Source organism: Acinetobacter sp. YH12145 (assembly GCF_013418335.1).
GTDB classification, from domain to species: Bacteria; Pseudomonadota; Gammaproteobacteria; order Pseudomonadales; family Moraxellaceae; genus Acinetobacter; species Acinetobacter amyesii.
Genome location: NZ_VPCE01000015.1, coordinates 1 through 57,671 on the forward strand (window position 1 = coordinate 1; position 57,671 = coordinate 57,671).

Below are 57,671 nucleotides of genomic sequence, written 5' to 3' on the forward strand. Positions count from 1 at the left end.
ACGAAACCAATGTAAAAGGTGTATTTGCTGCCGGTGACTGTACAACAGTACCGTACAAACAAATCATCATTGCGACAGGTGAAGGCGCGAAAGCATCATTATCTGCTTTTGATTACATCATCCGTTCTGGTCAATAATTCAGTTTAGACAGAACAGCAAAAGCCAGTTTTCGAACTGGCTTTTTTTATGACTGAAAATTCATGCCTTGTTTCATTTATAAATTAGCAATAAAACAAATATTTAACTCTCTGACGCTTTTCACTTACACAATAATGAGCAAAACAAACCGTTTAAAACTTGTACAGTAGCTTATTTGCACATTAAGATAAAACAATCATCACGGATTGATGGTTGACAATAACAACAAGAATGTTGGTCAAATTCGACTAAATGGAGAAACGCAATGCACTATCAATATCACTGTGCTTGTTGCAATAAAGTATTGGCTTCAAGCGATAAAGAATGTTCCGAATGTGGCTCGCATAATATCCGTAGCCCATATGGCTTTTGGATATTTTGCATACTCAGTTGTTTGGCTGTTGCCATTCTATTTAAGAGTGTTCAAGTGTATTTGCAACAGCACGATACTGAAGCTACAACCCAACTCAACATCTTTGAAGTACTCAAGCAGGATGGTAAAAATTAAGCTTTCTTACAACAGCCAAATATAGCCCCATGAACAGGCTAGCAATGCCCAAATATTAGACAATCCGTATTTAAGCGCTATTATCCAGTTGCTTTAAAGTCATTCAAAGCGAGAAATTAAAATGATGAAAGCCTGAATGATTTCAGGCTTTTTTATGCGCTTGCATCGCCCTGCTTACTTATCTTCACGAGGAAAATTCTTTAAACTATGGCAATAGCAATGAGGTTCTAGACGATGGTGCAGTTAATCAAAAAAGGCGGTTTACGTGAACGCGCCAATCGTAGCCGATCATACAAAGGCTCTGAAAATACCGAAACCACCCTCAAACCGAACCGTTATCGTGATCATGCTGAAACTACCGATGTTGCACAAGATCCATCAAATACAGCACCATCCAAAGATCAAGATCAAACCAATCCAGAGCAATAGAACTTTGACATAAAAAAAGCCAAGTTTTAATACTTGGCTTTCGCTTTGCTGACAGCAATATGTTTGCAGCTATTGAAGATTGAACATTCTAATTGCGTCGAACCACAGCCAAATCGCAAAAATTAGAAATAGTGCCCCTGAAACCAGATCAATATAACTACCTGACCGTTGGTAGAGTGCTTTAATTTTAGGCAAAGACATAATCATCATAAACAGACTAAACACAATAAAGGTTTGAATCGGAATGATGACAGCAAGCTGTGCTTTGAGGTTACTACTGGCTGATGAACTCAACGCCAGTGAGAACACACTGCTAAAATAAATCAATGTTTTCGGATTGGCTAAATTTGTAAATAAACCTAATAAAAAATAATTTTCAGTTTTCTGCTGACTTAAGGCCTGCCCGTCTTCTAAATTGGCTGTTTGATTTAAACTTTTAAGCCCGCCACTAAACATTGCCCAGCCCATTTTCGCCAAGAAAAATCCACCAACGGCCATTAAAACTTGTTGTATCCATGGAAATTGCTCGACCAGAACCGTAAAGCCCAATAAGGTTAAAACGACCCACACCACAATCCCGACAGAGATCCCCGCAATAATTTTTAAGGTATTTGCACGGGTTGTTGATGCTGCACTTTTAGCAATTAATAATACGTCTGGACCTGGACTCAACTGCGCAACAAAATGTAGCGCACAGATGGTGAATAACAGTGACATGCAAGCTGATTCATTTGAATTAAAACGTGAAGATTATATCGCCTGTTCAATTTTTTTGTTGGCAACACAAGGTTTATTTTTAGGCCGTATCAAAATTTACGCAAAAAAAAGCCGAATACACATTCGGCCTTTCATACTGAGTTAATTATTTTTTATTGACATCTTTCAGTTCAATTTGTTTCGCATCTGGCGTCACTTCACGAGCTTCACCATCAATAACGGATGAATCACGACCTGATTGCTGATTTTGCATATCTTGCATTTGACGCATCATATCTGCAAATGGGTTCTGACCTTGAGCACCGCCCATGCCTTCCATATCGCCCATCATGCCACCCATCATTTTTTCCATCATGGCTTGCTGACGCTTCATCATTGTTTTCATCATGACTGTTTTCATGGCATTTTGTACAGGTGGAATCAAAATAAGTAATGCCATAATATCTGAGATTAGACCCGGTAACAGCAATAAGAAACCAGCCAAAATTTTTGGTAAATTTCCAGTTAAAGCTGGATCATTACTCATTTGACCTGCTTGCATTTGCTGCATTTGAGGCATCAGACCTGATGAATATTTACGGATAATATTCATCCCTATAAAGAAGGCCGCCAAGAACCAGAAAAAGACATACCACATGCTGCCGACGAGGTCGCCCACACCGATCCAGACAAACACTTCCAGGATCAAGCCTGCTAAAATCAGAAGAAATAATTTCATGAAAATTAAACAAATCTAAGTAAATTAATTTAAGGTGTTGCGTTCAACTGCTCAATCACTATCAAGCTTTTTTGACACGCTTATGTAACAATATGGGCATATTTTTATTTTTAAAGGGCAAATAGGCAAACATGTCATTAATTATCGGTATTGACCCTGGGTCTCGCCTAACTGGTTACGGCATCATCGAAAAGGATGGTTCTAAACTACGTTTTGTCGATGCTGGCACCATTCGTACCGAAACAACAGAAATGCCTGAACGCTTAAAACGTATCTTTGCTGGTATTGATCGTATCGTAAAGTTTCACGGGCCTACTGAAGCTGCGGTTGAACAAGTATTTATGGCTCAAAACCCTGACTCGGCCTTAAAATTAGGTCAAGCACGCGGTGCTGCCATTGCTGCTTTAACCAATTTAGATTTACAAGTCGCTGAATATACTGCACGTCAAATCAAACAATCTGTGGTCGGCTATGGTGCGGCAGACAAAGAACAAGTCCAAATGATGGTTATGCGCATACTAAACCTAAGCATCAAACCCCAGCAGGATGCAGCCGATGCTTTGGCTGCCGCAATTTGTCATGCGCATGCGTCTGGTAGTATGAGTAAAATGGCTGTACTGAATGCCTTAGGTGGTATGGCTCGTGGCCGAAGTCGTGTAAGCACTCGACGTCGATAAATATTCGTCAAATCATATAGCTCAGTAATTCAGACTGTTTTCAAAAGCCCACTCAATCTAGTGATCAAACTTAGCGAATCATTTTAAAACCGCTATAGTCTAATTCATACATTGGAATTTCTTGCTGATCGATTTTAGTCACGTCTGCTCGTAAAGGCCCCACCAGACTGTGTTTCAGTATTTTATGAATGGCGTCTTCAGTTCCAATAATCAGCGCTTCAACTTCGCCCGTCGCTAGATTTTTCACATAGCCATTTAAACCAAGTGCAACCGCTTGCTGTTCAAACCAACGACGATAACCAACACCCTGCACTTTACCTTGGATTCGCAATTTAACTGCATGCATTTTAGTCTTAATCTCCTGAATGATTGACCACATGATAAACCGCTTGGGCCATATTCTGTGCTTGTAAACCACGCATCCCAGACTTCGCCAATACATCACCTGCTAAAGCATGCAGGCTTACGATTTCATGCAGATGAATTTGCTGATGGAATTGTGCTTTTAAACTTGCAATCATCCCTGCAAGCACATCTCCCATACCGCCTGTACCCATTCCTGCATTACCTGCGGTGCAAATCCAAAGCTGATCTTCAAGTATTAAGCTACCTGCCCCTTTAAGCACCCATTGACCTTGAAATTTTTCTCTTAAATGGTGAATTGCTTGTACACGATCTGCTTCAACTTCAGCAATAGATAGACCCAATAATTTTGCAGCTTCACCCGGATGTGGCGTTGCATAGGTGCGTGCATTCAATTTTTCAGGCGTTTCTGCTAGAAACCACAAGGCATCTGCATCCAAAACAATTTCCAAGGTTGACTGCTGAATCAATGGAAACCATGACTGAAACTGCTGTTGTGCCCAATCGTCACGACCAAGCCCCATGCCAAAGCTAATCGCATCGACTTGATCGATCAGTTGCCGAATCGCTTCTGTAGTTAATGCATTGATATCGCGTAGCATAATATTCGGTGCGCGCGCCAAAATAGCGGTGTGATGTCGTGCATCACAAACAACCGTAACCTTACCTGCACCTGCATGGAATGCAGCCTCAGCAGCCATAATCACCGCCCCGCCCATTTCAGCATGGCCACCAACAACCAAAACATGGCCATAACTGCCTTTATGACCAAAAGCTTGACGTGCAGGTAAAGTGATTTTCTGTGGCGACAAATACGCAAGTGGCGCTAGCTCTGCATCAGTCGGTATACATGCCATCACCACAACTTCACCTGCATATTCCTTTGCTTGGCCTGTAAATAGCCCTGCTTTTAGACCCAATGCAGTAAAGGTATAATCGGCTTGAAATGCGATGGGTAAAGGCTGCCCTGTATTGGCATGTAAACCGCTTGGAATATCAATCGCAACTTTGAGTCCCGTGCATGCATTTAATCGTTGAATAATGGCTTGCCATTCGCTAGAAAGTTCACGATTGAGCCCTATACCAAATAATGCGTCGATATAAACGTCATAGTCACGCTGAAAATCAAAATGTGTATAGATCTTGAACTTGTGATCTATCGCTTCTTTTACAGCAGAATGTAAATCTTTCGATGCTCCAATTTCAGCGGCGTAAATATCGACTTGAAAGCCTGCTTGCTGTAGGTATTGCGCTGTAAGATATCCATCACCTGCGTTGTTGCCCTGCCCACAACATACAGCGATATTTTTTAAATTTTGCTGCTTTAACCTTGGAATGAGTTGCTGAGCAATCGACCATGCGACCTGCTGCATCAGACCATAACTGCTATTGTGCTGAGCAAACCAACGCTGCTCCCAAGCTTGAATACTTTGGCTAAGATAAACAGGGCTATGGTAAACTTGCAGACGCATTGTTTTTCCTTGTTATGATTATGGCCGCTTCAACTCCTGCACAAAAAATTCCTGTCGATCAATATGATCCAGAAACCCTAAAAGCATGGATTAAAGCACAAGCCTTAAATTTAGGTTTTTCTGATTGTGTCATCGCAAAGCCAGATGCTCAAGAGGAACTCCCTCGTTTTAAAGAATATTTAGAACGTGGTTATCACGGCGATATGAAATTCCTAGAGGAAAACCTTGAAAAACGTGCCAATCCCGCACTTTTAGTCCCCGGCACCCGCAGTATCATTTGTGTCCGCATGGACTATTTGGTCGAGACACCAAAACCACGTTATGTTCCAGATGAGCCAAACTCAGCCATCATTGCACGCTATGCACGAGGTCGTGACTACCACAAAGTCATGCGCGGTCGTCTAAAAACCTTGTCGAATATTATCCGTGAAAAAATCGGAGATTTTGAATCTAGACCCTTTGCCGACTCTGCACCAGTGTTTGAAAAATCCTTAGCTGAAAATGCAGGCATGGGCTGGACAGGCAAACACACCTTACTGATCCATAAAAAATCAGGCTCATTTTTTGTATTAGGTGAGCTGTTTACATCACTCGATTTGCCTTTTGATTCGCCGGCAACCAAACATTGTGGTTCATGCACAGCCTGTATTGATATCTGTCCAACTCAGGCCATCGTTGAGCCCTATATGTTAGATGCACGTAAATGCATTGCCTACTTAACCATCGAATACAAAGGCATCATTCCTGAAGAATTACGCCGTGGCATTGGTAACCGTGTGTTTGGCTGTGATGACTGTCAACTTATCTGTCCATGGAATAGCTTTGCGCATAAAACTCAAATTGAGGACTTTTATCCACGTCATGGCCTCGACCAAGTGAGTTTATTAGATCTTTGGCAATGGGATGAAGCCACTTTTTTAAGCTGTACTGAAGGCAGTCCTATCCGACGAACAGGCTATCAAAGCTTTATGCGAAATATCGCTATTGGCTTAGGCAATGCACCATACAGTTCAAATATTGTTCAATCATTAAAAAATTCTCGCGAAAAACATGACGCGATTGTGCAAGTTCATATTGATTGGGCAATTGCAGAACAAAACTCAAAAATGCCTTAAGGACTTTTATTCTCTATTTTCCAGATCCTTACAAAGTTTTCATTTAAGCTAAAACTTAGTGACGTAATCCAAGAAAATTAATTTTTTAGCTCAAAATAAACATTGCAGCGATTGTGCTGTCATTTAGCATAACTTTGCAAGCATCTTAAATATCAAAAGTTCTTTGAAAAAGTCATTTCAATGCATTTTAGCTAAATTGCAATATTACAAAATAGTCTTGGAAGTCTGCAAATTTTACGTATGATGATCTGCATTAGGCAGAAAATATGGATCATTTATGAGCTACCGAAATGACTGGACACATCCAGAAATACAAGAGTTGTATCAACAACCATTGATGGATTTATTATTCCAAGCACAGACCATTCACCGTGAATATTTCCAAGCCAATCATATTCAAGTCAGCACCTTACTTTCGATTAAAACCGGTAAGTGCCCTGAAGACTGTAAATATTGCTCTCAGTCTGCACATTATGACTCTGGATTAGAAGCTGAAAAACGTCTGGCTGTGGAAAAAGTCATCAATGAAGCGAAAGCTGCGCTTGCCTCAGGTTCTTCGCGTTTTTGTATGGGCGCTGCATGGCGCAATCCACATGAACGGGACATGCCCTATGTGCTAGAAATGGTGCGTGAAGTCAAAGCGCTGGGACTTGAAACCTGTATGACCCTTGGCATGCTGAATCAGTCTCAAGCAGAGCGCTTACATGAGGCGGGCTTAGATTATTACAACCATAACCTCGATACTTCTCGTGAGTATTATCCCAATGTCATTAGCACACGTAGCTATGATGACCGTTTAACGACGCTAGACTATGTGCGCCAATCTGGAATGAAAATCTGTAGCGGCGGAATTGTGGGCTTAGGTGAAAGCCGTGATGACCGTATCGCCTTTTTGATGGAGTTGGCAACGCTGCCGATTCATCCTGAATCCGTGCCGATTAATCTCCTTGTCCCTATTCAAGGTACCCCACTTGCAGAGGTTGAGAAACTTGATGTGATCGAATGGATTCGCACCATTGCAGTCGCACGGATCATTATGCCAAAAAGCTATATTCGACTCTCTGCAGGTCGTGAATCCCTGAGTGATTCAGAACAAGCTTTGGCATTTATGGCAGGTGCAAATTCACTCTTTTCTGGTGAAAAACTGCTGACCACGCCAAATGCAGGCGAAGGCAAAGATCAGCTTTTATTTAGCAAACTCGGTTTAGTGGCTGAACAGCCCAAACCAAATGCTGCACAGCTTTCAACTGATGCCATGCAAATGGCTTAAAACCCAAGCCCCGAACATCGGGGCTTAGTTTTATTGAATGATCAGTGGTAGGTTTCAATGTGCAATGCAAGAGATGGTGCGAATAAATGAATGGTTGAATCACCATGAGTATGGAAAATATATCGATTACTTCGCAAAGTTATGTGCTGTTATTAAAATTCCATAGCCTGCATTTAAATAATCCCCTTCACGAATGATGTCTTGACCATTAGCATGTTGAACCACCAATTGCTGCTGAATCGCATCATAATGAAAAGATTCAAAGCAATCTTGATGTTGTAATAACCATGCAATGGTATCTGCCATATTGGCATCGACGGTATAACGCTCGGCTTGAAAATCTTTACTCATATCTGCATGAAAACTGTGAATGTATTTCCATTTTAATGATTTCAATATTGACCGGCATTAAAAAAGTGAGCTTTCGCTCACTTTTTTTTCGGCTGAGACTCTGCATTACTTTGTCACACCGCACTTACGACATTCCTTGTGCGAACCGATTTCTTCCATTTGCTCGTATTCGTAAATATGCATGCAAAATAGTTTTCTGAATAATTGAAGCATGTTGTTAAAACTCCCGTTTATTTATTAATGTGCTTCTGAATATTTCGTCCTGAAATATTATGATCATGCCTAAACACGCCATAGCTAATTTATTAGCATATTTTTCCAATGAGTCAAATATCTTTACTTTAAAATGACACAATTTCGGATAATCGGTTATTTTTAATCCTTCCTTATATTCACCTGAGTTATAAGGATTTTTATTAATATCAACATCACAGATATAGATTAATTTTCAGCAAATTTCGCACAAAAAAACTCCCCCTTAGGAGAGTTTTTTCAAATAGATGATCACATGAGTAACGTTATTCACAAGCCCAGATTTAAACGTTCTGACTGGCAAACTTCGCACGTGCAGCATGCAATTTTTTATAGCTATCAATCAGACGTAAATGACGATCTAAACCTTCAAGTTGCATATTGGTTTCAGTTAAACCGTAGAAGCGAAGACTGCCATCCATTGAACCAATCACTGCATCCATACGTTCGTCACCAAACATACGACGGAAATTATGTTCATAGTCATTGAGATCTAAGTCATCGTCCAATTCAACTTCTAAAACTACATTCATGCATTGATAGAACAAACCACGTTCGACCGTATTGGTGTTGTATTGAAGGAAGGTTTCGACCAACTCTTTTGCTTCTTCAAATTCTTGTAAGGCAATATAGATCAGTAGTTTGAGCTCAAGAACCGTTAATTGGCCCCATACAGTATTGTCATCAAACTCAATCCCGATGAGCGTCACAATATCCGTGTAGTCATCCACTTCAAGCTCTTCTAAGCGCTCAACCAGTGACACTAACTCATCTTCATCTAGACGATGAATGTTTAAAATATCCTCACGGAAGTCCAAAGCTTTGTTGGTGTTATCCCAAACCAAGTCTTCAACCAAATACACTTCAGAATAACCCGGAACCAAAATACGACATGCCGTAGCACCTAGATGCTGGTAGACCGCCATATACGCTTCTTTGCCCATGTCTTCTAGAATCGCAAACATCGCTGCAGCTTCTTCCGCATTGGCATTTTCACCTTCTGCAGTGAAATCCCACTCTACAAAATCATAGTCTGATTGTGCGCTAAAGAATTTCCAAGACACCAAACCACTTGAGTCAATAAAGTGTTCTACAAAGTTATTTGGTTCAGTGACTGCATTTGAGCTAAACGTTGGTTTTGGTAGATCGTTTAGACCTTCAAAGCTACGGCCTTGTAGAAGCTCGGTTAAGCTACGCTCTAAAGCCACTTCGAGTTTAGGGTGCGCACCAAAAGATGCAAAAACCCCACCTGTACGTGGGTTCATTAAGGTTACGCACATCACTGGGTACTGACCACCAAGTGAAGCATCTTTTACCAATACAGGAAAACCTTGTTCTTCTAAGCCTTGAATACCTGCAACAATACTTGGATATTTGGCTAAAACCTCTTCTGGTACATCTGGTAGAGCCAATTCACCTTCTAAAATCTCACGTTTTACTGCGCGTTCAAAGATTTCAGATAAGCATTGAACCTGCGCTTCTGCCAAGGTATTCCCTGCACTCATCCCGTTTGACAAGTATAAATTTTCAATCAAGTTTGATGGGAAATACACTGTTTCACCATCTGACTGACGGACAAATGGAAGAGAGCAAATACCGCGTGCTATATTTCCTGAATTGGTGTCATATAGATGTGTACCTAATAACTCACCTTCTGGGTTATAAATTTCACGTGTGTAGTCATCCAAAATTTCGACAGGTAACTCGCCTTCTGGGCCAGGTTGGAACCATTTTTCATCTGGGTAATGCACAAAGTCAGCATTGGCAATCTCTTCACCCCAGAACTGGTCGTTATAGAAGAAGTTGCAATTGAGACGTTCAATAAATTCACCCAAAGCCGAAGCTAATGCGCTTTCTTTGGTTGAGCCTTTACCATTGGTAAAACACATTGGCGATTGTGCATCACGAATATGTAGAGACCAAACATTCGGCACGATGTTACGCCATGATGCAATTTCAATCTTCATGCCTAAACCAGCCAAAATACCTGACATATTGGCAATGGTTTCTTCCAATGGCAGATCTTTACCCGGAATAAACGTGGTACTGTCTGACGCTAAATTTGGCATAAGTAAAGCTTGTGCATCTGCATCAATGCTTTCTACTTCTTCAATGACAAATTCAGGACCAGTTTGAATGACTTTTTTAACCGTACAGCGGTCAATTGAACGCAAAATGCCTTGACGGTCTTTTTCTGAAATATCCGCAGGAAGTTCAACTTGAATTTTGAAAATTTGCTTGTAGCGGTTTTCAGGATCAACAATATTATTTTGTGATAAGCGAATATTATCTGTCGGAATGTCTCGCGCCGCACAATACACTTTTACAAAATACGCTGCACATAATGCTGACGACGCCAAAAAGTAATCGAATGGTCCGGGAGCAGAACCATCACCTTTATAGCGAATAGGTTGGTCGGCAATTACCGTGAAGTCATCAAATTTGGCTTCTTGTCGAAGGTTATCGAGATAATTAACCTTAATTTCCATGTGGGCACCTAAATATTCTTATGTGTCAGTGCAACACATAAAAATGAAAACATAAGCCGAATAACTGTAGGACATTGACTTAAAAATGTGAGGCCAGTACCAATCTAAGCGCTGTTGGGCACGGTACTGACAAGAATGGGCATTATTATAAGGTTATTTTGACTGTTTGATAACTTTTGTCGTGATTTACATCACGATAGGATTTGACACTTTGTGCATTTTGGTCGAATCCAAGCTCAACTGCTGCAACTACAGCCAATTTGTTGTGTTAGTGTGCAGCCGTGAAGAAAAAGGCTTGTCTTTTAAAAAAATCTTCGCTAGTATGCTTTGCGTCTGAACTTGTTGATAAATAACACATTCAGAATATAGGGCCTATAGCTCAGTTGGTTAGAGCAGCGGACTCATAATCCGTTGGTCCACAGTTCAAGTCTGTGTGGGCCCACCATATAAAACAACCCCTTACGTGCATTAATCGTGAGGGGTTTTTTTAATGTTAAAAACTAAATAAAGTCAGTCTAAGCCTTTAAAAGATATGGCAGATAACATATAGATACGTACAAAATTTCAAGCCAACTTGAGTAAGCCACGATTGGTTAATACGAGAAGTGGGTTTCAAAGAAATACATTCAAGAAAAATTTAAAAGCTTAAGTTCTAAATACCCATAAATTAAGTCACGATTTGTTATACTTAAAAAATATTATTTTATTCATTATAAGCAAATGTTTTTTGATTCATGATTTTTAGAGATACTACATATTTCGCATTTTAAAAGCGCAAATATTAAGACTCAACCTGTTCAGGCTTTCTTAAGTCCAAATAAAACTCAATAATTGACCAAATAACAATCAAAGCAAACATAGCAACAGCGAATAACACAGCAGTTAAATAAATCATGCTTGAGTTCTCCGTTAGAAAACGAGTTAAGACCAACAGGTTAAAAGTTTTAACCTACGACAAAAGTCTAATAAGAATTTCTGACGGTGCCTAGCCATATTTAGCAAATTTTTAAGAGTATTTTTATCTATGATGATAGCTTTGCTATATAAAATTTAACCGATTTATTGCTAAAAAATATAAGACTTCAGCCCTCTTTTTTAATCCGATTTGAAATATATGCACAATTCGGATTAAAGCTCACTTAAATGCTCTTGACTCATAGGACAAACAAGCAGAAATTACACCTTTTTAAAATCACTGTATCACCGACTATGTTGAAAAAGTTTATTGGCGAATCTGCATTTAAATTGGCAGGCTGGAAATACCACGTAGAACCTGATGTTTTAGAAAATAAACAAGTGATCGTCGGCTTTGAACACACCTCAATGATGGATGCTGTTCTTTCACTGGCCCTTTGCCAAATTTACGACATTAAAATTCACACGCTGATTAAAAAAGAACTCTTTAAAGGTCCATTTAAACCTGTTCTTGAAGCGATTGGCGGTATTCCTGTAGACCGTAAAGCCAATAAAGACATCGTGACTCAAATGGTTGAGCATTTTGAAGCTAGCGAAAAATTTAATTTAGTCATTGCTCCAGAAGCGACCCGTGCAGTACGTGGTGAAACACGAAAACCAATTCGTACAGGCTTTTGGTATATTGCTAAAGCAGCAGGTGTGCCGATTGTATTAATGTATGCCAACTCAAAAACCAAACAAGGTGGTATTTTTGGCAAGATTTACCCGACTGAGCTCGATCACGATTTAGCCTTAATCAAGCAGCTCTATAAAGATAAAGTAGGTTTAGATATCGTGATCCCTGAACCTAAAAATAAAGACTAAGCGCCATTCACGTTTTAACGAACTACGTATTTAAAGATATAAATGTCACGTGCTCCATGCATTGTACATTTATATCTTCCTGTTATATCAAGATAGAGCTCACCCTTTTAGCCCGATTCTCATCATAAGAAAAATTACAGTACGGGCGTTTAGACATTTCGCATTATTTTCTCAAATTTGGATATTTTTTTTTCAACTACTCAATTCATGAAATCCAGTACTTTCACACAAAAAAGCCATTATGGTAGAATTTGCTCAATTTGATAGGCATAAGGCCAATCTACAAGGAGCATATTTCGCATGGCGGGTCATTCCAAGTGGGCTAATACTAAGCATCGTAAAGCAAAACAAGATGCAAGCCGCGCTAAAGTATTCACAAAATTTATCCGTGAAATCGTGACAGCTGCACGCTTAGGCGGCGGTGATGTAGCGTCTAACCCACGTTTACGTGCTGTTGTTGAAAAAGCATTAGTTGCAAACATGACACGTGACACCATCAACCGTGCGATCCAACGTGGTGTGGGTGGTGAAGAAAATACCGATCTAAAAGAAGTAACCTACGAAGGATATGGCGTTGGTGGTGTTGCGGTCATCATTGAAACAATGACGGATAACTTGAACCGTACTGTTCCTGACGTTCGTCATTGCTTCTCGAAAACTGATGGTAATTTAGGTACTGCAGGTTCAGTGGCTTATATGTTTACTAAACGTGGTGAGATTACTTTTGAAGATGTTTCTTTAGAAGATCAAATCATGGACATCGCTTTAGAAGCTGGTGCTGAAGATATTGAAGTAGATGAAGATGAAATTCTAGTTATCACCACACCTGAAACTTTCGGTGAGGTTCAGGATGCACTTGCAGCAGCAGGTTTAAAATCTGATAACGCCGAAGTGGTCATGAACCCTTCAACTAAAGCGTTGATTTCAGATATCGAACAAGCGAAAAAAATCATCAAAATGATTGATATGTTTGAAGATCTAGACGACGTTCAAAACGTGTATACCAACGTTGAATTCACCGATGAAGTAATGGCTGAGTTAGAAGCTCTATAATTCAATCGACTGAAGTATAAAACGCACCCTTCGGTGCGTTTTTTATTGCCTAGCTTTCAACTGTTTGAGTTTATATATGAGGGCTGCATTTAAACCTTATTTAATAAGCCATTACAGTTAAAAACATTATATTGTTTAATTACAAAGCTCGAATGTAATGCGACCACATGTTCAATTTTACCAATGCGTTTGAGTAAAATTTCACTATAGTTTTCCATATCTCGTGCAACGACTTCCACAATAAAATCGGCAGACTGCCCTGTCACTAAAAATGCATTGATGACTTCCGGAATACTTTCTAATTCTTCTAAAAATTTAGCAAAGGTGTCTGTATCATGTTTGCTTAAGGACACCTGCAGCAGCACATGCAAACTAAATCCCAATTTTTGATAATTAATTTCACGTTTTAGACCACTGATAATATTGTGATCAATCAATTGTTTGATCCGACGATGAACTGAACTGACCGATAAATTCACCCGCTCTGACAGTTCATTTAAATTGACATCTTCATGGGTCAAAATTTCTAAAATTTGTTTATCAAAACGGTCTAGTTCCATCAGTCTACTCCAGCCATTTTTGAAAACAGTGCTGATGATCCCGATTCATCAAACACCTGTTGTCATTTTCAATGTTATTTTAAGTTTTAAAATCAGCATTTATGTGCAAGTTTTCTCATGTATAGCATGATTTATTAAAAATAATAAAGCTCATATGCATTATGAACATAATAATTTGCATAAATATCGTGTTTAAATGAATGTTTTTTCATCAAAGTTTAGTTTTTATATTCTAAATAACGTCTTTAGACAACCTACCAATAAAGCTTCTCGATGCATTCCATTGATCTGAATAAATCAATTTCAGATAAAAGGAAAATAAATTTTATTTTATATTTTTCAACTTTTTATTTTTACTATATTTTTCAATGTGCGCTCTATTTCACATTTTGCTTTTTTTCACTTATTTACTAGATTTGGTAATTACATTAAAAAATAGCGGCGGTTCATAAATATACAAAAAAACAAAAACGGAAGAATAAACATGGCAATTAAATCACTGAGTTCACTCAGCTCAAAATTAAGTTCTGTACTAAGTCCTTCCCTACAGCTCAGTACAATTAGCAGCACAGTCAGTAACCTACTTAGCCCGCTTAAACCTACAACCAATATCACGGATACGCTGACAGGATTATTGGGTAATTTAGGTGGCACAAAGTCTTTTGATTTTAGCGCACTGACTAAATCGCTTCCGCAAGTGATTAGCACGATTCAAAGTCTTACATCCAATAATGGTTCAAATTCGGATGCACTCAAGACATTGATGACAACTCTGCAACCACTCCTACAAAACTTAGGTAGCAACGCTGGCTCAACAGAGATGAATCAGTTGGTTCAATCTTTACCTACCATTGTCAACAGCTTGCAAAGTTTACTGAGTAGCACCAATAATCAAGGTAATCTTCCTGACAATATTAGCAATGCTGTAAATGCCATCAAACCATTGCTTGCTATGCTTGGAAGCGCAACAGGGTCAACGGATGCAACACAAATTATCAATACACTCAGCCAAGTTTTAGAATATACGCAACCTATTATTCAGATGATTGGGAGCTCGTCTTCTGGAAACATCGACTTTGGGCAAATTGCACAAGGTGCAACGACTGCCCTCCTACCTTTATTAGCTTCAATCAATAAAGACAACTCAACTATTGATATGGAACAGTTGAGTCATGCTTTACCGACAGTGATTGGAAGTGTGACCAATCTAGTGACCGCCATTTCATCAGCCAACCAAGGGAATGTCCCTGAGACCATTTCAGGGGTGATCAAAGGACTTAATCCGCTGTTAGATTTACTGGCAAAAAGCGATGTCATCGATACGGATCAGGCTCAAACCGTCAAAGCGATTTATGATGTATTAAATAGCTTGAGCACCATTTTGGATGTGGTCAACAATCCATCCTTACTGACGCTTTCAACTGATTTAAATCAAGTGATTAATTCGTTGAAACCAGTCATTGCTCTGATGGACAGTAATGGTGAAGCGACTCAGTTCCTCGATCAACTGACCATTCCAGATCTTGGCGATTTACTTGGCAATCTTGCTCCTGAAAAAATTGATCTTGGTTCTATCACGGATCAGTTCAATCAATTGACTGAAAACCTCACGGGCCAATTACCGAATATTAATGACCTATTGGAAAATTTAGGTTCTGCTCAAGGTGATTTTGATATCTCCACCATCATCCCAAGTATTAAGGATGCGCTAGGCAATATCTTCTACCCTGTTATGCCTCTGAATACTTTACAAGCCGATAGTATCAGTCCAGTGCTGAATAATTTGGATATTCAACAACAAAGCTATATTTAAGGATTGAAAGTCTTATAAAAAAAAGCGCGCTGTTAGGCGCGCTTTTTTAAAGCAGTATGACGCAAAGTTTTCATATAAAGAGCTTATACACCACGCCAATCTACCCGTGCATTCCGTTCTGTTTGGTATATACGTTGCACATATTGACCTAAAGGCAAATCGCTCAAATAGGCTTTGTAAGCTTTAAACTCTTCTGATAAGGTTTCGCCATGCTCTTTTTCCCACGGCGTTCCGACAATCTCCAATATCGGCGCCAACATTGAACACACTGCAATATCAGCCAAACCTAATCGGTCGCCTACAAAATAACGCCCACCTTGTTCGATCAGACGTTGATTTAAATCAACCACAATTTCGTCCAATCGCTCACGTGAAGCCGCAACCTTATCCGTATCTAATTGATAACCTTTAGAAACCAGTGCCTTTATAATGGGCTTGGAATATTTTTCAAACTGACGTAAATAGCCCTTTTCACCAATTAAAATATCAAGTGATTCTTCACTTTCATTTAATGCATGTGCCAACCCCCAACGGCGCACATGTTGGCCTAACTCAATGGAGAGTTCATTAATTTCTAAAGCGTCTTCACGCAGTTTGACATCTGGACGGATCAGACTATGTTCGGGGTAGGTCGCATCCAAGTAAAAGGCGATTTGAGTTGAATCTGCAACCCAATGATCTTGATCACGTAAAATCGGTAATTTGTTTTGCCCTGTTTTAAGCTGTGCAAATGCACGATGTACACCCGGCATTAAATTATGAGCCACATAATCCAACTCTTTATGATCGAGTAACCAGCGCGCCTTTTCACAAAAATGTGAGAGTGGAAACTGGTAGAGAGTTCGCATAAATGCTCCAAGTTTTTGTTGTAACTGCAGTTTATAAAACCCAGTAATTTTATAGAGATACTTTAGTCACTGTGTTATTGAAACACAATGTCATTTTTGCACCTATTCTGCATCCGTAGTGCAACTTAAGCTTTATTCAGACGTGAATTCATCTCGGTCTCTGTGCGATTCAATAAGTTATACATTCTCCTTCCCATATCACCTGACTTTATTATGGCTTTCATGTAAAATCATCCACAATTTTTTTATAATACTTTGTGAGTTATTTCATGGGTTTTAACTGTGGTATTGTCGGCCTGCCGAACGTTGGTAAATCAACGCTTTTCAACGCATTAACCAAAGCTGCGATTGCTGCTGAAAACTTCCCATTCTGTACAATTGAGCCAAATACTGGGATCGTACCTGTACCTGATCCACGTATGGATAAACTTGCTGAAATTGTAAACCCACAACGTGTTGTCCCAACCACGATGGAATTTGTAGATATCGCAGGTCTCGTTGCTGGTGCATCTAAAGGTGAAGGCCTTGGCAACCAATTCTTAGCTAACATTCGTGAAACTGATGCTATTGCACACGTTGTACGTTGTTTTGAAGACGAAAATGTCATTCACGTAAATGGCAAAATTGACCCACTTGACGATATCGCAACGATCAACACTGAACTTGCACTTGCTGACTTAGAAGCTGTTTCTAAAGCAATTACACGTCTAGCAAAATCTGCAAAAGGTGGCGATAAAGAAGCGATTGCGACCAAAGCGGTTTTAGACAAAATCTTACCTTTACTTGATGAAGGTAAACCTGCGCGTGCTGCAGACCTTGATGAAGATGAACGCAAATTGGTGCGTGGTTATGGGTTCTTAACCCTTAAACCAACCATGTATATTGCCAACGTTGCAGAAGATGGTTTCGAAAATAACCCTCACTTAGAAGCAGTGCAAAAATTAGCTGCTGAAGAAAATGCGATTGTGGTTCCACTTTGCAACCAAATCGAAGCAGAAATTTCATTACTTGAAGATGAAGATCGTGCTGAATTCCTTGAAGCTTTAGGCATGGAAGAACCTGGTCTAAACGTAGTTATTCGTGCAGGTTATGGCTTACTCGGCCTTCAAACATACTTCACAGCTGGTGTACAAGAAGTTCGTGCTTGGACAGTAAAAATTGGTGCAACTGCACCTCAAGCTGCAGGTGTGATTCACACTGACTTCGAAAAAGGCTTTATTCGTGCTGAATGTGTTGCCTACAACGACTTCGTTCAATACAACGGTGAAGCTGGCGCTAAAGAAGCAGGTAAATGGCGTTTAGAAGGTAAAACATACATCGTTCAAGATGGCGATGTTTTACACTTCCGTTTTAACGTATAAGACAGCACCCATAAGAAGCCAGCAATTTGCTGGCTTTTTTAATTTTAGGCAAAAGCCCACACCAAAAAATATGCATATTTAAAAACTTAAAACCTGCTTAAAAACAAAATTATATCGACACGAATACATGATTTGGTTGCCGAGTCACCACAGTGCAACGACTTAAATCTCTACCGTTCTGCTATAAATTTACTCATAGGCACTAATGCCTATTTTCATAGAACAATAGCAATGAAAAAAATCAGCACAATTCTAACAACAGGTATCTTTACAATGCTTAGTGCAACTGCGTTTGCATGTCCACAAGGCACCACACTTGCAGGTGGTACAGGTGCAAACCATAAAGGTGGTACTTGTGTTTCCATTGCTAAACATGCAAAACATCAGGAACGTACTGCTACACATGCAGCACAAGTTGCGCAGCATGATGCAAAAGTCGCTCGACACGATGCAAAACAAGCCAGCCAATTGGCTCAAAGTAAAGTGAAACATAATCAAAAATTAGCAATACATGATGCAGCTCAAGCACAGCATCTTGCAACAAAAGCAAAATCAGAAGCTAAAACTTCAGCCCATGCTGCCAAAGCTGCAAATACTGATGCAAAAGCGAAAATCGCTGCACAAAAGGTAGCAGTGGAACAACATAAAGCTGCTGTGAAATCCTAAACAGTTGAGAATCAACACACAGCAAATAAAAAAGCCGGAATTATCCGGCTTTTTTTATTTAAATCATTTATGGATGAGCAGTATGTAATGCTTTTGCATCCATCTCTGCACGCTGTCTTTTTGCTTCTGTCAGCATTCGCTGTTCAAGCTCTTTACGAAAGCCTAGTAGAAACACGAACTCAGCTAGGACAAATAAAGGCCCTATTGCCAAGCCAATAACATCATCCATAAACGCAGGCTTTTTCTTTTCATAATAATGACCGATAAATTGGATAATCCAACCCACTACAAAGATCCCCACACTCCAGATCAACCATAACATAAGGCTCATTTTTGCGATCATTAAGGCTAAGGGATATGTGATTGCAAACACCAAAAGCATGATCAAACCGAAAATTTTATCTAAACTCAGGTAATAAATTACACTGGCAATAATCAACAACAATGCAAGGGTCAGTTCAAAACCTGAAATCATTAGCCCTGCTCGTGCGGTTAGACACATAATCGAAAATACAATAAACGGAATACCCACAAAATGTGTTAGCACATTTTTTCGATCTAAATGATATGCTGCATATTGGCTTAGCAGTCTTTCAAGTTTGCTCATTAACTTACTCCTTGTTCATTCACTCATTTCACTATATAAAAAATGCATCAATAAAGTTGTCAGCTAATAGACAAGTTGGACCATAAAATAAGGATATGCTGTGCTGGACGCTCAATATGTGCATCAACTCAATAAAAATGTGTGGTATTCAGGCTTAAATATTTCCTTCCAAGACTTTATCTGCCGCCATGCCCTGACCTTAACTTTCGAAAAAGACGCACGTGTTTTTTTATCAGGACAGCATTTTAATGGTATGTATGCGGTCTTAGAAGGCGCAGTTCGCTTAGGCTATATTGATATTCATGGCAAAGAAGCGATTGCCGCCATTGCTGAGCCGATTATGTGGTTTGGCGAAATATCCTTGGTTGACCAATTACCACGTTCTCACGATGCCATCTGTACCAAAAAGTCCACCTTATTACACTTACCGGCTCAAGCAATTCAGCAATTATTACAACAACACCCTGAGTTTTGGTTTCATATTGCCCAGCTCACCAGTCAAAAGCTTCGCTATGCCTTTATGGAACTCATTGCCTTACAAACGCAAAGTTTAAGTCAACGTCTCGCACAGCGTCTGCTGTTTATTTTAAATGGATATGGGAATCATTTGGAAATTGAACAACACACCATATACATCTCACAGGAACAACTCGCGCAACTGATGAATTGCTCAAGACAATCAGTCAATCAGGAGCTTCAGCAGTTGGAAAAAATGCAGGTGCTTCGTGTTGCGTTTAAACAAATTGAAATTTTAGATCTAGCGCAGTTACATCAGATTGCTCATGCACTTCCTGTGCATGATGTCTGACATTTGTGATTTAAATAAGTGCATTTAATTGCACCAGAATGATTCTTTATAGTTATTTTGCTTTTATTTGTGGCACTTCGCTTTATCGAGTTTTGATCACGACAATAATTGGCAAACATTTACACTGTCAAAACCATTTGTACATGCTGCAACTTCTTGAGTTGATGCTTCTGATTTGTCTTCAGTCGCTGCTTGTACATTGATCGCTGTAGTCAAAACAGCCAAAACCGATAACTTCATTAATGTTTTTTTCATCTTAATCACCTATTCAACGTCTTTAATTTAACTTACATACTTCATCTTTTACGTAGTAATTTTTACATACTTTATCAAATAATGATAATTTTAATTTTTTATCACATTATCCATACTTTATATTATTAATATTTTAAAGATATTAATTAAAGAGAAGGTCAGACGACTGGCGTTCTAAAATGGGGGGATTTTTATCAATAAATTTTTCTCAAAAGATATTTTTACTATTCATTATCAATGCTTTATCTATTTAAATTCAAAAAATAACATGCAAATTTGAAACTAAGCTCAACACAAAGACAGCAGTCTGATTTATTTTTTATATGAAATAGCAATGTTTTTAGGAGAATTTTCCAATCCTCTATTATAGATTTATTCTTGTTTTTTGATATTTTCCAAAAAAAAGCAGTGAAAATTCACTGCTTTGATCGGGTTAAATGCCTACTTTTTTCGGATCGGTATTTCCGAGTTCAGGGTTTTCAATCGCACCTTTGCATTGATTTTTATCACGCTCATAATCTGCTTGCTTTTGTGCAACAGTCGAACTCTGATCAATACTTTCACGTGCCCAAATTTCCAGACTTGTTAAAGCTTTACGACACAGTGCATATTTACCTTCAGTCACAGAATCGGTCATTTTGACATTGATACGCCATTCGGTACTCAATTTACGTGCTGGAACACGGACTTTCTCTTCCATCTGATCGACTTGCTTTGCATAAACAATCGGATCGGCTTCATTGATAAACGCCCAAGCTTTGGCAGCATACTCCGTTGCATCATTGGTTAATTTGGGTGCTGCTTTAATTTCGACTTGAGCTTGTTCAGCTCCATCATTACCACAGGCCTGCAACAACACCGTGCTGCTCAATAATGAAACAATCAGTATCCCACGCATCTTTAACCTCTGCATATCCAGCTCATTTCAGCAAACATATTCGGCACTATGCTAGTGAATTCGCGTACAATACTCAATCATCATTTGACCTGTTGTTCAACTCTTTCAAAGGTGTGTCGTGTCTGAGCACAAACTTCCTACAGTTCAGCCTGCGGGTTTTTGGCAAGGTGCTAAAGATAGTCAAGCCATTATCTTTACCTATCTTCCTGTTTCTTTTGCATTTGGGGTTTCTGCGACTCAATTTGGTTTCACTGCGTGGGAAGCCTTATTTTTATCATGCTCTATGTATGCCGGTGCCAGTCAGTTTCTCGTCGTTGCGTTACTGGGAAGTGGAACATCCATTTGGATGACTGCACTCACTGTGATTGCTCTCGATATACGCCATTTGCTCTACGGTCCTGCTTTACAAAACCTGATTCAAGACCGACTCAATTTAAAGAAAACGGCAGTTTGGGCTTGGGGTTTAACCGACGAAGTTTTCGCATCAGGCATGATCAAACTGTCGCAACGTCGTCAAGAATGGTCAGAATCTTGGATGTTAGGACTCAGCTTATTTAGTTGGCTGTCTTGGGCAACAGGCTCATTTTTAGGCGGTTTATTTGCCGATCAAGTCAGCAACCTTCCACAATTTTTACAAGCCGCACTCGACTTCCTACTGCCTGCATTGTTTTTAAGCTTTTTACTCGCAGCATTTGAGAAAAAACATACATTTGTGGTCACGGTTACAATTATTGTTTCTGCGATTGCCTGCTACTTTATCGACTTGTCTGCTGCGATTTTTATCGGTATTTCTTCTGGTATTTTTGCCGGTTTATTCAAACATTATGTCTTAAAGAAACCTGATCCTGAACATATGGGTGAAGCATCATGAATCTAGAAATTATCTTGGTTGGGATCTTGGTCGGGATTGCGAATTTTGCATCACGGTTTGGGCCATTTTTTGTAATTCAGAAATTTCAGCAAGGTTCACAGCAGCGTGGTTCTTTATGGCTCAAAATCGCTTTGGGCTCGATTGGCATTGCCGCAATTAGTTCAATGTTGGTGGTTGCAACCTTACCACCTTTGCTTGAGACACCAAATAAAAGCTTTGCCATGTTGGTTGGTTTTGCTGTGCTTGCAGGCTTGTATTTCAAGTTTAAAAAAATTGTCCCTGCTACACTCACTGCGGCACTGACTTACGGCTTAGTCTATACCTATATACCTTTTCATCTCTAAAGCTGAGTCAGCGACAATCCAAATAAAAACCTCAAGCATGCGCTTCTTTAGCCTGTGCTTTTTAATTTGCAATATTTATGAGATAGTCAACGCATAACATAAAAAATCTAGCGAAAACCAATAGATGGCAAAGTACTATTGTATTCAAGGCAAAATTTATATTCATTCTAGACAACCATCTGAATTAAGCTGGGGACTGCAAAAAACCATCGAAAGTACATATTTTCAATGCTTCATTCAAAGCCAGCTGTTCAGTGGTAATTTCTGAGCTGTACATTGCCAACCTGCAGATCTGATCCGCACCATTTATATAGAGAAAAATCAGCAACAAAAGATTGTGGGCTTATACAACTCCACACAGCAGATTCTGCACTTACATCCACGTCGCCTGATGTTTTCACACATCTCAATACCCCGCTTGTTTAGCAATTTTCTGCAGCTATCCGGTTTTTTATTGATTTTTCTACTGTGTATTTTCAGCCTCAGTTCATGGCTCAATTCATCATTTCACCTTCTATCGGTAGCTGCAGACGCACTCTATTTCACTGCCATTTTAGTTGGCTTAATATTGATTTTATGTATATGCGCCGCACCACTGCTCGGATTACTGTACTAGCCCAACTTCCGTCAAACATCTGTGCAGCTCCGTGCGCTTCAATGTGCGAATTTGGATATTAAGCCATTCCCTGCATCTGTAAAAAATGCAGGCATATTTAAAGTGAATTTAAATAAAAACAACTAAATACCACTTTTTAAAGGTTTTCACAGATAAATAATTACACGAACGCTTACCCATAAAGATATAAAAAAAATTGTTGGACAATATCATTTATTTATGTGAACACTCGCTTATCTCTCGAACAAGTTCTGCTATGCTTAAATTCCCATAAAATCAAGCATGGATGATTTACATGAGCGTCACTATTGGTACTCCACTTCAGTCTTCAGCGTATAAAGTCTTACTGTTAGGTTCTGGTGAACTCGGTAAAGAAGTTGTGATTTCATTGCAACGTTTGGGTGTAGAAGTTCATGCTGCCGATCGTTATGACCATGCTCCTGCCATGCAAGTTGCACATTTTTCTCATACTTTAAATATGGCAGATCCTCAGGCACTTAAAGCCTTAATTGCTCAAGTTAAGCCTCATTTGATTGTCCCTGAAATTGAAGCCATTGCGACTCAAGTTTTGGTCGAGATTGAAGAACAAAATATTGCCACTGTCATTCCTTCTGCAAAAGCTGTCAACCTGACGATGAACCGTGAAGGGATTCGCCGTCTAGCTGCCGAAGAGCTTGGACTACCGACTTCAGCCTACCGCTTTGCCAATACCCTTGAAGCGTTCCGTGCTGCATGCGATGACATTGGTTATCCAAACTTTGTTAAGCCTGTCATGTCGTCTTCGGGTAAAGGACAGTCACGTGTAAAAAGCTTTGATGAAGTCGATGCCGCATGGGAATATGCACAAACAGGTGGACGTGTAAATCAAGGTACTGTGATCGTGGAATCACAAATTGACTTTGACTTTGAAATCACCCTGCTGACTGTTCGAGCTAAAAATGCAGAAACAGGTGAAATTGAAACATCATTTTGCGACCCGATTGGCCACCGCCAAGATGCTGGCGACTATGTAGAAAGTTGGCAGCCACAACTCATGACTGCTCTTGCATTAGAGGAAGCCAAGCGTATTGCCAATAAAGTAACCATTGCATTAGGTGGATGTGGCATTTTTGGGGTGGAACTGTTTGTCAAAGGCGATAAAGTATGGTTTAGTGAGGTATCACCTCGTCCACACGATACAGGCCTTGTCACGCTTGCATCGCAATTCCAAAGCGAATTCGAACTGCATGCACGTGCCATTCTTGGTCTGCCTGTGAATACTGCTCGACACAGTACTGCTGCGAGCGCAGTCATCTATGCAGGCGTGGATGATACCAATTTATCATTTACTGGCTTAAATCTTGCTTTGGCTAATCCAGACACCGATTTACGCCTCTTTGGTAAACCAGAAGGCTTTAAACGTCGCCGTATGGGCGTAGCAACAGCACGCGCTGAAACCACAGATCACGCGCGTGAACTTGCTCAACATGCTGCACAACAAGTCAGTGTTCAACAAAACTAAGTTTGTAACACCTTAACGGACCACTGTTCATGATCAATACGCTTCCTCTGCTGAATTACATTAAAAGTAACCACGACATTCAGGCGATTAACCAATGGCGCTCAGATGTTGAAAATCAGCTACAGGAATGCTTTGAAAATGGACAGTCGATTCGTGATGTAATTTTGGCTCGTTCGAATCTAATCGATGAAGCCTTAAAGTTCTTATGGACACATGCTGAACTCGACCAAACCGATCTCGGTTTGTTTGCTGTAGGTGGCTATGGTCGCCGTGAAATGCTGCCATACTCCGACGTCGATATCATGATTTTGTCTGAAGATGAAATCAGCCCAGAACAAGAAAAACTCATCTCTAGCTTTATTTCAACACTTTGGGATGTTGGTAATTTCAAGCCGGGCATCAGTGTGCGTACTATTAATGATTGTGTCGCTCAAGCCACCAATGATTTAACTGTAGCAACAGCTTTGATTGAAGCACGTTTGATTGTGGGCAATGAACACCTAGCCAAATGGCCACGCCGTATCGTGTCACAGACATGGACGGATAAAACCTTCTATGATGCCAAAATGCAAGAGCAAGCCAAACGATATGCTCAACACAACAATACCGAAAGCAACTTAGAACCCGATATTAAAAATGCGCCCGGTGGTATCCGTGATATCAACCAAATCGGCTGGATTGCTAAGCGTCATTTCCGTGTCAATCGCATCTATGACCTTGTACATTTAGGTTTTATTTCAGAGTTTGAACTGGGTGTTCTTGAAGAAACAGAAAGCTTTCTTTGGGAAATCCGTCATCATTTACATCGCTTAACCAAGCGCGACGAAAACCGATTATTGTTTGATTATCAACGTGACATTGCTGCTAAATTTGGCTATCAGCGCGAAGAAGGTAAATCACCGAATTATCCAATCGAACAGTTCATGAAACGTTACTATCGTAGCGCTCAGCAAGTGACGACGTTAAATGAAATGCTCTTGGCTTATTTTAATGAATCTGTCATTACGCCACGCTTGCCTGACTATGAACGTAAAATTGAAGAGATCAATGCTAACTTCAAATTAGTCGATGGCAAATTAGCGGTACAGCATCATAAAATTTTCTCTGAAAATCCAAGTGCTATTCTAGAAATTTTCTACCTCTTGGCGAATCGTCCAGAAATTGAAGGGATTCGTGCCCGAACTTTACGTCTATTGTCACTTGCAGCAAAACGTATTGATCAAAACTTCCGTGACAATCCTGCACATCAAGCCTTATTTATGGCGATCATTCGCTCACCCTACCGTTTATATGACACCATGGTGGCGATGAAACGTTATGGCGTGCTCGGCAACTATATTCCTGCCTTTGGGCAAATCATGGGACTCATGCAATATGACTTGTTCCATATTTACACTGTCGATGCCCATACCCTATTACTACTACGTAATTTAAACCGTTTTAAAGAGCCTGAATTTGCTAAGGACTTCCCTGTCGTTAGCTCCGTATTCCAACGACTGGCGCGCCGTGACATTGTTTATTTAGCGGCAATTTTCCATGATATCGCCAAGGGTCGCGGCGGTGACCACAGTGAACTTGGTGCAGCAGATGCAATTGAATTCTGCCGTACCCATGGGTTTACTGAACGTGAATGCAACCTTGTCGCATGGTTGATTCAAAACCATCTATTGATGTCCGTTACTTCTCAGAAAAAAGACATTTCCGATCCAGATGTGGTGAAAGAATTTGCTGAGAAAATGGGCGATATGGAGCATCTCGACTATCTCTATACCTTGACAGTTGCCGATATTAACGCAACCAATCCGACGCTTTGGAATACATGGCGTGCATCCCTCATGCGCCAACTGTATACACAAGCGCGTGATGTGATTCGTTCTGGTTTGGGTCGTCCTGTAGATTATCCAATGCTGATCGAAGACACTAAATTTGCGGCCAGTGAACTATTAGTCAACGATTTTTCGCTCTACGATGTAGAAACTGTTTGGCAAGAACTCGGTGATGAATATTTCCTAAAAGAATCTGCCGATGAAATCGCATGGCATACGCGCGCCATTTTAAAACATGGCAATAATGCAGAACCTTTGGTGATGATGCGAGCACATCGTAAATTTGCACAAGATGCAGTACAGATCTTTATTTACACACAAGATCAGCCTAACTTGTTTGCAACAACAGTGGCAATTCTGGACAGAATGAATCTAGACGTTCAGGATGCCCGTATTATCACTGCATCCACTGCATTTAGTTTGGACACTTATGTTGTACTTGACCGTTTTGGCACTTTATTAACAGATCCTGAACGTGAGCAAACTGTTATTGAAGCACTCAAACAAGCCTTGAGCCAATCCGACAAGTACCCAGGTCTGATGCAACGTCGTATTCCCCGTCAACTGCGTCATTTTGATATTGAAAATACCGTGAGTATTTCCTTTAATGAGGCACTTCAACAAAATATGGTTGAAATTGCGACACTTGACCATCCGGGCTTACTTGCTAAAGTCGGTGGTTTATTTATGATGCAAGGCTTAGATATTCACTCTGCGAAAATTGCAACGCTCGGTGAACGTGCTGAAGATATTTTCTATGTCACTAAAAAAGATGGCTCACCTATGAGCGATTCAGAAGCAGAAACGTTTGCTGCACAGTTAAAGTCAGCACTCGATGAAGCTTCGAATCAGGTTTGTAGTCATCATTAACTTAAATTGATCGGTATCCATTCCATGAACTCCAGTTTGTCATTATTGCACCCTTATCCATTTGAAAAGCTAAATAAGCTATTTCAGGATGTGAAACCCGCAGATTTGCCTTTGATTCCCCTATCGATTGGTGAGCCAAAGCATCCTGCACCGGAGTTTGTGAAACAGGCCATTATTGATAATTTTCAGCATTTATCCACTTACCCAAACAGTAAAGGTTTACCTGAGCTCCGCACAAGTATTGCAAATTGGTTAACCCGTCGCTTTAAACTCAATAACATCAGTGCAGAGACCAACGTACTGCCGGTGTCAGGTACGCGTGAAGCGATCTTCTCGTTTGTGCAAGCTTTGATTAAACGTGAAGATGCCCCTTATGTGGTAATGCCAAATCCGTTCTACCAAATCTATGAAGGCGCAACTTTACTTGCGGGTGCAGAACCTTACTTCATCAACTGTACAGAAGAAAATAAATACCTTGGCGACTTTGACGCTGTGCCAGCTGAAGTTTGGGAAAAAACCGCTTTACTGTTTGTCTGCACACCGGGTAATCCTACAGGTGCAGTACTTTCTAAAGAACAGTTTAAAAAACTGATTGCTCTGTCTGACCAATATAATTTTGTGATTGCATCTGATGAATGCTACTCAGAGCTTTGGTTTGATGAAGCACCCATTGGTCTGCTTGAAGTCTGTGCTGAAATGGGCCGTGATGACTATAAAAACTGCGTGGTATTCCACTCATTATCTAAGCGCTCTAACTTACCGGGTATGCGCTCTGGCTTTGTTGCAGGTGATGCAGCGCTTTTAAAACCCTATTTACAATACCGTACTTATCATGGCGCTGCGATGCCTGTTCAACACCAGTTGGCTTCAATTGCAGCTTGGGATGACGAAGCACACGTCGAAGAAAACCGCGTACAGTACCGTGCAAAATTCGAATTATTCCAACGCGAATTGGGTCACTTACTGCCATTACAAAAACCTGATGCAGGGTTCTACTATTGGTTAAAAGTCGATAATGATGAAAGCTTTGCCAAAATGCTGATGGAAAAAGCACACGTTAAAGTGCTTCCAGGCCGTTATTTATCACGTGATACAGCACAAGGGAATCCGGGTGAAAACCATGTCCGGTTAGCCCTTGTTGCTGATATTGCCCAATGTGAAGAAGTGATTCGTCGCTTAAAAGCAGTACTTTAATTGATTTAAAGTGTTTTGCTTAAAACAAAAAATGCCCCAGATTTGGGGCATTTTTATTTGAGTCATTTCTTAACAATCATTCAGAGCAAATCATCTAGCAATAATTATTTATAAACAATCATTAAGAAATCATTGAACACTATTAGAAATCAAATGTTGCACTCAATTTAAATGTTCGAGGTTCTCTCACTGTTAAACGCTGTATGAAAAATAAGTATGGTCATAACGAATTGTTGTAAAGCGTATAGATAAACAGACACTGAAAGGTTTTAGTTAGTTGCAAAATAATATCTTTCATTATCAATTAGATGCACCAGTAATAACAGATCATTTATGGAACTTAAAATTTGCCTTCTGCTATAAGCTTATTGAGGTGGATGAAGAGTAAATTCATGTTCAACGGTATAACTGAGATTTTTATCAACCATCGGAATAGGTTCAAGTCGCGCAACTAATAAGGATTTTTGTACTTTTTGATCAAAGTTTTTAGAGCCTGAACTTGCAATGAGTTTTGAGCTACCAATATAGCCTGTTGCAGCAATCACAGTGAGCTGTAGTTTGACAGGTTGCTTATATGTTTTCATCTCAGACGCAGACAGCACATATTGCGGTGCATTTACCCAAGAGACTTCATACATTTTCGGTTTTACATGTGGATCAATTACATCTGCAACACGCGTAGGTTGGTATTCTTCTATAGGTGTTTTTAACAATTGCAATAATGCGTTGACCCGAGCATCTGTAGTACGGTCTAGATTGCTTGCAACAACAGACATTTTTGTAGGTTCAGATGCACTTGGAGTGCTATCTGCCCAAGCTAACCCCACAAATACGAGTAAAAAAAACGTTAAAACACAAATTCGACGTTTAACCATCTGCTTAAACAATGTTATGACCTTCAAATAAAGACACTTCAGTATAAAACATCCAAAAAATAAAGACGCTTCCGCGCCTTTATATCAACCTCAGTTCGGCCAATGATTCACTTCATTTTGACTGAGCCAAAGCTTTTTCAATATCTTCATTCAATGTTTCAGGCTTGGTCGTGGGTGCATAGCGGTTTAAGACCTGACCATTTTTTCCAATTAAAAACTTCGTAAAATTCCACTTAATGCCATTTCCCAATACGCCTTTCGAGTTATTGGTTAAATAACGGAAAATCACATGCGCTTCTGGGCCTTTTACATTCACTTTGGCAAACATTGGAAAAGATACGCCATAGTTTTTTTGACAAAATGCGCCAATTTGATCATTTGAACCCGGATCTTGTCCGCCAAATTGGTTGCATGGAAAACCTAAAACCTCAAAACCTTGATCTTTATACTGTTCGTAAATTTTCTCCAAACCAGCAAATTGAGGAGTAAACCCACATTTACTAGCGGTATTTACAATTAATAAAACCTTGCCTTCATAATCTGCAAAGGATTTATTACTTCCGTCCAGTAATTCTGCTTCAAACTGGTGAATGGTGGTCATGGATAAGTTTCCTCATCATTTTTTTCTTTTGTTTCTAATTCTAACGATGCCGAATTAATACAATAACGTAATCCAGTCGGCTGTGGGCCATCAGTAAAAACATGCCCTAAATGTGCGTCACAATGATGACAAACAATTTCTGTTCTGACCATACCGTGTGTCGTATCTACATTTTCTTCTACTGCAGCAGGTTCAATCGGCTTATAAAAGCTCGGCCAACCACAACCGCTATCGTATTTTGTTTCAGAAGAAAAAAGCGGTTCCCCGCAACAACGACATACATACGTGCCAGCTTGTTTCGTATTCCAATATTTTCCAGTGAAAGCTTGCTCCGTGCCTTTCTGACGCGTTATGCGAAACTCTTCTGGCGACAATTCTCTTTGCCATTCTCTTTCTGTTTTATTGAGTTTTCCCATGATGACGTCCCTTTATATCGTGGTATTTAAAATAGGATAATCCTATATTTACGTCATTCAATCTTAAATTTCTAGTCTTTATTCAACAATTTACAAAATCTATATAATGACCCAAAAAGCAAAAAGTAAGCAAATATAAAATCGTGGTGAGCAAAATACAAAATTAAATGCTTTTTTGTGAGCACCTTTAGTGATAATCTTAGCGCTACTCTTGCTCAGGATTAAAAAATGTCGCAGAAAAAGAGCGTAATTTTTAAAAATCTGCTGCCTGTGATCAAACAATATCAACAGGCAGGGTTTACGCATGAAAAAATAGTTGCTTTACTCAGAGACGAACATCATCTCGATTTAGTAACGACCGAGACATTTAAAAGCTATTTATACCGTTATGCAAAAGTGACCTCCACTCTTTCCGAGAATATAAAAATGCCGAATACGTTTAACACCCCCCGCGAAATTAAGAAATCGTCTAAGCTCGAGCATGTTTGCTACGACATTCGCGGACCTGTGTTACGAGCGGCCAATGAGATGGAAGAGGCTGGCCATAAAATTATTAAATTAAATATTGGTAACCCTGCTCCTTTTGGTTTTGAAGCACCTCAAGAAATTATTAACGACGTGGCACTCAACCTGCCTAATGCAATTGGTTATACCGACTCAAAAGGCATCTTCCCTGCGCGTAAAGCGATTTGTCAGTATTATCAACAAAAAGGCATCTTAAACATGCACGTCAATGACGTGTATGTCGGAAATGGCGTATCTGAACTGATTGTGATGGCAATGCAAGGCTTGCTCGACGATGGCGATGAAATGCTAGTGCCTATGCCGGATTATCCGCTTTGGACAGCGGCAGTTAACCTTTCTGGCGGTACTGCTATTCACTATAAATGTGATGAAGAAAATTTCTGGTATCCAGATATTGCCGACATGGAAAGTAAAATCACCCCGAATACTCGCGGTATTGTGGTGATTAACCCGAACAACCCAACAGGTGCGGTTTACCCACGTCATGTGCTTGAGCAAATTGTAGCTCTCGCAAAGAAATACGACTTAATTTTGTTTGCTGATGAAATTTACGACAAGATCGTTTATGACGGTATTGAACATGTTTCTGTTGCGTCATTGGCGGGCGATCAGCTGTGTATTTCTTTCAATGGCTTATCTAAAGCGTATCGAATTGCCGGTTACCGTTCAGGCTGGATGGCAATTACAGGCGATAAATCACGCGCGCTAGATTACATTGAAGGTTTAGACATGTTGGCGTCGATGCGTCTATGCGCCAACCACCAAGCGCAATATGCGATTCAAACAGCTTTAGGCGGTTATCAATCAATTAATGATCTCATCCGTCCGGGTGGCCGTTTATATGAACAACGTAACATTGCTTGGGAAATGTTGAATGATATTCCAGGTGTATCTTGTGTGAAACCAGAGGGTGCAATGTACTGCTTCCCTAAATTGGATCCTGAAATTTACCCAATCCAAGACGATGAGAAATTCATGTTAGATTTCCTCCGTGCTGAAAAAGTGCTTTTGGTTCAAGGTACAGGTTTTAACTGGCCGACACCTGATCATTTCCGTGTGGTGTTCTTGCCTGCTGAAAATGAACTACGTGAAGCACTCACTCGTTTAGGTCGTTTCTTGGCGAAAATGCGTTAATTCATAAGTGTTTTAAAAATAAAAAACCGTACGCCATGTACGGTTTTTTATTACTGTATCTTTAAATTTGATTTCTTACTGTACGCACACCACAGCTATCTTTTTGAATAGTTAAGTTTTTAAGAATTAATTTTTAGCTTAGACCTTAGTCAAAACTTTAAGATCTGTTGATTTTTCTACAGCATATTCATGTTATTTTTTAACCAATCATAAAAATACATGAGTACAGGATGTTCTCTAACAAAATTAAACTGAGCCTATTTCTCTGTCTAAGCATGTGCCTAGGCATCGGGATATTACGTTTTTCCTATACTGCACTCCTCCCTTCAACCCGTGAAGCATTTGGTTGGAGCCCAAGTTTTGCCAGCATCTTAGGCAGTGCCAATTTGCTCGGCTACTTGATCGGTGCATTTTGGGCCATGAAATTACCCCAAAATAAAAGCATGGTGAATTATATCCAACTCGCAGCTATTGCAGGGACACTCAGTTTACTCAGTTGTGCATTTTCAGGTTTTTCAGAACTTTGGTATAGCACTTGGCGCGTTATTTCAGGGATCAGCGGCGGCTTACTAATGATCCTCTCCCCAAGTGTCGTGGCCCAATGTTCACAGCTTCAAGACCGCTTTAAAATCAACTTTATTGGTTTCAGTGGTATTGGCTTAGGGGTGTTAATGGCAACGCTATTTTTGCCTTACATCCAACAAATTTCGACAATGTGGGCTTGGTTGATTTTGTTTGCTTTTTCAAGCCTGATTTGTATGTTACTCAGCGTGCTTTTGAAGAGTTTTAAATTACAGCTCACAACACTCACCGCGGTTCCAGCAGTAGAACATAAAGTCGATGGAATTTTCTATTGTCTCTTAATTGTGTATAGCACCAGTGCTTTTGCTTACGTGCCCCATTCATTATTTTGGATTGACTATTTAACTCACACCCTACACCTGAGCCCGATCGGGATCAATTTCAATTGGATTTTATATGGTCTAGGAAGTGCTTTAGGAGCCTTTGCTGCTTACTGCTTGGCACAAAAACTGGGAAATATCAGCGCTCTTAAAATTTTATATAGCTGCTATGTCTTCGCGATTTTTATAGCGATCATTAATATCCATCCACTTTTTACTTTTTTATCTTCTTTTGCTACAGGCTTGCTCAATCCGGCAGTGGTTTTTCTCACCTCTTATACCATTCTGCAAATCTATGGTAGCGCCTATAAAAAGCTCTGGAGTATTGCAACCCTGTGCTTTGCATCTATTCAATTGATTGGCGGTATAAGCTTTAGTTTTTTACAGCGAATTGGTATTGATTATTCACAGCAATTTATTTTGGCCGCATGCGTGCTCTGCATTGGAACACTACAACTCTTTTGGTTTACTCGCACTGCAAAATTAAGTAAGCATCTCGTCTAGGTAGATCACAAGACATTCAACTACATCACCAATCATGTATATAAAGAAAAGACCTATTTAAATAGGTCTTTTCTTTTTGATAAATCGTGAATGGACTAAGCTTTTTTCAGCTTTTTCTTTAACTTTTTCAAAGCAGAATTATGCTTTGAAATTTTGTTCAACCTCGCTTTAATTTCCTTTTTAAGTGATTTGGTTTTCTTAGACAAATTCATCTCCTTCTCGTCTACGTATAAAACTTTAATTTCGTTCAATGAGTAAATCGTTTGGCCAAATGAACTTTGACTCACAAAGTCTTTAACCTATTAATGATGTTGTTGACGCTGATTTCGTTGATGTGGCTGTTGTTTCTGTTTCTTTTGGTCTTGTTGCTGTTGCTGTTGCTGTTGCTGTTGCTGTTGCTGATCATTTTGCTGCTGTTGATCAGTTTGTTGGTTTTGTTGATGCTGTTTACGAGACATTTCATTTCTCCATATCATCATAAGTGTCACAATGTACTGTTACTAGATGTACATCTACTAAAGGACAACAACCAATGTACCGCTAATTTTCATGGAACCAACCCGATAAATGTTTCGAATTACGTCATTGTAAAATCACTGGAGAATAATTAATTTGAAATCAATCCCCCTCTATTTTCTACATTACCTAAGTTCACTCGAATAGTGTGGTTTTAAACTTTTAGTAACACAAGCATGCCAGACCATCTGATTGATTGCGTGAAGTCATCTGTTTATCTCATCTTATTTAATGGCATTGAGTAACCCTTTTTCTGTGTGTTTAATTAATTCCCATAAAAAAGGACTGAATCATTCAGTCCTTTTTTCACCTAGCATTTTTTACACCTAGATTGGCAAATAAACTTAGTCCATATGCTCAATGATGGCTTGTCCAAACTCTGAACAACGCAAGAGTTTTGCACCTTGCATGAGTCGTTCAAAATCATAAGTCACTGTTTTGGCTTCAATCGCCCCCGCAATACCTTTAATAATTAGATCTGCCGCTTCAGTCCAGCCCATATTTCGCAGCATCATTTCTGCAGACAGAATAATAGACCCAGGGTTTACTTTGTCTTGACCCGCATATTTAGGCGCTGTGCCATGTGTCGCTTCATATACTTGCACAGCGCCACCAATATTGGCACCCGGTGCAATACCAATACCGCCAACTTCGGCCGCCAAAGCATCTGAAATATAATCACCGTTTAAATTTAGAGTAGCAATGACTGAATAATCGGTCGGACGCATGAGAATTTGTTGTAAAAAAGCGTCTGCAATCGCATCTTTAATCACGATCTCTTTGCCAGTTTTCGGATTTTTTATTTTGACCCAAGGACCTCCATCTAGCAATTCACCACCAAAGCGCTCAAGTGCGACTTCATAACCCCACTCTTTAAACGCACCTTCGGTATATTTCATGATATTGCCTTTATGCACCAAGGTGACATTCGGCTTATCATTATCAATGGCGAATTGAATAGCTTTCCGAACCAAACGCTGAGAACCTTCTTTAGATACAGGCTTAATACCGATACCGCAATTTTCCTCAAAACGAATCTTAGTAACACCCATTTCCTCTTTAAGAAATTTGATCATTTTCTTGGCTTCAGGCGAATCTGCTTTCCATTCAATCCCTGCGTAGATATCTTCTGAATTCTCTCTGAAGATCACCATGTCTGTACGTTCAGGATGCTGAACGGGTGAAGGAACGCCCTTAAACCAACGTACAGGACGCACACAGACGTAGAGGTCTAATTCTTGACGTAATGCAACATTAAGCGAACGAATACCGCCACCGACAGGCGTCGTTAACGGCCCTTTAATTGAAACCACAAATTCGCGTAAAGCCTCAAAGGTTTCTTCGGGCATATAGGTACCATAAATTTTATTGGCTTTTTCACCACAATAAACTTCCATCCATTCTATGGCACGTTTTCCACCATAAGCTTTTTGTACTGCGGCATTCACCACAGTTTTCATCACGGGCGTGATATCAACACCAATACCATCGCCTTCAATAAATGGAATAATTGGATTATTGGGAACATTGAATGATAAGTCTGAATTTACTGTAATTTTTGTCCCATCCACTGGAACGACGATCTTCTGATAACCCATTTTTATGATCCTCCCTGAGAAGCGAGTGAAAAAATAATTGCTGTTTGATAAGACTTTTAATTGCGCTTCACGCATAATACTCTAAAGCAAATCTACCTTTTTTGAGATTTAGATGGGAAATAGCTGCATTTCCCTATTGAATAAATCTTAACCAATTTGAATTATTGTATTTAATAGAAGTTATTTCCTATGAAAATCGTCATCTTAAACAAGCCATATGACGTGCTCTCCCAATTCCGTAAAGACGAAGCGCATATGACCATATCTGACTTCGTGGACGATCCTAGTCTACGTATTGCAGGTCGTTTAGATATGGACTCCGAAGGTTTGGTATTTTTAACCGATCATGGTGGTTTAAATCAGTACATCACCAATCCTGAAAATAAAAAGTTCAAAACCTACTTAGTGCAAGTCGATGGCGACATCACAGAAGAAGCGCTTGAACAATTACGTCAAGGCGTTGAGCTAAAAGATGGTATGACTTTGCCAGCCAAAGCCATTAAAGTGCAACAGCCAGAATGGTTATGGGATCGTGATCCTCCTGTACGTTTCCGTGCAAACATTCCAACCTCTTGGGTTGAAATCCAAATTTGCGAAGGCCGTAACCGTCAAGTTCGTCGTATGACTTCAGCAGTAGGTTTCCCGACTTTACGTTTAATTCGTACACGTATTGGTGCCATCGATTTAGTTCAATTGGGTTTAGAACCAGGTGAAACCAAAGAAATTGAGCCTTTACTGTACCCTGACTTTCAAAATGTACCTGCAGAAGAACCTTACCGTTCGCGCTCTTATGTGAAAAAACCAGGCGGTACAGGTGGTAAGCCAATGGTTCGTAAGAATAAAGATGGCTCAGTGAAAAAGTCAGGTACAAAACGTATCTGGCAAATGGATGAGAGCGAAAAACCCAAACGCCGTACCAATGGCACAACTCGTCCGAATACTAAAGCCCCTCGTGGCCGCGGTCGTAACGGACGTTGATATTATTTCTTAAAAATCAGTTTGAAAAAAGCTTACACCAGTGAGCTTTTTTTCAATAAAAATGTATCTTTGAAGCATAATTTATACAACTTTACTTGCTACTAACGAATCTCTCAGTGATGGCTTTAATACTTGAACCTCACCTGTTTCATGTCTTAATATTCTATATGAATAAATATTTTCAGTTTCTAATCCATAAATATTCTGAAATCTCATCTTAAATTTAAAATCCAAATCATTGATTTTTCCTGATAAAAAATCATTAGTATAAGTGTCATTCAAACAATCTAGCCTTAATTTAAATTCAATAGACTCATCAACTAATATTTTCATTTCACGCTGATAAATTGTGTCATCCAAAGTCATTAATAAAACAATTCTTGATTCATTAATTCTCGAATAAACACTAAAAATTAATGAACATAACTTTTCAGGCTTATTAGTTAATAGATCTCTAATATTAAGAATTTCTAATTTTGGAGTGCATAATTCTAAGTAAGGTTGGCATGAATTATGATTCATTCTCAATTGTTCTGACTGTAGCTGAGCAAGATACCCTTGCTGTTTAACGCTCTCCTTCATCTCTTCTATTTGAAGTTTAAATGCTTTTTCTTGCTGTTCCAAAGCTTTGGTATTTTGATCTAATTGTTTACCTTGCTGGAGATACCCGAGTATTAACCAAAGAAAAGCAACTGGAGCAAATATACCTGCGAGAAAATCCCCTAGTGAATTCAGCTCTCTATTGGTAAATACAAAATTGTTTTGAACGCAAAATAGTCCTATAACTAAGAACCAAACTATAGTTATCGAAATTCCAATTATTAAATTTTTACTATTCATTTTCTAATAAAAAAACCCATACATAAGTATGGGTTTTACATAAAAATTAAATACTTATCAAATTAAGCCTTCAACCACTTCTCAGCTTTAGCCTGATCTTCCACTTTAAGTTCAACTTCAGTTAATTCTGAACCTGCAGCTTTCACTTCAAAGCTCATCAACTCATCACGGCGGAATGCTAGTACGGTATAAGTTCCGTCTTGCTTGGCATATTTTTCTGCCAATTTAACGGTTGCTTTTAGACCATCAATTGCAATAATCACATCGTTCGCAGACAAGCCAGCTTTTGCAGCTGCACCATCACGGCGAGCGGACTGAACCAACATTCCTTCAGGCTTATCAGCAAGTTTTAGACCAAATGGCAATGATTTGTCATTTTTAAGCGTATAGCTCAAGCCAAACTCAGGGAATAATTGGTCTAACGGCAATTCATCCGTAGTATTAATCAAATGATTGATTTGTTCTAACCAATCATCACCCGTCAATTCATTGCATAAATTGAAAATAGTCCGTTCATTCACTTGAATGCCGTTTTGTGCGTTTTCATATAGCTTACGCATTAAGGCATCAAGACTTGAACCACGTAGGCGTAAGCCAAGATCTAAACACAGCGCCACGAGGCAGCCTTTATTATAGTAACTGGTACCTGCATTATTTGAGTTTTCATCCTGACGGTAGAATTTCACCCATGCATCAAAGCTTGATTCAGCAACGGTTTGAATTTCACGACCCGGATTTTGCAAATAGCGATCAATTTGTGCTTTTAAAAGCTTGATATAAGAATCCTGATTAATCACACCGCTACGCAGTAAAATCAAATCATCATAATACGATGTAAAACCTTCAAATATCCAAAGCAAAGAAGTGTAGCCTTCTTTGTTCAAATCATAATTCACAAAGTTTTCTGGACGGATAAATTTTACCAACCATGAGTGGAAATATTCATGGCTGCATAACCCTAAGAAACGTTGATAATCTGCCGATGGCTCTACAGGTTCATTGGCTTTTGGCAAATCATCACGCGGGCTAATTAAACTTGTACTATTTGGATGCTCTAAACCACCATAGCTATTGGCCGTTGCCATGGTCATAAAGGTATAGTCTTTAAATGGTGCTGAACCAAACATGGAAATTTCTGTCGAACAAATTTTTTCGATGTCTTGCTGCATACGCTGCGCGTTCATGGCATGTTTGCCCGAAACCACAAATTCGTGTGGAATGCCGTTGGCTTCAAAACTAAAACGGGTTTGTTCCGCCAGTTCAAACGGTGCATCAATCAACTGAGCATAGTTATCTGCATATAAGGTATAACGACCTTTCACTAAACTTTTTGACTTTAATCCTGTCGCAAGTTGGAAATGCTTTAACTCGGGTGGCAAGAAAACTTCAACCTCAATGGCTGTATGTTCTTGGTCAACTAAACCTAAACATGCGCAAGCTGGATTGACGTATAAACGGCTTTGATCAACATAAGCACCACGGACCGACAAATCGAAGGCATATACATCATATTCAACCGTGATCAACTCATGATCTGTATTGAATAAGCGCCATTTATTTTTTTCAAATTTCTCAATTTGTAACAAACGCCCATCTTCATCATAAGCTCGAACAGCTTCGATATGCTTCGAAAATTCTCGGATTAAGTAACTTCCGGGAATCCAAGTTGGTAAAGAAAGCACCTGTGTTGGATTTGCCAAGAAACGTGCAGTGACATGGACTAGATGCTGACGATAATCGTCAAATTCGATTTGATAATGCAACATAATGGGCGATATAAAATTAGTAAAAGATAACTTATCAATTAGATTAACATTTTTTACAACTGAATGCGGAACTGTCGTAATTGTCTACAATTATGACTAGTCAGCAGAAAAAAAAAGGCATAGCATGCCTAAAAATTTTTTCGTTTTACCACCAACGGAATGGTTGGTTAAGGAACCTCATTGAAACACGTGATCTACCTCATCGCGCTGCTTAGTTTTCTATGCTCCACGATAGCAAATGCTGCCCTTTTAAATATTGTCCCTGAAACTGTTGAAGCTGAAGCTTGGACCATTTTAGACCCTCAGTCGGGTCAGGTGATTGCAGAACATAATAGCCATGTTCAGCGTGCTCCTGCTTCACTTACCAAAATGATGGTGGCTTATATTGCTTTAAAGGAAATTAAAGCAGGTCATTTAAAGAAAAATGAAATCCTAACCGCAACCCCAGTTGTACAAGTGGTTCAATGGGATGAATCACAAATGTATCTCAAAGCAGGCGAACAAATTTCAGTTGATCAGCTTTTGGCAGGTCTTGTGGTCATGTCTGCCAATGATGCCGCTGTGACTTTAGCTGAACGCATTTCTGGTGATATTCCAAAATTTATTGAACGCATGAACAAAGAAGCTAAAGCTTTGGGCATGAATGATACCAATTTTCAAAATCCAGCCGGTATTACCATGCCAGAACATTATTCATCGGCGGCTGACCTTGCACGTTTAGGGCAAGCACTGGTGACTGAAACACCTGACTATTTGTATTATTCAAAACAACAAAGTTTTAGTTATAATCACCGTTTCCACCATGCAACTAATATTTTACTCAAACAAGATCCTACCGTTGATGGCTTAAAAACAGGTTTTACTAAAGCTGCAGGTTATAATTTAGCTTTAACAGCCAACCGTTTGATCGCGAATCCTGACGCGCCAGAACGTCGTTTGATTGTTGTGGTATTAGGGGCAAAAAGTGGATTAAAACGTGCAGAAATAGCACACAACCTCATGAACTTGGCTTATACCTATACACGTAATGAAGTTGCAATCAAAGATAAGCAATTAATTGCAGAATTACCTGTGGTTAAATCAACCTTGAAAATGTTTAAGGTGGAAACTCAACAACCTAAACTAATTACAACTTCACTTTATGATCAAGCTTATGCCATCGATTTAAAAGCTTTTGACCCTACACAGCAACGTATTCTTTTAAATACTGGCAATGGTCAAATTCAAGCCATTGAACCACTTCATGAAACACAGACTAAACTGAGTGTTGAAGTAAATGAAAAAGAACTCACTGCGCCATTGGCTGAAGTGATGAAATTAGCCACCGTTACGGTTTATCAAAATAATCAGCTGATCAATACCTTTGATATCGAAGATGACGTGCAAATTGAAGAAGCCAATATTTTTGAGCGTTTCATGATGTGGATTAAAGGTCTTTTTAGCATCTTTAATACGGATGCAGCAGAAGTTAAAACCTACCCTTTAGGTCAATGATGTGATTATGTAACTTGTAAGACAATTCGTTATTCGTGCAAAAAAGAAGATGGCATACTCGTGCCATCTTCTTTTTTTCAACAATAATAAAATAGGTAATTCAATGAATAACGCTGATGACTCCAAGTTACACCATATTGTCATTGTCGGTGGTGGTGCCGGTGGTTTAGAACTGGTCACCCAACTCGGTGATTTACTCGGTAAAAAAAAGAAAGCGCGCATTACCCTTGTAGATATGAAACTCACGCATGTATGGAAACCCCTCTTGCATGAAATTGCCGCAGGGACGATGTCGGTTAGCGAAGAAGAAATTAACTACTATGCGCATGCTGCGAAGCATCATTATGAATTTGTCTTGGCTAAGTTTGAAGATGTCAATCCTGCTGAAAAAACTATTCAGCTTAGCAAAGTCCAACAAGGTAAATATGAATCTACTCAAGAACAACTGCAACTGAGTTATGACACCCTTGTTCTTGCTTTAGGCTCAGTTTCCAACGATTTCAACACGCCAGGCGTGTATGAACATTGCCACTATTTAGACAGTCTGCAACAAGCTGAAATCTTCCAACAAGATCTCTTACAGTTGTATTTGGATGCACAAAATAGTAATACAGCACGTGAGTTGAAAATTGCCATTATTGGTGCAGGTGCAACGGGGGTTGAACTTTCAGCAGAATTGGTTGAAGCCAAAAATAATTTTTATAAATATGGTTTAAATAAAATTCATCCTCAAAGCGTACAGATCAATTTGATTGAAGGTGCTGATCGGATTCTGCCTGCACTCCCTGAAAAAATGGCCGAGCATGCTCAGCAGCAATTACAACGCATGAAAATTGAAGTCTTGACATCTAAACGTGTGGAAAAAGTCGATGCTGAACATGTTTATTTTAATGATGGCAGTAAAATTAAAGCTGAACTGAAGGTTTGGGCAGCAGGCATTAAAACACCAGAAGTAATTTCGAAGCTTGAAGGCTTTGAAAAAGACCGTATGGGGCGTTTGAGTGTATATGCAACACTACAAACTAAGGCACACCCAGATATTTTCGCGTTTGGTGATTGTGCACATTGCCAACCGCGTGCAGATGAGCCTGTCCTCGGCCCACGCGCCCAAGTTGCTAGCCAACAAGCGTCATTTCTCGTGGATTGCTTAAAGGCGCGTATCCGTGGTCAGCAACTCCCGATGTTCGTATTTTCAGACAAAGGTTCCTTAGTCTCATTAAGTAAACATAAAGCAGTAGGTGAACTTTTAGGTCAGGTTAATGTTCAAGGCTTTGTTGCCAAATCAATGTACGTTTCACTTTATCGTATGCATCAAGCCACAATTTACGGCTACGCACATGCAGGACTATTAACGGCTAAAGATTTTGTTACACGAAAAATTGCGCCTAAAATTAAATTGCATTGAAATTTACAGATTTGCCCCGATTAATGAAAAAAGCATCATAAGCATTTAAAAATTGCATTTTTTTGATAAATTTAGTCTACAAAAGTGCAATTTCACTTTATGATGTAACCCTTAAAAAATTGAATGGATCAATAACATGACTGCTATTGCAAATAACTCTGTGGTTTCTTTCCACTACACATTGACTAATGCAGAGGGTGAAACTCTCGACCAATCTCAAGGTGAGCCACTAGCATATTTGCACGGCGCTGGTAACATCATTCCAGGTCTTGAAAAAGCTCTTTTAGGCAAAACAGTTGGTGAAAAATTCACTGTAACTGTACCTGCTGCCGAAGGTTATGGCGAATACAACCCTGATCTCGTTCAAGAAGTTCCTGCTCAAATGTTCCAAGGCGTGGACAACATCCAACCAGGTATGCAATTCCAAGCTCAAACTGATGATGGCGTTCAAATCGTGACAGTTAAAGCTGTTGAAGGCGACAACGTTGTTGTTGATGCGAACTTTCCACTTGCTGGTCAAGATTTAACTTTCGAAGTTGAAATCGTTGAAATCCGTGAGGCTTCTGCTGAAGAACTTGAACACGGTCACGTACACGGTGCAGGCGGTCACCACCACTAAGATCTTCTGATCTCTAGTGCAAAAAGGCAAAGTTTTTACTTTGCCTTTTTTATTGCGCCTGATATAGGTATGCCATATAAGAACTTTTCAAACTATTAAATACAAAAAAGCAGGCCACGGCCTGCTTTTTTAAAACGGATAATTAATTCTTATGAATTAACGACGTTGGTTATAAATCTGCTGCGCTGCAGGTAGATTTTTACGCATCGCTTCAATACGTTGTGAGTTTGATGGATGCGTAGACAGGAATGATGAACCTCCCGCACCTTCAAGCTTGTTCATTTTTTCCCAAAGTGTAATCGCCGCTTGTGGGTTATAACCTGCACGTGCCATTAACATTAAACCACCTTGGTCAGCACGGCTTTCCAGAGAACGTGAATAAGGCAGACCTATACCAATTTGACTACCCAACTGCGCGGCCGCAGTACCCAATTGACCGACATTATTACCTGCCGCACTTAAACCAATATTCAATGCAAGATCAGTTAAGGCTTGCGCTCCCAATTTACTTTTTGCATGCTCTTCAAGAGCATGGACCATTTCATGTCCCATAACTGCTGCAATTTCTGCATCGGTTAAATTCAGTTTATTGACAATACCTGTATAAAATACAACTTTACCGCCTGGAGCTACAAAGGCATTGACTTGATCAGATTTCATAACCGCCAATTGCCATTGGAACGCTTGACCCGTTTGGTTCATTTGGTCTGCATAAGGACGCAGTTTTTGGAATACAGTATTAATGCGCTTATATGTACTCGAAGAGGTATCGAGCTGATTTTTAGAACGCGCATCTGTCACCATTTTGTTATAACTTTGTGTTGCTTGCGCGTTCAATGTAGCAGTATCCGCTCCTGCCATATCTGCCACTGTCGCACAGCCCGAAATCGTCATTACACCGGCCATACACAGGCTCGTTAGAATTATTTTTTTCATTAAGGAAACTCCAGACCATTAAAATATAAGTGAATTTATGGATATTATATTCTTATGGTTTGGAGCTTAAAACGAAGTTATAGCGACTTATAATAGTATTTATGTAATTTTTTTAAGCTGAAAATTGAAGAACCAACCAATAGATTAAACAAACCACATTCAAGCCCAAATACACATGCATTAATGGCTTAATTTTTTCTTCTAACTGCACATTTTTTCGCTTAAAAAATAGGACAGCATTTTGTATCAAAACTATGGGCACAAGAATACAGGCAATAATCACCGACAACCCAATCAGGGCTTGATAAATTAATTGTGGATCTTGAGTTTGGGCACGAATGATCATCATAGCAATAGTGGGTGCTCCCCCCATCGCAAATAATAAAGAATAAAAAATGGTGGTCGAAATATTCTTCTGCATCCTGCACTTCTCTTCCTAATTTAAATTGCATTTTAGCAACTCACCACAAAGTGTATAGCGTACTAAAATGCAACTTTAGTCTTGAAAACGCAGATATTAACGACGTACACTCGATGGTGTCGCATTTTTATAATATTGCTGCGCTTCCGGCATCATTTTTTGCATAGCAGCAATACGGTCATTATTGCTTGGGTGTGTAGACATAAATTTGCTCAGTGCGTCGTTGCCACTGTTATCATTCGCATTCATTTTTTTCCACAATGAAATCGCCGCTTCTGGATTGTATCCAGCCTTTGCCATCATCACTAGGCCACCTTTATCCGCGCGACTTTCCAAATTACGTGAATACGGCAAGCCCACACCAAATTGACTCCCCAAGTCAAGCAAGGTTGCACCATAGCCACCTGCTGCATTACCTACGTATTGTGAACCTATACTCACTGCAAGATTGGTCAGTGCTGAAGCGCCAATTTTATTTTTTGCATGTTCTTCTAAAGCATGAACCATTTCGTGACCCATGATTGCTGCGACTTCATCATCCGTGAGTTTGAGGGTTTCGACGATTCCTGTATAGAAAACAACTTTCCCGCCGGGTGCAACATAGGCATTGATTTCTTTAGACTTGATTACGGCAACTTTCCAATCAAAAGCCTGACCCGTTTGATTCATCTGATCTGCAAATGGTTTCATTTTCCAGAAAACACGGTTTACTTTTTGATAAGTCGCAGACTTGGTATCGAGCACTTGTTTGGTCTGTGCGTCTTTCAGCATTGCGTTATAAGACTGTGTTGCCTGTAAGTTCAAAGATGCAGAATCAGCACCTGCAAGATCAGCAATCGTGGTACAACCTGATAAAGAAGCTGCTACGGCAAAGCATGCCAAAGATTTTTTATAATTCATCATGATCTCTAGTTATTTATAAAGAGTGTCAAATATATACAAAAAATTGACTGACTCAATATTTTTATGCTTATTTTTTTCAAAATCTTTATTTTTCCATTATTTAAATTTAATATCTGATGTTACCCCGTAAAAATAATTTCACATTTTTTAAATACTTTTAAGTATATTCGACGGAGTCTCACATCTAGGGCTTAAATAAAGGGATTAACCTTCGGCTGGAGGTATTTTTGTTTTGGCAAAAGTACCCAAAACCATTGTCATCCACAAAACTCGTTCACTAGTGTCAAATTATTCACAGTATTGCAATAACATTTTTAATTAAAAGTTGTCCTGTCTCAAACACTTGCGGATGACCTTACCGCGTATCATTCTTTTATTTGAATCAAATGGTACTTCGGATGTTACTGCGTTTATCAGTTAATAATACCTGTCGGTTTTTGAATTTTTATTCTTCGCCCTATAAAAAAAGCCCCGCTTTCGCGAGGCTTTTGACATCTTAATTCAACAGCACATTATGCGTCGAATGGATGACGTAATACGATTGTTTCATCACGGTCTGGACCAGTTGAAATGATGTCGATTGGACATTCAATCAATTGCTCTAAACGTTTCACATAGTTAATTGCATTTTGTGGCAATTGATCTAGTGATTTCGCACCGAAAGTAGACTCAGACCAACCTGGCATAGTTTCGTAGATCGGTTTTAAAGTTTCAAATGCAAGCGCATCAGAAGAACCTACACAACCAGAATCAGCTGCTTCGTAACCTACACAGATTTTCACTTCTTCTAAACCATCTAGAACGTCTAGTTTAGTTAAGCAAATACCAGAAAGTGAGTTTACTTCTACTGAGCGACGTAGAATTTCAGCATCGAACCAGCCACAACGACGTTGACGGCCAGTAGACGCACCAAACTCAGAACCGACAGTACCCAAGTGTTTACCGATTGCATCACCAACGTCGTTAGCAGCATCATAAACAAGTTCAGTTGGGAACGGACCAGCACCTACACGAGTTGTGTACGCTTTAGTAATACCCAATACATAGTCAAGGTGTAATGGACCAAGACCTGAACCTGAGCTTACGCCACCAGCAGTTGTATTTGAAGATGTAACATACGGGTATGTACCGTGATCAACGTCAAGAAGTGAACCTTGCGCGCCTTCAAACATGATTTTCTTACCTGCTTTACGGTAAGCATGAAGTTCGCCAGTCACGTCCATCACCATAGGTTCGATGACTTTACGCCATTCGTCACATAGAGCGATTACATCTTCAACTTTAACGGCTTCAACACCGAAGAATTGAGTCAATTGGAAGTTATGGTATTCAAGAAGCTCTTCTAGTTGAGCTTTAATATGAGCACCACCACGAACCAAGTCAGCAACACGGATTGCACGACGAGCCACTTTGTCTTCGTATGCAGGACCGATACCACGACCTGTTGTACCAATTTTCGCATTGCCACGTTTTTTCTCACGTGCTTGGTCAAGTGCGATATGGTGTGGAAGGATCAATGGACAGTTTGGAGAAATACGTAGACGTTCACGTACAGGCACGCCTTCTTTTTCTAAAACTTCCATTTCGTGGATTAAAGCTTCAGGTGATAAAACAACACCATTACCAATTAAGCACAATACGTTGTCACGTAAAATACCAGATGGAATGAGGTGTAATACAGTTTTCTTACCACCAACCACAAGTGTATGACCTGCGTTGTGTCCACCTTGATAGCGAACTACCGCAGCCGCTTGATCTGTGAGCAGGTCGACGATCTTACCTTTACCTTCGTCGCCCCATTGGGTACCAAGTACCACAACATTCTTGCCCATAATAGCCTCATTGCATCATGCTGTTAAAATTGGAAAAAACGTGTGTGCCCGCAGGCACATCCGAGATTAAATTTGTTTGATTGTCCACTCGCCATTTGCATTCACCAACTGGTGCGTTGCATACGGTGCTGAGCTTAAATCATCATTACCTAACAATTGAACAACACTGAATCCTTCGGTACGTGCTGCCTCAATTGCCTTTAATAAATCTGCTTCGATGCCTTTTGGTGCAACCAAAACTTGGCTTTTCTGAACTTGACCTGCAGTTAATGCATATAAGTCACAAGAGAAACCTGTCGCTGGACGCGCGCGACCGAAGTGTTCACCAATACCATCATAGCGACCGCCTTGAGCCAATGGCGCAGCGCGGTTTGGCGCATATACGGCATACATTAAACCAGTGTGATAGTGATATGAACGAAGTTCAACCACATCGATACCAATATGTAGTTCTGGCCAACGCACCTGAATTGCGGCTTGTGTCGATTTCACTGCATCAAATGCAAGTTTAAATGCTTCGTTATTTAAAACTTCAGCACTTAAATTTGCTTGTAACGCATCTAAATCACTTGCAAAACGACCTAATGTATAGAAGTCAGCACCATTTGGAAGGCTTTGTGTGAATTCAGCAAGTTCAGGTAGTGCTTTACGTTGATACAAGTCAGATAACTGACGTTCAACTGCTTTGCTCAAGCCAGCTTGTTTCACCATGCTGCGGAATAAACCGACATGCCCTAAATCAAGATGGATACCATCTGCATGACCTGCTTTAGCAAGCAAGTTGATCATGACATCAATCAGTTCAACGTCAGCATCAATGCTGTCTGAACCAAATAATTCTGCACCTAACTGTAAAGGTGCACGTGTGGTATTAAAACCCTGTGGCTTAGTATGTAGTACTGTACCAGCGTAGCAATAACGAGCTACACCTTCGACAGGATGTACATGCGCATCAATACGAGCCACTTGTGGTGTCATATCGGCACGCACACCAAGCAAACGACCTGAAAGTTGATCGATCACTTTAAAAGTGGCTAAGTCTAAATCTTGATTCGATTCTGAAAGAGAAGATAGAGATTCGATGTATTCAATGAATGGCGTGTACACCAACTGATAACCTCGAGATGCGAGGAAATCTAATGCTTCACGACGCAAAGATTCAATCACTTGCGCCTGTTCTGGCAGTACATCAGCTACACCATCAGGTAATAACCATGTCTCTGAAATGGGCATGTTGTAAACCTAAATTCTTGTCAGCGCGGAACAAATCCGCATAAAAAAATCGGGAGCACACCCGATTTCTCCTAGTTTAGCACGATAGTTTTACGCTTGCACACGACTTTTTCATAAAAGATGATTCAGCATTCATTACTTCATTTACAGCTTTAACTTTTACAACTAAATACATGTTTATGCTTAGATTTTAAAATCCTGTGAACGTTATTTTTTTAACCATTTGATAAAAAATAATCAGCACCCTGCTTTCTATAGATGAAGTTTTAAACAAAGTTATAAATATGATCAGGCTCAATAACTTAATTTAAGACACGAACATCAATCCAATGGAAGCGCTGTAGTTTGTTTAACGGCCTGTAACGGTATCTCTGTTTTTACATTTTGCACACTGGCAATCTGCGTTAAATGATGAATCTGAAACTTTCGATAGGCTTCTAAATCTGCCACGACGATACGTAAGAAAAAGTCACAATCCCTGCCATGAGTTGACATTCAACCACCTCAGGCATCGTTTGAATCGCTGCGACAAAATCATTCACGGTTTTTGCATCTTGACCTTTTAGCCAAATCCGCGCAAATACCGTTAAACTTAAATTCAATTTTGACTGATTCAGTAAAGCCACATATTTCTCAATATAGCCTTCATCTTCTAGTTGCCTAACCCGTCTCAAACACGGCGAAGGTGATAAACCAACTAGTTGGGCCAATTCATTATTTTGTAGTTTTCCATTTTGCTGTAATGCTTGCAAAATGCGTTTATCTATCTGATCCATCAATAAAGGCACTAAATTTCACAATAATCTTTATTTTAGCAATTTCATTGCACAATAAAAGCAACCTTTCCTAAAATAGCTGCCAAATGCTGCTCAGATATTCATAAAATATTGCTTTCGATCTCGCTTCATGGAAAACGTCATGTTGATGTTTAGACAAAGTACACTCAATCACACCCATTCACAGCATTCTATGGAGTTTAAACGAGGTCTAAAAACATCTATTCCAATGCTGCTGGGTATTATTCCTTTTGCATTAGTTTTGGGTGCTCAGGCAACACATAAAGGATTTTCTAGTTTAGAAGTTCCGCTTTTGACTGGCCTTAACTTTGCCGGTGGATCTGAATTTGCCATTTTGGAAGTTTGGACCAATCCCCCTAATATTCTCATGCTGATGTTTATTACGTTTTTAGTGAATAGTCGGCACCTATTAATGGGGGCGAGCCTTGTCCCGTATTTACGACATCTACCGAATCGTAAGGTTTATACCGCTTTATTTTTTATGTGCGATGAAAGTTGGGCTGTGGGTTTGGCTGATGCGCAAAAAAAATCTAATGTTTTGGGAATTCAGCGCGCCTTTAGTTTGATGTTCTATGCAGGCTTATGCTGTGCTCTATATTTGATGTGGGTTGGCTTTACCACGCTAGGGGCAATGATCGGGCCGATACTTGGCGATATTAGTCGACTTGGTTTTGATATGGCCTTCCCTGCTGTATTTCTTGTTTTACTGCGTGGCATGTGGAAAGGCTTTAAAGCGGCGCGTCCATGGCTGGTCAGTTTGATTGCCGCATCTTTGGCTTACTTGTATCTCCCTACGGGCTGGTATGTTCCGATTGGCGCAGTTACTGGCATTGCTTCTGCATTTTTCCTAATTGGAGATGATGCATGATCCTTACTAGCACCCTGATCGCGATTCTATTTATAGCCTTAACCACTTACCTGACCCGCATCTTGGGTTATGTGTTACTGAAAAACCGTAGCCTCACCAACAAACAACGTCAAATTATGGAAGTTGTCCCCGGCTGTGTGTTGATATCAGTGATTGCGCCCTATTTTGTCAAAGATAATCCTGCCGATCTGATTGCGATAGCCATTACCCTATTTGCAGCATCACGTTTTTCGTTATTGCCTACCGTTGTGATTAGCATGCTTTCAGCAGCAGTATTAAGACAAATTTTGATTTAACTAAGTAATACGCGATCATGTTTTGAATAACGAAAGAACTACGATTTAAACCCAATGATGATGAATATTAGGAATCATCTTATTGGATAAAAAATACCCATACCTTGAGATCACATGCTTCATGCAGATATCGAGGTGTGGGCAGTCTTTTGTATTTTTTTGATTAGCTTTAGTCTGTCTTGACCACTTTTGCCAAAAGGTTCACCAACTCTGCATTTTGCAATTCAACTTGCTGTAATTTGTGAGTGGTTTGATCTAATACTTCTTGCTGGATATGCATTTTCTTTGCAAGGTCTTGCATAATTTCCAAGGTCTTTTTCAAGTTCGCTTCTAGATGCACCACTTTTTCCTCGAGTGGCAAGGTTTCATGCGCGGTAGATTGCGATACGTCACGATTAAACTGTAGCCAAATTAAAAAAATAACCGCCAGCGCCAATAATAAAATAAATCCCCAAAGTAACATCAACATCATGCTCAATACTCTTTATATATTTCTTTGACTTTCATCTTAAACAATAAATCGGCTGTGCTTGAATATTTTTTAAAGTTTTTCAATATTTTCAAGCCATATGTAGGTCATTAAGCATGATTTTTCATCTAATTTTAGAAAATAAAAAACACCTACAAGCTAGTAGATGTTTTTTATATTGGATAAGTTTGAATTTTTATAGAGAATGAAAACTTTCACATAAATCGAGCAAGCGGTTCGCATAACCCCATTCATTGTCATACCATGCGAAAACTTTTGCTTGTTTTCCTACCACCATGGTTTGATTCAAATCGACAATCAATGAATAAGGTGAATGATTAAAATCACTTGATACCAAAGGTTCATCGGTTACTGACATAATTTCATGATAATCAAAACGTGCAGCTTTGCTTAACACTGCATTTAACTCATGCTTGGTGATAAGCGATTGGGACACAAAACTTAAATCGATTGCAGCGACATTGATCGTCGGTACACGAATCGAATAGCCATCGATTCGATCTTCCATTTTCGGCATGACCCGTTTCAATGCCCCTAGAGCTGAAGACGTCGTTGGAATAATATTTTGACCCGAAGCTCGCGCACGACGTAAGTCACGATGTGCATGATCCAATACAGACTGATCCGCAGTCACAGCATGAATTTCTGTCATCAGTGCTGTGTTTATACCAAAGGCATCATCAATAATTTTGACTAAAGGCACCAAAGCCTGCGTGGTACACGACACACTCGAAATAATTTGATCCGTCGCTTTGACTTCATGATGATTAACACCATACACAATCGCAGCATCAACACTGTCAAACGGCGCCGCACCAATAATCACACGTTTGGCACCTGCACCAATATGTTGTGTGGCTGCCTCTCGCGATCTAAATAAACCTGTGCATTCGAGTACCACATCGACATTCAGTTGCTGCCAAGGCAAAAGATTCGGCTGTGCTTCATTTAAAACTTGCACTTTGAGATGCGCTTGAGCACAAGAGATATCTAGAAAAATAGCGCCATCTTGCTCAAGAATTTCGACTTGGCCTGCAAAACGACCATGCGTGGTGTCATATTTAAACAAATGCACCATGGTTTCCACATCAGCGACATCATTTATGGCAACAATTTCATAATGAAATTCTTTTGGATTTTCAAACCAAGCGCGTAATACATTGCGTCCGATTCGACCAAATCCATTAATTGCCACTCGCTGCATGACCAATCCTTCGTTTTGAAACAAAAATAAAGCATCTATATGTTAATGGATTTCAACATGAAAACGTTATCATTTATTCGTTTAATGCTTATTGGGCTTTATTTTTATAAAACTTTAGCACCTGTATAGATCTAAATATTAGCTTCACTAGAAATGTACAGCACTAAGATCAAGTCCAAACACTATGATTAAATTGGGTATAAACATGCAATTATCCAAATGAACTGAAAAATATAAAAGCAAAGCACCTTCACGTAGACTATTTTATCAACATATTGAATTTGAACTTTTAAAGCTTTTCAAGACATATAAATAACTGATGTTATGCACGAAAAAGTAATTAAGCATTTTAAAAATACTTTTTAACTTTATTCGACGGAGTCTTACATTTTGAATTGACAAAGGGATTAGCATTCGGCTGGAGGTACTATAACGAAACATTGTTTCTCATTCGGCAAAATGAGAAGCGTGCTTCGCAAGGAAAACAACTTACCGTGCAATGCACCTCACCGGCAAAACTCTTTCACTAGCGTCAAATTATTGAAAATATCGCAAAAACATTTTTGATTAAAAGTAGCCCTATCTCAAACACTTGCGAATGACGTTACCGCGTATCGTTCTTTTATTTGAATCAAATTGCGCTTCTGATGTTACTGCGCAACATCAGTAAATAAAACGCAGCAACAGTGCGCTCACAAGATTAATCAATGAATACTTTCAGCGTTCCAAAGGTTTAAAAATCTAAAAATATAGGTGCTAAATTTAAAACATATAAAAAGTCATAGAGATAGCCGAAAATCATTGGTCACTACACCTTTTTCCGTTATAATTTAGCGTTTTTAAATTTTATGTCAGCATCTCAAGCCAGCTTTAAAATTTTGTAAGACTTGCTTGATAGGCTATTACCAAATCGAAATTAGGAGAGACTTGGTTGTGAGTACTCGTTTTATGACATCAGCTGAAATTCGCGAAGCTTTTTTAAGCTACTTTGAATCGCAAGGGCATACACGTGTCGCGTCGAGTTCTCTGGTACCTGCCAACGACCCAACACTATTGTTCACAAATGCTGGTATGAACCAGTTTAAAGACTGCTTCCTTGGTCTTGAAAAACGTGATTACGTTCGTGCAACTTCTTCACAAAAATGTGTCCGTGCCGGCGGTAAACACAACGACTTAGACAACGTTGGTTATACAGCACGTCACCACACATTCTTTGAAATGTTGGGTAACTTCTCATTTGGTGACTACTTCAAACGTGATGCCATCACATTTGCTTGGGATTTCTTAACCAACGAAAAATGGTTAGGTCTGCCAAAAGATAAACTATATGCCACTGTTTACCATACAGATGACGAAGCATTTGATATCTGGAACAAAGAAATTGGTCTAGACGCTTCACGCATTATCCGTATTGGTGACAACAAAGGCGAAAAATACGCTTCAGATAACTTCTGGGCAATGGGCGATACAGGTCCTTGCGGTCCATGTTCTGAAATCTTCTTTGACCATGGTGACCACATTTGGGGCGGCTTACCGGGCACTCCTGAAGAAGATGGCGATCGTTTCATCGAAATTTGGAACAACGTATTCATGCAGTTCAACCGTACTGCTGATGGTGTTCTGCATGCCCTTCCTGCACCTTCTGTAGATACAGGTATGGGCCTTGAGCGTATTTCTGCAGTTTTACAGCATGTAAACTCAAACTACGAAATTGACCTATTCCAAAACCTACTTAAAGCTGCTGCTGAAATCATTGGTTTAGATACCACTGAACTTGAAGCAAAAGCGCAAGCAGAAAACAAACCAGTTGAATACCCTGCTTCACTTAAAGTTGTGGCTGACCATGCACGTTCTTGCTGCTTCTTGATTGCAGACGGTGTTAACCCGTCTAACGAAGGCCGTGGCTATGTACTTCGCCGTATTATCCGTCGTGCAGTACGTCATGGTAACAAATTGGGTGCGACTGGTTCATTCTTCTACAAAATGTTGCAGCCGTTAATCGAAGTGATGGGTGCTGCTTATCCTGAACTTGCTGCTAACCAGGCACGTATCGAAGCACAGCTTTTGAAAGAAGAAGAACAATTCGCAAAAACTTTAGAGCAAGGTTTGAAATTGCTTGAAGGCGAATTGGCTCAACTTAAAGGTTCAGTGATTCCAGGCGAAACTGTATTTAAACTTTACGATACTTACGGCTTCCCGACTGACTTAACAGCAGACATTGCACGTGAACGTGATCTCACCATTGACGAAGCTGGTTTCGAAGTCGAAATGGCGGCTCAACGTCAACGTGCGCGTGATGCTGGTAAATTTGCTGTCGACTACAACTCAATTGTCAAAGTTGAAGGCGAGACTCAATTTGACGGCTATGACGCAACTCAAGGCCAAGGTCAAATTGTTGCAATCTACAAAGATGGCGAACAAGTTGATGAAATTTTTGAAGGTGACGAAGCACTAATCGTTCTAAACCAAACTCCTTTCTATGCAGAAAGTGGCGGTCAAGTTGGCGATACAGGTATCTTCAAAAACGAAACTGGTATTTTTGAAGTTCAAGACACCAAAAAATCAGGCGGCGCTTTTGTACACCAAGGCATCGTGACCATGGGTAACTTAAAAGCAGCTCAAGCAGTTGAGGCGATTGTTAAAGCGGATATCCGTGAAGCAACTTCACGCAACCACTCTGCAACTCACCTATTACATGCAGCACTTCGCCAAGTTTTAGGTACGCACGTACAGCAAAAAGGTTCATTGGTTGCAAGCGAACTTTTACGTTTTGACTTTGCCAATGACCAACCTGTTTCATTTGAACAGCTTCAAGAAATTGAACGCATTGTCAATGCCGAAGTGATTGCCAATACTGCTGTTTCAACTGAACTTTTAGACATCGAGGCGGCCAAAGAAAAAGGCGCAATGATGTTGTTCGGTGAGAAATACGGTGACGAAGTACGTGTACTTTCAATGGGTACAACCAAAGATGAGAAAAACTTCTCTATCGAACTTTGTGGCGGTATTCATGTAAAACGCACCGGTGATATTGGTCTATTCAAAATCACTTCTGAAGGCGGTGTTGCTGCAGGCGTACGTCGTATTGAAGCCGTTACGGGTACTAAAGCTGTTGAAGCTGCGCAAAAAGCAGATCGTGACATTCATGCAATTAACGACTTGCTGAAAGCGCAAAAAGATCAAACTTTAGAAAAAGTTGAAGCTTTGTCTCACACAGCATCTAGCTTGCAAAAACAAATTGAACAATTGAACCAAAAATTGGCAAGCTTCCAAGCCGCTGAGTTATTGAGTCAAGTTCAAGAGATTGGTAGCCGTAAAACATTAATCACCACGGTTCAAGGTGTAGATGCGAAATCACTTCGCAACTTGCACGACGGTGTGAAATCTAAGTTAGACAATGCTGTGATCGTGATCGCAGCGGTTGATGCCGACAAAGTGAGCCTCATTGCTTCGGTTGCTAAAGAATACACTGCTGCTGTAAAAGCAGGTGACATCATCAAACACCTTGGTCAAGAACTTGGCGGTAAAGGTGGTGGTAAACCTGATATGGCTCAAGGTGGTGCGCCTTATAGCGACAAACTTGAAGCGGTAATGACTGACCTCGTTGCATGGTTAGCTGCAAAATAAGACCAAAAGTCCTATAGCTCAAAGTGACTCACCTCCTTTGAGCAAATCAACAGGTTTAAGCAGTGTGTTTTTTAATGCTGTATCCTACTTAAACACTGTTGATGCGTGAAAGCGCAAACTCAATCATCATGTTGAAACCAATATTCAACCTCTGGCTAAATGATGAAAATGGAGTCTAAAAGGCTGGGTTCATGTGAATCCCCTGCAGACACAAAGTATCTATTTGAACTCCTCCTACCTTGGAGTTCATGAGCTACGTGGTATATTAATATCGCGCTCAAGTGCGGTCTTAAAATATGTGTAAGTGCTTTAAGTCTTTAGACTTATTTACTTGGTAAGGATAGTTATGGCATTAATCGTTCAAAAATATGGCGGTACCTCAATGGGTACTCCAGAGCGCATTTTAAATGTTGCTCGTCGTGTAAAGCGTTGGCATGATCACGGTCACAAAGTTGTGGTTGTTGTATCTGCAATGAGTGGCGAAACCAATCGTCTACTTGCTTTAGCGAAAGCCATTACCGAAACCCCTGATCCACGCGAATTAGACCAAATGGTGTCTACGGGTGAACAGGTAACGATTTCTATGTTAGCAATGGCACTTAACTCTATTGGTGTTGAAGCTAAATCACTTACAGGCCGTCAAGTCGGTATTAAAACCGACAGCGCATTTACCAAGGCGCGTATTGAAGCGATTGATACGGATGTATTGACTTCAAACCTTGACGCTGGACGTGTCATTGTAGTGGCAGGTTTCCAAGGCTTTGATGCCGAAGGTAACACTACGACTCTAGGTCGTGGTGGTTCTGACACTTCGGGTGTTGCATTGGCCGCCGCACTTAAAGCTGATGAATGTCAGATTTACACAGACGTTGATGGTGTTTACACCACTGACCCTCGTGTTGCTCCAAAAGCGAAAAAAGTTGATCGTATTTCTTTTGAAGAAATGCTTGAAATGGCATCACTTGGCTCTAAAGTCCTTCAAATTCGTTCTGTAGAATTTGCCGGTAAATACCAAGTGCCTTTACGCGTATTATCAAGTTTTGATAATGACGATGATGGCGCATTCGACGAAAACTTTAAACAAAACGTCGGGACACTAATCACCACTGAAGCGGAAGACAACATGGAACAACCAATCATCTCAGGTATCGCGTTCAACCGTGATGAAGCTAAATTAACTATTCTTGGTGTACCGGATAAACCAGGTATCGCTTCAAACATCCTTTCACCAATTGGTGATGCCAATGTTGAAGTGGATATGATTATCCAAAACGTTGAAGAAGACGGCACAACTGATTTCACATTTACAGTTAACCGTAGTGAATTATCAAAAGCGAAAGCCATTCTTGAAGCGACTGCTCAAGAAATTGGTGCACGTGAAGTTGCAACTCGCGCAGACATCGTAAAAGTATCGATTGTTGGTGTTGGTATGCGCTCACACGCAGGTGTTGCAAGCAAAATGTTTACTGCTCTTGCAAAAGAAGGCATTAATATTTTGATGATTTCGACTTCTGAAATCAAAATTTCAGTGATTATTGATGAGAAATACTTAGAGCTTGCTGTACGTGCTCTACACACTGCATTCGGTCTAGACCGTGAAACAGGTGAATCAAGCGCACGTGCTTAATTAACCTTGCTGTGTGTCAAAATTTGTCATTGTTAGACAGATTTTGAAAAACATCGTAAAAATTCAGAGCCACTATAGTTTTTTTTATAGTGGCTCTGTTATATTAAACCTGAGGATTTTAAAATTTACTCAGTTTGCGACTGTCACAATGATTGTTTCAGATGCACTGCTAAATTTTTTGCTTTTACAAGTTATGAATTTTACATAACAGATCATTTGCAGGTTTTGCATTTTGCAAGGAGAGAAACATGCTGATTCTGACTCGTCGTGTCGGAGAAACATTAATGATTGGAGACCAAGTTAGCGTGACTGTACTTGGTGTTAAAGGTAATCAGGTTCGTATTGGCGTGAATGCTCCAAAAGAAGTATCTGTTCATCGTGAAGAAATTTACCAACGAATTCAACATGAACGCGCAATGCACGAACATCTCCAAAACATTGATCAAGAATATCAGCCATCTTTTGAAGAAACTGATTATTCCCAAAATAACTATAATCGCTAAGATTTAAGTTGTTTAAATGATAAAGCGGCTCATTAGGCCGCTTTAAATTTATCTAGAACATGCTTTTACTATAGACGTTCAACTAAGCTTTATTACTGCCCTTCTAGAACTTTACGTACGGGACCAAAACTGCGGCGATGTTCATCAATCACCCCATACTGCGCAATTGCTTCAAAGTGTGCTTTGGTTGGATAGCCCTTGTGTTTTGCAAAACCATACTGTGGATATTTTGCATCTAGTTCAACCATTTCATGGTCTCGAGTCACTTTTGCCAAAATACTCGCAGCCGAAATCTCTGGATGAATCGCATCTCCGCCTACGATTGCATCACAGCTCATCGCTAAACCAGCTGGGACTTTATTACCATCGACCAGCACGTGTTCTGGCTGCAC

At 39.8% G+C, this 57,671-nt stretch carries 53 protein-coding genes, 1 tRNA gene and 2 pseudogenes (1 of these 56 running past the window's edge); 29 read left to right on the forward strand and 27 right to left on the reverse strand.

Annotated elements, in window-relative coordinates; translation table 11 throughout:
* The 3 genes and pseudogenes from FTU80_RS13950 to FTU80_RS13960 all read left to right on the forward strand — a co-directional run.
* Positions 1-137 (forward strand): annotated as a pseudogene (locus FTU80_RS13950) (pyridine nucleotide-disulfide oxidoreductase); the annotation flags it as partial.
* Positions 138-403: 266 nt separating this feature from the next.
* Positions 404-646 (forward strand): hypothetical protein, encoded by a 243-nt coding sequence (locus FTU80_RS13955; RefSeq protein ID WP_078192893.1) that lies wholly within the window; start codon positions 404-406, stop codon positions 644-646.
* Positions 647-880: 234 nt separating this feature from the next.
* Positions 881-1,075, forward strand: coding sequence for a hypothetical protein (locus FTU80_RS13960; RefSeq protein WP_111885752.1), 195 nt, complete (start codon positions 881-883; stop codon positions 1,073-1,075).
* 69 nt (positions 1,076-1,144) lie between these two features.
* Here FTU80_RS13960 and FTU80_RS13965 read toward each other — a convergent pair whose 3' ends face one another.
* Positions 1,145-1,792, reverse strand: coding sequence for a LysE family transporter (locus FTU80_RS13965; RefSeq protein WP_180085717.1), 648 nt, complete (start codon positions 1,790-1,792; stop codon positions 1,145-1,147).
* 145 nt (positions 1,793-1,937) lie between these two features.
* Positions 1,938-2,510, reverse strand: a complete 573-nt coding sequence (locus FTU80_RS13970) for an FxsA family protein (RefSeq protein WP_180085719.1) — start codon at positions 2,508-2,510, stop codon at positions 1,938-1,940.
* A 131-nt stretch (positions 2,511-2,641) separates the two neighbouring features.
* Between FTU80_RS13970 and ruvC the strand changes: the two genes are divergently transcribed.
* Positions 2,642-3,187: a crossover junction endodeoxyribonuclease RuvC gene (gene ruvC / locus FTU80_RS13975; RefSeq protein WP_078189034.1), complete on the forward strand. Its 546-nt coding sequence runs from the start codon at positions 2,642-2,644 to the stop codon at positions 3,185-3,187.
* A 70-nt stretch (positions 3,188-3,257) separates the two neighbouring features.
* Here ruvC and FTU80_RS13980 read toward each other — a convergent pair whose 3' ends face one another.
* Both FTU80_RS13980 and FTU80_RS13985 read right to left on the reverse strand, forming a co-directional pair.
* Positions 3,258-3,533 carry an acylphosphatase gene (locus FTU80_RS13980; protein WP_180085720.1) on the reverse strand — a complete coding sequence of 92 codons (276 nt, stop codon included), beginning with the start codon at positions 3,531-3,533 and terminating at the stop codon, positions 3,258-3,260.
* Positions 3,534-3,540: 7 nt separating this feature from the next.
* The gene (locus FTU80_RS13985; RefSeq protein WP_180085721.1) at positions 3,541-5,022 is read right to left on the reverse strand and encodes an NAD(P)H-hydrate dehydratase; all 1,482 of its coding nucleotides are present in this window, start codon (positions 5,020-5,022) and stop codon (positions 3,541-3,543) included.
* 20 nt (positions 5,023-5,042) lie between these two features.
* On the opposite strand from FTU80_RS13985, the gene queG reads away from it, so the two are divergent.
* Together queG and bioB are read left to right on the forward strand one after the other, a co-directional pair.
* Complete coding sequence (gene queG / locus FTU80_RS13990) at positions 5,043-6,137, forward strand: tRNA epoxyqueuosine(34) reductase QueG (RefSeq protein ID WP_180085722.1); 1,095 nt, start codon at positions 5,043-5,045, stop codon at positions 6,135-6,137.
* Positions 6,138-6,414: 277 nt separating this feature from the next.
* A complete protein-coding gene (gene bioB, locus FTU80_RS13995) occupies positions 6,415-7,407 on the forward strand; it encodes a biotin synthase BioB (protein ID WP_168379635.1) in 993 nt (330 codons plus the stop codon).
* A gap of 126 nt (positions 7,408-7,533) precedes the next feature.
* Here the strand turns inward: bioB and FTU80_RS14000 are convergent, their stop codons facing one another.
* Together FTU80_RS14000 and FTU80_RS14005 are read right to left on the reverse strand one after the other, a co-directional pair.
* Complete coding sequence (locus FTU80_RS14000) at positions 7,534-7,758, reverse strand: hypothetical protein (protein ID WP_078192886.1); 225 nt, start codon at positions 7,756-7,758, stop codon at positions 7,534-7,536.
* 536 nt (positions 7,759-8,294) lie between these two features.
* Positions 8,295-10,499 (reverse strand): OsmC domain/YcaO domain-containing protein, encoded by a 2,205-nt coding sequence (locus FTU80_RS14005; protein ID WP_180085723.1) that lies wholly within the window; start codon positions 10,497-10,499, stop codon positions 8,295-8,297.
* Between the two features lie 368 nt (positions 10,500-10,867).
* Between FTU80_RS14005 and FTU80_RS14010 the strand changes: the two genes are divergently transcribed.
* The 3 genes from FTU80_RS14010 to FTU80_RS14020 all read left to right on the forward strand — a co-directional run bounded on the left by FTU80_RS14010 (position 10,868) and on the right by FTU80_RS14020 (position 13,331).
* A tRNA-Ile gene (locus FTU80_RS14010) sits at positions 10,868-10,944 on the forward strand.
* Positions 10,945-11,708: 764 nt separating this feature from the next.
* Positions 11,709-12,278 carry a 1-acyl-sn-glycerol-3-phosphate acyltransferase gene (locus FTU80_RS14015; RefSeq protein WP_078194352.1) on the forward strand — a complete coding sequence of 190 codons (570 nt, stop codon included), beginning with the start codon at positions 11,709-11,711 and terminating at the stop codon, positions 12,276-12,278.
* 300 nt (positions 12,279-12,578) lie between these two features.
* Positions 12,579-13,331, forward strand: a complete 753-nt coding sequence (locus FTU80_RS14020; RefSeq protein ID WP_078194353.1) for a YebC/PmpR family DNA-binding transcriptional regulator — start codon at positions 12,579-12,581, stop codon at positions 13,329-13,331.
* 89 nt (positions 13,332-13,420) lie between these two features.
* Here FTU80_RS14020 and FTU80_RS14025 read toward each other — a convergent pair whose 3' ends face one another.
* Positions 13,421-13,891: an Lrp/AsnC family transcriptional regulator gene (locus FTU80_RS14025; protein ID WP_067763303.1), complete on the reverse strand. Its 471-nt coding sequence runs from the start codon at positions 13,889-13,891 to the stop codon at positions 13,421-13,423.
* Positions 13,892-14,375: 484 nt separating this feature from the next.
* Between FTU80_RS14025 and FTU80_RS14030 the strand changes: the two genes are divergently transcribed.
* Complete coding sequence (locus FTU80_RS14030) at positions 14,376-15,704, forward strand: hypothetical protein (RefSeq protein ID WP_180085724.1); 1,329 nt, start codon at positions 14,376-14,378, stop codon at positions 15,702-15,704.
* A gap of 83 nt (positions 15,705-15,787) precedes the next feature.
* Here the strand turns inward: FTU80_RS14030 and FTU80_RS14035 are convergent, their stop codons facing one another.
* Positions 15,788-16,552 (reverse strand): glutathione S-transferase family protein, encoded by a 765-nt coding sequence (locus tag FTU80_RS14035; protein WP_078194356.1) that lies wholly within the window; start codon positions 16,550-16,552, stop codon positions 15,788-15,790.
* Between the two features lie 269 nt (positions 16,553-16,821).
* Between FTU80_RS14035 and ychF the strand changes: the two genes are divergently transcribed.
* Positions 16,822-17,913 carry a redox-regulated ATPase YchF gene (ychF, locus tag FTU80_RS14040; protein ID WP_078189045.1) on the forward strand — a complete coding sequence of 364 codons (1,092 nt, stop codon included), beginning with the start codon at positions 16,822-16,824 and terminating at the stop codon, positions 17,911-17,913.
* 273 nt (positions 17,914-18,186) lie between these two features.
* The gene (locus FTU80_RS14045) at positions 18,187-18,579 is read left to right on the forward strand and encodes a hypothetical protein (protein ID WP_180085715.1); all 393 of its coding nucleotides are present in this window, start codon (positions 18,187-18,189) and stop codon (positions 18,577-18,579) included.
* Between the two features lie 67 nt (positions 18,580-18,646).
* On the opposite strand, the gene FTU80_RS14050 is transcribed toward FTU80_RS14045, so the two are convergent.
* Positions 18,647-19,186, reverse strand: coding sequence for a DUF962 domain-containing protein (locus tag FTU80_RS14050; RefSeq protein ID WP_180085725.1), 540 nt, complete (start codon positions 19,184-19,186; stop codon positions 18,647-18,649).
* 100 nt (positions 19,187-19,286) lie between these two features.
* Between FTU80_RS14050 and FTU80_RS14055 the strand changes: the two genes are divergently transcribed.
* On the forward strand, positions 19,287-19,994 hold the full coding sequence (locus FTU80_RS14055; RefSeq protein WP_180085726.1) for a Crp/Fnr family transcriptional regulator: 708 nt from the start codon (positions 19,287-19,289) through the stop codon (positions 19,992-19,994).
* Positions 19,995-20,090: 96 nt separating this feature from the next.
* Here the strand turns inward: FTU80_RS14055 and FTU80_RS14060 are convergent, their stop codons facing one another.
* Together FTU80_RS14060 and FTU80_RS14065 are read right to left on the reverse strand one after the other, a co-directional pair.
* Positions 20,091-20,249, reverse strand: coding sequence for a hypothetical protein (locus FTU80_RS14060; RefSeq protein WP_257221543.1), 159 nt, complete (start codon positions 20,247-20,249; stop codon positions 20,091-20,093).
* A 433-nt stretch (positions 20,250-20,682) separates the two neighbouring features.
* Complete coding sequence (locus tag FTU80_RS14065; protein WP_078194361.1) at positions 20,683-21,162, reverse strand: hypothetical protein; 480 nt, start codon at positions 21,160-21,162, stop codon at positions 20,683-20,685.
* A 103-nt stretch (positions 21,163-21,265) separates the two neighbouring features.
* On the opposite strand from FTU80_RS14065, the gene FTU80_RS14070 reads away from it, so the two are divergent.
* From FTU80_RS14070 to dapC, 5 genes are all read left to right on the forward strand, one after another.
* Positions 21,266-22,018, forward strand: coding sequence for an AzlC family ABC transporter permease (locus FTU80_RS14070; protein ID WP_078194362.1), 753 nt, complete (start codon positions 21,266-21,268; stop codon positions 22,016-22,018).
* Positions 22,015-22,362 carry an L-valine transporter subunit YgaH gene (ygaH, locus tag FTU80_RS14075; RefSeq protein ID WP_078189050.1) on the forward strand — a complete coding sequence of 116 codons (348 nt, stop codon included), beginning with the start codon at positions 22,015-22,017 and terminating at the stop codon, positions 22,360-22,362. Before FTU80_RS14070 ends, ygaH begins: the two co-directional genes overlap by 4 nt.
* 902 nt (positions 22,363-23,264) lie before the next feature.
* A complete protein-coding gene (gene purT / locus FTU80_RS14080; protein ID WP_180085727.1) occupies positions 23,265-24,479 on the forward strand; it encodes a formate-dependent phosphoribosylglycinamide formyltransferase in 1,215 nt (404 codons plus the stop codon).
* A gap of 29 nt (positions 24,480-24,508) precedes the next feature.
* Positions 24,509-27,175: a [protein-PII] uridylyltransferase gene (gene glnD / locus FTU80_RS14085; RefSeq protein ID WP_180085728.1), complete on the forward strand. Its 2,667-nt coding sequence runs from the start codon at positions 24,509-24,511 to the stop codon at positions 27,173-27,175.
* A 24-nt stretch (positions 27,176-27,199) separates the two neighbouring features.
* Entirely contained in the window at positions 27,200-28,369 is a 1,170-nt protein-coding gene (dapC, locus tag FTU80_RS14090) for a succinyldiaminopimelate transaminase (protein WP_180085729.1), read from the forward strand.
* Between the two features lie 365 nt (positions 28,370-28,734).
* On the opposite strand, the gene FTU80_RS14095 is transcribed toward dapC, so the two are convergent.
* The 3 genes from FTU80_RS14095 to msrB form a co-directional block, all read right to left on the reverse strand.
* The gene (locus tag FTU80_RS14095) at positions 28,735-29,256 is read right to left on the reverse strand and encodes an energy transducer TonB (RefSeq protein ID WP_180085730.1); all 522 of its coding nucleotides are present in this window, start codon (positions 29,254-29,256) and stop codon (positions 28,735-28,737) included.
* A gap of 100 nt (positions 29,257-29,356) precedes the next feature.
* Entirely contained in the window at positions 29,357-29,845 is a 489-nt protein-coding gene (locus FTU80_RS14100; RefSeq protein ID WP_078194370.1) for a glutathione peroxidase, read from the reverse strand.
* A complete protein-coding gene (msrB, locus tag FTU80_RS14105) occupies positions 29,842-30,261 on the reverse strand; it encodes a peptide-methionine (R)-S-oxide reductase MsrB (protein ID WP_078194371.1) in 420 nt (139 codons plus the stop codon). Before msrB ends, FTU80_RS14100 begins: the two co-directional genes overlap by 4 nt.
* A 228-nt stretch (positions 30,262-30,489) precedes the next feature.
* Between msrB and FTU80_RS14110 the strand changes: the two genes are divergently transcribed.
* Together FTU80_RS14110 and FTU80_RS14115 are read left to right on the forward strand one after the other, a co-directional pair.
* Entirely contained in the window at positions 30,490-31,920 is a 1,431-nt protein-coding gene (locus FTU80_RS14110) for a pyridoxal phosphate-dependent aminotransferase (RefSeq protein WP_078189059.1), read from the forward strand.
* Between the two features lie 230 nt (positions 31,921-32,150).
* On the forward strand, positions 32,151-33,326 hold the full coding sequence (locus tag FTU80_RS14115) for a YbfB/YjiJ family MFS transporter (RefSeq protein WP_180085731.1): 1,176 nt from the start codon (positions 32,151-32,153) through the stop codon (positions 33,324-33,326).
* A 302-nt stretch (positions 33,327-33,628) separates the two neighbouring features.
* On the opposite strand, the gene FTU80_RS14120 is transcribed toward FTU80_RS14115, so the two are convergent.
* Positions 33,629-33,784 (reverse strand): hypothetical protein, encoded by a 156-nt coding sequence (locus FTU80_RS14120; RefSeq protein WP_180063171.1) that lies wholly within the window; start codon positions 33,782-33,784, stop codon positions 33,629-33,631.
* A 402-nt stretch (positions 33,785-34,186) separates the two neighbouring features.
* On the reverse strand, positions 34,187-35,440 hold the full coding sequence (icd, locus tag FTU80_RS14125; protein WP_180004095.1) for an NADP-dependent isocitrate dehydrogenase: 1,254 nt from the start codon (positions 35,438-35,440) through the stop codon (positions 34,187-34,189).
* 189 nt (positions 35,441-35,629) lie between these two features.
* Between icd and FTU80_RS14130 the strand changes: the two genes are divergently transcribed.
* Positions 35,630-36,418 carry an rRNA large subunit pseudouridine synthase E gene (locus FTU80_RS14130; protein WP_180085732.1) on the forward strand — a complete coding sequence of 263 codons (789 nt, stop codon included), beginning with the start codon at positions 35,630-35,632 and terminating at the stop codon, positions 36,416-36,418.
* A gap of 81 nt (positions 36,419-36,499) precedes the next feature.
* Here FTU80_RS14130 and FTU80_RS14135 read toward each other — a convergent pair whose 3' ends face one another.
* Together FTU80_RS14135 and FTU80_RS14140 are read right to left on the reverse strand one after the other, a co-directional pair.
* Positions 36,500-37,258 (reverse strand): hypothetical protein, encoded by a 759-nt coding sequence (locus FTU80_RS14135; RefSeq protein WP_180023953.1) that lies wholly within the window; start codon positions 37,256-37,258, stop codon positions 36,500-36,502.
* A 62-nt stretch (positions 37,259-37,320) separates the two neighbouring features.
* Positions 37,321-39,024 (reverse strand): M61 family metallopeptidase, encoded by a 1,704-nt coding sequence (locus FTU80_RS14140; protein WP_078194379.1) that lies wholly within the window; start codon positions 39,022-39,024, stop codon positions 37,321-37,323.
* A 180-nt stretch (positions 39,025-39,204) separates the two neighbouring features.
* Here FTU80_RS14140 and FTU80_RS14145 point away from each other — a divergent pair, with 180 nt between their 5' ends.
* The 3 genes from FTU80_RS14145 (at position 39,205) to FTU80_RS14155 (ending at position 42,542) form a co-directional block, all read left to right on the forward strand.
* Complete coding sequence (locus FTU80_RS14145; protein WP_180085733.1) at positions 39,205-40,518, forward strand: D-alanyl-D-alanine carboxypeptidase PBP6B; 1,314 nt, start codon at positions 39,205-39,207, stop codon at positions 40,516-40,518.
* A 103-nt stretch (positions 40,519-40,621) separates the two neighbouring features.
* Positions 40,622-41,923, forward strand: a complete 1,302-nt coding sequence (locus tag FTU80_RS14150; protein WP_180085734.1) for an NAD(P)/FAD-dependent oxidoreductase — start codon at positions 40,622-40,624, stop codon at positions 41,921-41,923.
* 136 nt (positions 41,924-42,059) lie between these two features.
* A complete protein-coding gene (locus FTU80_RS14155) occupies positions 42,060-42,542 on the forward strand; it encodes a peptidylprolyl isomerase (protein ID WP_078194383.1) in 483 nt (160 codons plus the stop codon).
* 156 nt (positions 42,543-42,698) lie between these two features.
* Here the strand turns inward: FTU80_RS14155 and FTU80_RS14160 are convergent, their stop codons facing one another.
* From FTU80_RS14160 to FTU80_RS14185, 6 genes and pseudogenes are all read right to left on the reverse strand, one after another.
* Positions 42,699-43,478 (reverse strand): M48 family metallopeptidase, encoded by a 780-nt coding sequence (locus tag FTU80_RS14160; RefSeq protein WP_078194384.1) that lies wholly within the window; start codon positions 43,476-43,478, stop codon positions 42,699-42,701.
* A 112-nt stretch (positions 43,479-43,590) separates the two neighbouring features.
* Complete coding sequence (locus tag FTU80_RS14165; protein ID WP_078194385.1) at positions 43,591-43,899, reverse strand: hypothetical protein; 309 nt, start codon at positions 43,897-43,899, stop codon at positions 43,591-43,593.
* Between the two features lie 96 nt (positions 43,900-43,995).
* Positions 43,996-44,799, reverse strand: coding sequence for a M48 family metallopeptidase (locus tag FTU80_RS14170; RefSeq protein ID WP_078194387.1), 804 nt, complete (start codon positions 44,797-44,799; stop codon positions 43,996-43,998).
* A gap of 515 nt (positions 44,800-45,314) precedes the next feature.
* Positions 45,315-46,634 (reverse strand): adenylosuccinate synthase, encoded by a 1,320-nt coding sequence (locus tag FTU80_RS14175; RefSeq protein WP_180085736.1) that lies wholly within the window; start codon positions 46,632-46,634, stop codon positions 45,315-45,317.
* 66 nt (positions 46,635-46,700) lie between these two features.
* A complete protein-coding gene (locus FTU80_RS14180) occupies positions 46,701-47,867 on the reverse strand; it encodes an ATP phosphoribosyltransferase regulatory subunit (RefSeq protein ID WP_180085738.1) in 1,167 nt (388 codons plus the stop codon).
* A gap of 321 nt (positions 47,868-48,188) precedes the next feature.
* Positions 48,189-48,643, reverse strand: a pseudogene (locus FTU80_RS14185) (Lrp/AsnC family transcriptional regulator).
* Between the two features lie 142 nt (positions 48,644-48,785).
* Here FTU80_RS14185 and FTU80_RS14190 point away from each other — a divergent pair.
* The gene (locus tag FTU80_RS14190) at positions 48,786-49,532 is read left to right on the forward strand and encodes an AzlC family ABC transporter permease (RefSeq protein ID WP_180085740.1); all 747 of its coding nucleotides are present in this window, start codon (positions 48,786-48,788) and stop codon (positions 49,530-49,532) included.
* Positions 49,529-49,828 carry an AzlD family protein gene (locus tag FTU80_RS14195; protein WP_180085742.1) on the forward strand — a complete coding sequence of 100 codons (300 nt, stop codon included), beginning with the start codon at positions 49,529-49,531 and terminating at the stop codon, positions 49,826-49,828. The genes FTU80_RS14190 and FTU80_RS14195 overlap by 4 nt, the downstream gene beginning before the upstream one ends.
* 169 nt (positions 49,829-49,997) lie before the next feature.
* Here the strand turns inward: FTU80_RS14195 and FTU80_RS14200 are convergent, their stop codons facing one another.
* Positions 49,998-50,294, reverse strand: a complete 297-nt coding sequence (locus FTU80_RS14200) for a hypothetical protein (protein ID WP_180085775.1) — start codon at positions 50,292-50,294, stop codon at positions 49,998-50,000.
* A gap of 199 nt (positions 50,295-50,493) precedes the next feature.
* Positions 50,494-51,522, reverse strand: coding sequence for a type I glyceraldehyde-3-phosphate dehydrogenase (locus FTU80_RS14205; RefSeq protein ID WP_180085743.1), 1,029 nt, complete (start codon positions 51,520-51,522; stop codon positions 50,494-50,496).
* A gap of 933 nt (positions 51,523-52,455) precedes the next feature.
* Between FTU80_RS14205 and alaS the strand changes: the two genes are divergently transcribed.
* The 3 genes from alaS (at position 52,456) to csrA (ending at position 57,279) form a co-directional block, all read left to right on the forward strand.
* Positions 52,456-55,149, forward strand: a complete 2,694-nt coding sequence (gene alaS, locus FTU80_RS14210; protein ID WP_180085744.1) for an alanine--tRNA ligase — start codon at positions 52,456-52,458, stop codon at positions 55,147-55,149.
* 346 nt (positions 55,150-55,495) lie between these two features.
* Positions 55,496-56,776 carry an aspartate kinase gene (locus FTU80_RS14215; RefSeq protein WP_078194395.1) on the forward strand — a complete coding sequence of 427 codons (1,281 nt, stop codon included), beginning with the start codon at positions 55,496-55,498 and terminating at the stop codon, positions 56,774-56,776.
* A gap of 248 nt (positions 56,777-57,024) precedes the next feature.
* Complete coding sequence (csrA, locus tag FTU80_RS14220; protein WP_078189080.1) at positions 57,025-57,279, forward strand: carbon storage regulator CsrA; 255 nt, start codon at positions 57,025-57,027, stop codon at positions 57,277-57,279.
* A gap of 92 nt (positions 57,280-57,371) precedes the next feature.
* Here csrA and rnhB read toward each other — a convergent pair whose 3' ends face one another.
* Positions 57,372-57,671 carry the 3' portion of a ribonuclease HII gene (rnhB, locus tag FTU80_RS14225; RefSeq protein WP_180085745.1) on the reverse strand. Its footprint extends 270 nt past the window's final position, so 300 of the gene's 570 nt are visible here — the last part of the coding sequence; its start codon lies beyond the right edge, outside the window; the stop codon is at positions 57,372-57,374.

What these genes read in the sequence shown, in the direction of transcription:
- bioB (WP_168379635.1), top strand. Translation starts at nt 6,415, where the DNA reads ATGAGCTACCGAAATGACTGGACACATCCAGAAATACAAGAGTTGTAT.
- queG (WP_180085722.1), top strand. Translation starts at nt 5,043, where the DNA reads ATGGCCGCTTCAACTCCTGCACAAAAAATTCCTGTCGATCAATATGAT.
- FTU80_RS14020 (WP_078194353.1), top strand. Translation starts at nt 12,579, where the DNA reads ATGGCGGGTCATTCCAAGTGGGCTAATACTAAGCATCGTAAAGCAAAA.
- ygaH (WP_078189050.1), top strand. Translation starts at nt 22,015, where the DNA reads ATGAATCTAGAAATTATCTTGGTTGGGATCTTGGTCGGGATTGCGAAT.
- purT (WP_180085727.1), top strand. Translation starts at nt 23,265, where the DNA reads ATGATTTACATGAGCGTCACTATTGGTACTCCACTTCAGTCTTCAGCG.
- FTU80_RS13955 (WP_078192893.1), top strand. Translation starts at nt 404, where the DNA reads ATGCACTATCAATATCACTGTGCTTGTTGCAATAAAGTATTGGCTTCA.
- FTU80_RS14190 (WP_180085740.1), top strand. Translation starts at nt 48,786, where the DNA reads ATGTTGATGTTTAGACAAAGTACACTCAATCACACCCATTCACAGCAT.
- FTU80_RS14150 (WP_180085734.1), top strand. Translation starts at nt 40,622, where the DNA reads ATGAATAACGCTGATGACTCCAAGTTACACCATATTGTCATTGTCGGT.
- dapC (WP_180085729.1), top strand. Translation starts at nt 27,200, where the DNA reads ATGAACTCCAGTTTGTCATTATTGCACCCTTATCCATTTGAAAAGCTA.
- FTU80_RS14050 (WP_180085725.1), bottom strand. Translation starts at nt 19,186, where the DNA reads ATGAGCAAACTTGAAAGACTGCTAAGCCAATATGCAGCATATCATTTA.
- FTU80_RS14140 (WP_078194379.1), bottom strand. Translation starts at nt 39,024, where the DNA reads ATGTTGCATTATCAAATCGAATTTGACGATTATCGTCAGCATCTAGTC.
- FTU80_RS13965 (WP_180085717.1), bottom strand. Translation starts at nt 1,792, where the DNA reads ATGTCACTGTTATTCACCATCTGTGCGCTACATTTTGTTGCGCAGTTG.
- FTU80_RS14115 (WP_180085731.1), top strand. Translation starts at nt 32,151, where the DNA reads ATGTTCTCTAACAAAATTAAACTGAGCCTATTTCTCTGTCTAAGCATG.
- FTU80_RS14100 (WP_078194370.1), bottom strand. Translation starts at nt 29,845, where the DNA reads ATGACCACCATTCACCAGTTTGAAGCAGAATTACTGGACGGAAGTAAT.
- FTU80_RS14035 (WP_078194356.1), bottom strand. Translation starts at nt 16,552, where the DNA reads ATGCGAACTCTCTACCAGTTTCCACTCTCACATTTTTGTGAAAAGGCG.
- icd (WP_180004095.1), bottom strand. Translation starts at nt 35,440, where the DNA reads ATGGGTTATCAGAAGATCGTCGTTCCAGTGGATGGGACAAAAATTACA.
- ruvC (WP_078189034.1), top strand. Translation starts at nt 2,642, where the DNA reads ATGTCATTAATTATCGGTATTGACCCTGGGTCTCGCCTAACTGGTTAC.
- glnD (WP_180085728.1), top strand. Translation starts at nt 24,509, where the DNA reads ATGATCAATACGCTTCCTCTGCTGAATTACATTAAAAGTAACCACGAC.
- FTU80_RS14180 (WP_180085738.1), bottom strand. Translation starts at nt 47,867, where the DNA reads ATGCCCATTTCAGAGACATGGTTATTACCTGATGGTGTAGCTGATGTA.
- FTU80_RS14060 (WP_257221543.1), bottom strand. Translation starts at nt 20,249, where the DNA reads ATGAAAAAAACATTAATGAAGTTATCGGTTTTGGCTGTTTTGACTACA.
- FTU80_RS14030 (WP_180085724.1), top strand. Translation starts at nt 14,376, where the DNA reads ATGGCAATTAAATCACTGAGTTCACTCAGCTCAAAATTAAGTTCTGTA.
- FTU80_RS14155 (WP_078194383.1), top strand. Translation starts at nt 42,060, where the DNA reads ATGACTGCTATTGCAAATAACTCTGTGGTTTCTTTCCACTACACATTG.
- FTU80_RS13980 (WP_180085720.1), bottom strand. Translation starts at nt 3,533, where the DNA reads ATGCATGCAGTTAAATTGCGAATCCAAGGTAAAGTGCAGGGTGTTGGT.
- msrB (WP_078194371.1), bottom strand. Translation starts at nt 30,261, where the DNA reads ATGGGAAAACTCAATAAAACAGAAAGAGAATGGCAAAGAGAATTGTCG.
- FTU80_RS14025 (WP_067763303.1), bottom strand. Translation starts at nt 13,891, where the DNA reads ATGGAACTAGACCGTTTTGATAAACAAATTTTAGAAATTTTGACCCAT.
- FTU80_RS14120 (WP_180063171.1), bottom strand. Translation starts at nt 33,784, where the DNA reads ATGTCTCGTAAACAGCATCAACAAAACCAACAAACTGATCAACAGCAG.
- FTU80_RS14130 (WP_180085732.1), top strand. Translation starts at nt 35,630, where the DNA reads ATGAAAATCGTCATCTTAAACAAGCCATATGACGTGCTCTCCCAATTC.
- ychF (WP_078189045.1), top strand. Translation starts at nt 16,822, where the DNA reads ATGGGTTTTAACTGTGGTATTGTCGGCCTGCCGAACGTTGGTAAATCA.
- FTU80_RS14065 (WP_078194361.1), bottom strand. Translation starts at nt 21,162, where the DNA reads ATGCAGAGGTTAAAGATGCGTGGGATACTGATTGTTTCATTATTGAGC.
- FTU80_RS14045 (WP_180085715.1), top strand. Translation starts at nt 18,187, where the DNA reads ATGCTTAGTGCAACTGCGTTTGCATGTCCACAAGGCACCACACTTGCA.
- FTU80_RS14205 (WP_180085743.1), bottom strand. Translation starts at nt 51,522, where the DNA reads ATGCAGCGAGTGGCAATTAATGGATTTGGTCGAATCGGACGCAATGTA.
- FTU80_RS14160 (WP_078194384.1), bottom strand. Translation starts at nt 43,478, where the DNA reads ATGAAAAAAATAATTCTAACGAGCCTGTGTATGGCCGGTGTAATGACG.
- FTU80_RS14175 (WP_180085736.1), bottom strand. Translation starts at nt 46,634, where the DNA reads ATGGGCAAGAATGTTGTGGTACTTGGTACCCAATGGGGCGACGAAGGT.
- FTU80_RS14005 (WP_180085723.1), bottom strand. Translation starts at nt 10,499, where the DNA reads ATGGAAATTAAGGTTAATTATCTCGATAACCTTCGACAAGAAGCCAAA.
- FTU80_RS14165 (WP_078194385.1), bottom strand. Translation starts at nt 43,899, where the DNA reads ATGCAGAAGAATATTTCGACCACCATTTTTTATTCTTTATTATTTGCG.
- FTU80_RS14170 (WP_078194387.1), bottom strand. Translation starts at nt 44,799, where the DNA reads ATGAATTATAAAAAATCTTTGGCATGCTTTGCCGTAGCAGCTTCTTTA.
- FTU80_RS14000 (WP_078192886.1), bottom strand. Translation starts at nt 7,758, where the DNA reads ATGAGTAAAGATTTTCAAGCCGAGCGTTATACCGTCGATGCCAATATG.
- FTU80_RS13970 (WP_180085719.1), bottom strand. Translation starts at nt 2,510, where the DNA reads ATGAAATTATTTCTTCTGATTTTAGCAGGCTTGATCCTGGAAGTGTTT.
- FTU80_RS13960 (WP_111885752.1), top strand. Translation starts at nt 881, where the DNA reads ATGGTGCAGTTAATCAAAAAAGGCGGTTTACGTGAACGCGCCAATCGT.
- FTU80_RS14215 (WP_078194395.1), top strand. Translation starts at nt 55,496, where the DNA reads ATGGCATTAATCGTTCAAAAATATGGCGGTACCTCAATGGGTACTCCA.
- FTU80_RS14195 (WP_180085742.1), top strand. Translation starts at nt 49,529, where the DNA reads ATGATCCTTACTAGCACCCTGATCGCGATTCTATTTATAGCCTTAACC.
- FTU80_RS14015 (WP_078194352.1), top strand. Translation starts at nt 11,709, where the DNA reads ATGTTGAAAAAGTTTATTGGCGAATCTGCATTTAAATTGGCAGGCTGG.
- csrA (WP_078189080.1), top strand. Translation starts at nt 57,025, where the DNA reads ATGCTGATTCTGACTCGTCGTGTCGGAGAAACATTAATGATTGGAGAC.
- FTU80_RS14135 (WP_180023953.1), bottom strand. Translation starts at nt 37,258, where the DNA reads ATGAATAGTAAAAATTTAATAATTGGAATTTCGATAACTATAGTTTGG.
- FTU80_RS13985 (WP_180085721.1), bottom strand. Translation starts at nt 5,022, where the DNA reads ATGCGTCTGCAAGTTTACCATAGCCCTGTTTATCTTAGCCAAAGTATT.
- FTU80_RS14110 (WP_078189059.1), top strand. Translation starts at nt 30,490, where the DNA reads ATGTCGCAGAAAAAGAGCGTAATTTTTAAAAATCTGCTGCCTGTGATC.